The sequence below is a fragment of the Hymenobacter sp. H14-R3 genome, assembly GCF_030063445.1.
Lineage (GTDB): Bacteria > Bacteroidota > Bacteroidia > Cytophagales > Hymenobacteraceae > Hymenobacter.
In genome coordinates this window covers 1-55,704 of the sequence record NZ_JASITD010000003.1, presented here as the reverse complement: position 1 = coordinate 55,704, position 55,704 = coordinate 1, and the positions used below count along the sequence as shown (strand labels likewise).

The window sequence follows — 55,704 nt, the reverse complement described above, 5'->3', positions numbered from 1 at the left end:
GTAGGTAACGTCGGCAATGGCCGAGATGGGTACCTGGCGCACCGCGCCGGTAGCGTCGCGGAAGGTGAGCGGCGCGTTCACAATGGCGTTCACGTTGTTGCGGTAGGGCTTGGCGTAGCGCACCTGGATGGGGTATTCATCATCGGGGGTTTTGAATTTGCTGGCCTCGAAGCCGTAGATGGCTGTGCGCACCTCCGAGCCAATCTGGGCCGTACTGATGCCCTCACGGTTGGCGCGGGTGCGGTTGATGCTCACCCCGATTTCGGGGTTGCGGTCCTGCAAGTCGGAGCGCAGGTCTTCGATGCCGCCAATCTTGAGCGAGTCGATGTAGCGTTCCACTTTCTTCGACAGCGAAGCCAGCTTAGGGTAGTCGTCGCCGCTTATCTCAATGGCCACGGCCTTGCCCTGGGGTGGCCCGCTGCTCTCCTGGTCTACCGACACCTCGGCCCCCGGAATGCCTTTTACCGCCTCCCGAATCTCATCCATGTAGATGTGGGTGGCCTTGCCTTTTTGTTCGCTCAGTTCCTTGAAGGCCACGCCTACCTTGCCCATGTGCGACTGCGACGTGCCGGCGGCCGTGGCCTCGGTGGGGTCGCCGGCCCCAATGGCCACGTTGGTAATCACCGACTCCACGTCGGGGTTGTTGCGGCCAATCACCTTGTACACCCGGCTTTCGAGGATGCGGGTGATGGAGTCGGTTACCTCCACGCGGGTGCCCACCGGCATGCGCAGGTAAGTATAAATGAACTTGGGGTCGCCCTTGGGGAAGAAGTCCACCTTGGGCTTGCGCGCGCCCACGGCCACAATGCTGATGACGCCCAGCACCAGCAGGCCGGCCAGAATGGCCCCCTGCCGCCACACCGTGCCGCCCACGGCCAGCTCCACGAGCCGGGCGTAGCCGTTTTGGAGGCGGGGCAGCAAGCTGCGCTGGAAGCCGGCTATCAGGTACACAAACACGTACTTATCGAGGAAGCAGAGGGTGATGACGGCGAGCATGAGGTTGCCCAGGAAGGGTGAGCCCGACAGGTAGCCGCCGATGGCCACCAGCAGCATCCCGCCCATGCCCAGCAGGAAATTGCGGGTCAGCTGGGGCTTCTCCACCTTATCCAGGTGCTCCTCGCGCTGCATGAAGCTCACGGCAAACACCGGGTTCATTACGAAGGCCACGATGAGCGAAGCGCCCAGCGTGAGAATGAGCGTAACCGGCAGGTAGAACATGAACGAGCCCACGATGCCGGGCCAGAACATAAGCGGCACAAACGGTGCTACCGTGGTGAGCGTGCCCGCCAGCACCGGAATAAACACCTCGCCGGCCGCAAACTTGGCCGCCTTGGCGGTGCTCAGGTTGGGGTGCTCGTGCAGCAGGCGGTGGGTGTTTTCAATCACCACAATGGCATCGTCCACCACAATGCCCAGCGCCAGTAGAAAGGCGAAGAGCACAATCATGTTCAGCGAGAAGCCAAACAGCGGCAACATAATGAACGCCAGGAACATCGACAGCGGCACCGACAAGCCCACGAAGAGCGCGTTGGTGGTGCCCATGAAAAACATCAGAATCAGGGTCACCAGCAAAAAGCCGATGATAATGGTGTTAATCAGGTCGGTAAGCGTGGTGCGGGTTTCGTTCGACGAGTCGCCGGTAATCGTGATTTTCAGGCCCTTGGGCATGCTGGCCTGCGACTCCTTCACCAGCGCGTGAATCTTGTCGGAGGCGTCGAGCAGGTTCTCGCCCTGGCGCTTCACCACGTTGAGGGCCACGGCCGACTGGCCATCGAGGCGGGCAAAGCTTTCGCGGTCCTTGAAGCCGTCCTGCACGGTGGCAATGTCGCCGAGGCGCACTGGCGAGCCGCGCAGGTTCTTAATCTGGATGTTGGCAATGTCGGCGGCGTTCACGTACTGGCCAGCCACGCGCACGGCGCGCTTCTGCGCCCCCACGTCGATGGAACCCCCTGATATCGTGATGTTTTCGCGGGCAATGGCCGCCTCAATATCCGTAAAGCTGAGCTGCGAGGCTTGCAGCTTGTACAGGTCCACATCCACGTTCACCTGCTGCTCCAGAGCCCCCACAATATCGACGCGGGTGATTTCGGGCAGCGCCTCAATCTTGTCCTGGAAGTCGTCGGCGAGCTTTTTGAGCTGAGCGGCGGGCAGGTTGCCGCTCAGGTTGACGTACATGATGGGCTGCTCCGAGATGTTGACTTCCTTCACCAGCGGGGCGCTGGGCAGGTCGTTGGGCAGCTCGGTGCTGGCCTTGTCCACGGCATCCTTGATGAGCTGCTTGGCGGCCTGCACATCGACGCCGGAGTTAAACTCCACGTCCACAATGCAATAGTCCTGGTTGGAAGTCGAGCTTATCTTCTTCACCCCGTTCACGCTCTTAATCTCTTTTTCGAGCTGGCGGGTCACCAGGTTCTCGATGTCGGTGGGCGAAGTACCGGGGTACACCGTGGCCACGATAATGCGCGGAATCACGATGTCCGGGAATTTCTCCTTGCCCAGCTTCACGTAGGCAAACAAGCCGGCAATCGTCAGCATCAGGGTGATGATGTAGATGCTCGTCTTGTTATTGATGGACCAGCTGGTGGGTCCAAATTCCTTCTCAATATCCTGCATAGTCTGTAAGCTTTTAGCTGCTAGGTGAAGGGTATATAGTTTACTTATTAATACTGTGCTGGTACTGCCCTAGCTGCGCCTCACCCCCCGGCCCCCTCTCCGGAAAGGAGAGGGGGAGCCAACCGCAAGCGGACGGTAGTAGTCGTCAGGCTCCCCCTCTCCTTTTCGGAGAGGGGGCCGGGGGGTGAGGCGCACGCTAGGGCAGGCAACTAATGCTTAGCTGATTTTCACCAACTGGCCTTCATTCAGGTTCTGGTAGCCGGCCGAGATAACCTCGTCGCCGGGCTTGAGGCCGCTCGTGATTTCCTGCTTGCCGTTGTAGGTCTGGCCGGTTTTGATGATGCGCTTGGCGGCCACTGCCTTGCCACCCTCGCGGTTGACTACCAGCACGTAGGCGTTTTCCTCGTCGTGCTGCACCAGGTCCACGGGCAGCACGGTGGTGTTGTTGCTGCCGTAGTTCTGAATGCGCACGGTGGCCACCATGTTGGGGCGCAGCTTGCCGGCCTGGTTGCCGGGCAGGCGCAGCTCCACGGTAAACGTGCGGCTGGTGGCCGAAATGGTGCGGCTCACGGTACGTACGGTACTCGCAATCTGCTCGTTACCCAGGTCGGGCAACGATACGAAGGCCTTGTCGCCGGCCTTGATGCTGCCCGCGTAGGCTTCGCTCACATCGGCCAGAATCTTGCCGCCCTTGCCGCTGTTGAGCTGCACCACGGGCGCGCCGGGGGCCACGGTTTCGCCCAGCTTGGGCAGCACGTTGTCGACCACGCCGGCGTAGGGGGCCACCACATTGTAGAGAGCCCGCTGCTGGTTGAGGGTCGAGAGGTTGCGCTGCAAGCCCTCGTAGGTGTTCTTGGCTTGCAGGTACTGAATTTCGGTGCCAATCTGCTGCTTCCACAGGCCGGCCTGCTTCTGGTAGATGATGCGGGCCAGGTCCAGGCGGGTGCGCAGCTCGGCCATGTTGGCGTCCAGGATGCTGGCATCCACGGTGGCCAGCACCTGGCCTTTGCTCACGCGGTCGCCGCGCTGCACGCGCACGCTGGTGAGCGTGCCGGCGGCGCGGGCGCCCACGGTGGCGTTCTGGTCGAAATCGACGCGGCCCTGTACTTCAAGGTAGCCGGCAAAGTTCTGGGGTGTCACTTTCAGCACCGATACCGGCACCGCGCCGGCGGCCTCGGCCGCCTTACCCGCGCCGGTTTTGGCTTCGAGGTCGGCAATTTTGGCCTGGGTGGCGGCCTGGTTGGCTTTCAGCGTGGCTAGCTCCGCTTTGGGGTCTTTGGCACCGCCGCACGAAGCGAGGGCAACGGCCAGGGTGGCGGAAAAAAGTAAGGAAGTGGGGCGCATTGGGGTAGTGGTCATGCTGAGCTTGCCGAAGCATCTCGCGGGGTTACTAATTCAACTACTCAACGGTTCAGGCGAGATGCTTCGGCACACTCAGCAGGACGTTCTTTTTCAAGGGGTTACTTGGCTTGGCTGTACAGCTCGCCGGTGGCTTTGTCGCGGTCTACCTTGGCCACCAGCACATCGTAAATGGCGGCGTAGTAGTTGGTTTGCGACTCGCGCAGGGAGGTTTCGGCCGTAATCACTTCGATGTTGGAGCCCACGCCGGCGTTGAACTTGATGCGCGTGACGCGGGCCACGTCGGCGGCCAGGTCGAGGTTAGCCTTCTGGTTGTCAAGCACATCGAGGGCGTTGATGAGCGTGGTGCGGCTCTGCGTGTCCTGCAAGTCGATGCTCTGGCGCAGGGTTTCCATGCCCTTCTCAATGGTTTGCTGCGCAATGCGCGCCTGCTGCACCTGGTAGCGGCGGCGGAAGCCATCAAACACCGGCACGTTGAGGGCCAGGCCCACGTTGCCGAAGCCAAACCAGTTCTGGTTGGGAAAATTGTTGGCGTTGCGCGAATCGGGCCCGCGGAAGGCAAACAGGTCGCTCACCGTTTTGGCCGAGCCAGAAAAGCCGTAGGCCGCCGTGAAGGCGAGGCGCGGGTAGGCGCCCGCCGTGCGGTTGCGCAGGTCGAGGCCCGCCAGCGCCTGCTGGGTTTGCAGGGTCGAGAACTCGATGCGGTTGTTGTAGTTGAAGGCCGCCTGGGCCTGCACCGGCTGGCCGTTGTTGTTATTGAGGCCAGGCGCGCTGGTGGGGGCACCAGTAGGCGCATTGAGGGGCGCGCTGGGCACGCCGCCGAGGCCATCGACCCCACCGCCGTTGTTGAAATCGGCCGTGCCCAGGTTGCGGCGCAGGGTGCCGGCATCCACCACGGCCGCGCCGAGCGAGTCGGTGAGTTGCACGGGCTGCGCCTGGGGCAAGCCCATCTGAAACTTGAGCAGGGCCACGCTTAAGGTGGTGAGGCGCAGGGCTTTCTGCTGCTCCACCACCAGGTTGTTGCGCTGTACGCGCAGGCGGTCCACGTCGAGCTTTTCGGCAAAGCCCGCCTTAAAGGTTTGGTTGGTTTGGTACAGCACCGTGTCGAGGCGCTGCACGTTGCGGGCCAGCAGCGTGAGGCGCGAGCGGGCCACCAGCGTGCTGTAATAGGCCTTGCTCACCTGCTCCACCACGTCGATTTCGGCCTGCTGGGTTTGCTTGTGGCTCAGCTCCTCATACACCTTAGAAGCCTTGAGGCCAATGAGATACGAGCCGTCGAAAAGCTGCTGCGAGAGCGATAGCGACGAGTTGCCCGCGTATTGCAGGCCGAAGGCAATGGCCTGGGGCGGCAGCGCCACGGGCGCGGCGTAGGCGGGCGACAGGGTCACGGCCTGGCCCGCCTGGGCGGCCGCAATATCGCGTTGCGTGAGCGTGGTGCCGTTTAGCGCACCCGCGCCGCCGCCAAAGGCGCTCGGGTCAATCAGGCTCTTTTGCAGCTTGAAGTTGTCGGCCAGGTTGGCCCCCAGGTTGAGCTGCGGCAGGCCCTGGGCCTTCACCTCACCTACCTTGGCGTGGGCGGTTTGCTCGGCCAGGCGGGTGCTGAGCAGGCTGGGCTTGTTGGCCACGGCGTAGCGCACGGCCTGTTGCAGGCTCAGGGCCATGGGGCCGGCGAGGGGCGGGGTGGGCAGGGCAGCCGGCGTTTGGGCCAGGGCCGGGGCCCACGGGCCCAGCGCCAGCGCCGAGGCCGCCAGCAAGACCCCCAGAGTACTTTTTTTCATGGATTGGTAAACGAAAGAACTTGTCGAAACCAGCTGGCAAGCAGCTTATTCCTCCTCCGTAATGTGTTGGTACTTATTGAATAGCCGGTGACCTTTGAGCGTAGCCACGCCCAGCAAAAAATGCTCGTCGAATACCTTATTCACCCGCACGGGTGCAAACTGGGTGGGAGGGTAGAGGTCGGGGTCGAAGGCCAGCTCAATCTGGGCCAGGTTGAGGCGGGCCAGCACCTCCACGTCGAGGCCAGTCCGAAACAGCCCCTCGGCAATGCCCCGGCGTAGGTTCTGGGTTATCTGGTCGAGGATAAACGTGCCCTTGTGCTCCGAAAACAGCGCCCAGGCCGTGGGGTAATACTTGCGCAGGTCGTGGAAAATGCTGGGGTGAATATTGGTGAACTGCTGGTCGGCCCAGGCCGAGATGGTGAGCATCTCTTCCACCGCATCGGCGGCGTGGCTAGCCACGCGCGAGCACTCGCCCTGCGCCTGGCACAAGTGGCCCGATATCACGGCCAGCACAATGTCATCCTTGTTGGTGAAGGTTTTATAAAGCGTTTTCTTCGACATGCCGAGGTCGGCGGCCACGTCGTCCATGCTCACGCTCTTGATGCCGTTGCGCATGAAGAGCGCAGCGGCGCGGGTGATAATGCGGTCTTTGATTTCCATGTTTAACACGGCAAAGATACGCCGGAAACTTTAGGTGAGTTCAAAGTTTCCAAAGTTTCTTTCGTCGAGCCAGCCGCCCCGGTTGGGCCGCGCTTGGCATGACGAGCGGCCCGCCGTTTTACTTTCGTGGCGGGGTAGTTTTTCCCATTTTCTTTTTGCGCTTATGAAAATCCGCGTTGGCTTCGGCTACGACGTTCACCAACTGCAGCCCGGCCTGCCCTTCTGGCTCGGCGGCATCGAGGTGCCGCACACCCACGGCGCGCTCGGCCACTCCGATGCCGACGTGCTCATCCACGTTATTTGCGACGCGCTGCTGGGCGCGGCCAACCTGCGCGACATCGGCTTCCACTTCCCCGATACCGACCCCCAGTACAAGGGCATCGACTCGAAGCGCCTGCTGGCCGAGGTGATGCGCATTTTGCGCGCCAAGGGCTACGAAATCAGCAACATAGATTCCACCATCTGCCTGGAGCAGCCCAAGGTGAACCCCCACATTCCGGCTATGCAGCGCGTGCTGGCCGAGGTAATGGGCCTGGAGGAAGACCTGATTTCCATTAAAGCCACTACTACCGAAAAGCTGGGTTTCGTGGGCCGCCGCGAGGGCGTGGCCGCCTACGCCACCGTGTTGATTACCAAAGAATAACGATGGCCCGCGCCATGGCGCGCTATCGTTGCCGTCGTCTGAACTGTCGTTACCAGCAATTGCCAACTCTACCGCCTGAGCGCGCCGTAGCGCGTTTCTACTTTATGAAATATACTGCTCTGCTACTGGCCGCTCTGGCCCTGCCCGCGCCGCTGCTAGCCCAAACGCCCACCAAGGTCAAAACTAAATTTAAGCCCGGCACCCTGGCCAAAAAAGACGCGCCGCCCGCGCCGGCCGCCGACTACGCTGCCCTTTATGCCACCCGCTACATCACGCAGGAGCACCTGCGGCGCGACCTCGGCGTGCTGGCTTCCGACGAGTATGAGGGCCGCGAAACCGGCACTAAGGGTCAGAAAATGGCCGCCGCCTACATCAGCCAGCAGTTTGCCGCCGACAGCCTGGTGGCCCCGGTGGTCAGCAATGCCGCCAACCCGTATTTGCAAACCTTCAACCTGGAGCGCAGCTCCTGGCTGCCGGGCGGCACGCTCACGGTGGGCGGCAAGGCCTACGAGTGGCTGAAAGATTTTTACGCTTTCGGGCGCTCGCCGTTCCAGCAGGCCACGGCGGTGCAGCCGGTGTTTGTGGGCTACGGCATCGAGCAGGGCCCGTACTTCGACTACGCCGGCCGCGACGTGAAAGGCCAGGATATCATTGTGTTGCTGGGCGAGCCCCACACGGCCGACGGCAAGTCGGTGCTCAGCCCCGACGGTAGTGCCACCAAGTGGGCCGTCGATTTTCGGGCCAAGGCCGCGCTAGCCGCCCAGAAGGGGGCGCGCAGCGTGTTCTTCGTCGATTTTTCGGGCAAAAGCGATTTCGCCAAGGTGGCGGCCCGGCTGGCCCCGCGCGTGATGCAGCCCACCATTGCAGCCGCCGACGCGGCGGGTGGGCGGGCCCCGTCGTTTTTCGTGTCGCCGGCCCTGGCCCTGAAGCTGCTGGGCACCAACGAGGCTACTATTCGCAGCTACGAGGCCGCCACGGCTACCGCCAGGCAGCCGGTGGCCAATAAGCTGAAGCCCGTGAAATTCAGCCTTAGCGCGCCGCAGCAGCGCAGCGAGGTGGGCACCGAAAATGTGCTGGGCTTCTTGCCGGGCACCGATAAGCAGGACGAGGTATTGGTGGTGTCGGCGCACTACGACCACCTGGGCATCATTGGGGGCGAGGTGTACAACGGGGCCGACGACGATGGCTCGGGTACGGTGGGCATGCTGGCTATTGCGCAGGCCTTTACCAAGGCCGCCCGCGCCGGGCACGGGCCGCGCCGCAGCATCTTGTTTTTGGCTAACACGGGCGAGGAGAAAGGCCTGCTGGGCTCGGAGTACTACACCAGCCACCCGGTGTTTCCGCTGGCTAACACCATCGCCGACCTCAACATCGACATGATTGGCCGCAGTGATGAGGCGCACCTGAATAAGCCTGATTACGTGTACGTTATCGGCAGCGACAAGCTGTCGTCGCAGCTGCACAGCGTATTGCAGGAGGCCAACCGCACCCACGGTAATATCGACCTCGATTTCCGCTTCAACGACCCCAACGACCCGAACCGCTTCTACTACCGCTCGGACCATTACAACTTCGCGGTGCATAAAATCCCGGTGGCGTTCTTCTTCAATGGCGTGCATCCCGATTACCACGAGGCGAGCGACGAGATTGCCAAAATCGAGTTTGAGAAGCTGGAGGCGCGGGCGCGGCTGGTGTTTTACACCGCATGGGAGCTGGCCAACCGGGAGGAGCGGCCGGTAGTGGATTCTAATAAGCAGTAGTTTTTAGCGCGAAGTTTCGCGAAGTTGGACGCGAAGTTTTGTAAAGCCGCTGCTCATATGCACGAAAATGATATTGATGGCCACATTCGCACTGCGGCGTTTAAGGTGAGCACCGTGCTGGGGCCGGGCTTGCTGGAGAACGTGTACAAGCTGGCTTTGGCCCACGAACTGCGTAAAGCCGGACTGGTGGTGGCTACCGAAGTAGGGGTGCCCGTAGTATATGACGGCTTGCAGCTAGATATTGGCTACCGGCTCGATATTTTGGTTGGCCAGAAAGTTATCATTGAATTGAAATCGGTGGAAGCATTGGCCCCGGTCCATTTCAAGCAGCTTCAAAATTACCTGGGTCTCACTGGCTGCAAGTTGGGCTTATTGATTAACTTCAACGTGGTTTCGCTCCGTGAGCACATTCACCGCGTAGTCAACAAGCTCTAAAAGGAGCGGCTTTACAAAACTTCGCGCCCAACTTCGCGAAACTTCGCGCTAAAAAATGAAAGCTGACCAATTCCTGATAGACGCGGACAAAAAGGCATTCGACCTCGAGCACCGTCGCAAAATCCGCTTCAACATCGGCAAGTACGATGCGGCCGTCACGCTGGGCATGCAGCACTACGCCAACCATGACCTGGCCCGCGCCCGCGGTGCCTACCTCAAGGCCCAGGTGCTCGAAAAGCTCGACGAATACCTGCTCCAGTTTGAAGCCGCGTTCACCGCCCGCGGCGGCCGCGTGGTGTGGGCCAACACCACAGAAGAAGCCCTGGCCGAAATCGGCCGCCTCACCGAGGCGCGCCACACCCGCACCGTGGTGAAGGCCAAGAGCATGACCACCGAGGAAATCCACGTCAACCAGTACCTCAAAAGCCGGGGCGTGGAATCGGTCGAAACCGACCTGGGCGAGTACATCGTGCAGCTCAACGGCGAGCGGCCCTACCACATCGTGACGCCCGCCATGCACCTGAGCAAGGCTGACATCAACAATATATTCGTCAAGCACTTAGGTACCGAAAGCACCGACGATGCCCAGGCGCTCGTGCTCACGGCCCGCCACTTGCTGCGCGACAAGTACACCGCTGCCGAGGTGGGCATTACGGGCGGCAACTTCCTGCTGGCCAAGGAAGGCGCCGTGGCCGTGACCGAAAACGAGGGCAATGCCCGCCTTTCGGCTACGTTTCCAGGCCTGCACATTGCGGTGGTGGGCATCGAGAAAATTATTCCGCAACTCACTGACCTTGACCTGTTTTGGCCGCTGCTGAGCACCAGCGGCACCGGCCAGCAAGTCACCGTGTACAACACCGTGTACTTCGGCCCGCGCCAGCCCGGCGAAACCGACGGCCCCACCGAAATGGTCGTCATCCTGCTCGATAACGGCCGCACCAACCTGCTGGCCCGGCCCGACCGCCGCGAGGCGCTGCGCTGCATCCGGTGCGGGGCCTGCCTCAACGTGTGCCCGGTGTACAAAAATATCGGCGGCCACACCTACGAAACCACCTATTCGGGCCCCATCGGCTCGGTTATCAGCCCACACCTGAGTGGCCTGAAGGAGCACCAGCACCTGAGCTTTGCCAGCAGCCTGTGCGGGGCCTGCACCAGCGTGTGCCCGGTGCGCATCAACCTGCATAACCTCTTGCTGCTCAATCGGCAAGAGAGCGTGAGCGAAGGCCACAACAATGCCACTGAAAAGGTAGCCATCGGCCTCTGGCGCTGGAGCATGCGCCACCGCTGGGCCCTCGATGTGCTGCCCGGCCGCCTCAAAGACTTCAGCCTCGGCTACCTGCTCGACCAGGCCGGCTGGCGCAAGCGCCGCGAAAGCCTGAAAGTGGCCGATAAGTCGTTTCGGGAGTTATGGCAGGCCAGCCATTGAGAAACTAATCAACTCTTATTAGAAACAGGCAGGATAATGCCTAATCTGTGAATTAATTTGTAGATTAGCATAGTAAAACACAATTAAAGGCAACATAATGCCGGTTATTCACCAGCAACTACGTGCGCAACGCCTCCGGCTTGAACTCACGCAGCAGGACCTAGCCGAACTGAGTGGCTTGTCGGTACGCTTGCTGCGGGAACTGGAGGCTGGCCGGGCCAACCCGGGGCTGCGGCAACTGGAAAAGCTGGCGGCGGTACTCAACCTAACCCTGACTCTGGTGCCCAAAAATGATGAAGCCGCAAGCCGCTGAGTTACTGTACAATGGCGCGGTGGCGGGCGTGTTGCGGCGGTCGGGGCTCCAGTATTCCTTCCGCTACGAGGCGGCTTATTTGCAGGGTGCGCAGGCCGCCATCAGCCTCACGCTGCCCAAGTGGCCCGAGGCGTTTGTGTCGCCGGTGCTGTTTAGCTTTTTTTACGGCTTGCTGGCTGAAGGTGTGGCGAAGCAGATTCAGTGTCGGGAGTTGAAAATTGATGAGCGGGACCACTTTACCCGGTTGCTGCGCACGGCGCACACCGAAACGATAGGGGCCGTGACGGTACGCGAAATTTCCCCTGCTGTATGACCGTCTGCGCCGCCTGCCTACGCCGCTTAAAGAAGGCGGAAACTGATTTTTGCGCCGCTTGCCGCCAGGAGCTTTTCGATGGCACCGCAGTACCCGCCGTGTTGCCCTTTGCCCCGCCGGCCACGGCAACCGAGGAGCAGTTGCAGCAGTTGCAGCAGTTGCGCGAGCTAACGCGCCAGATTTCGGTATCGGGCGTGCAGGAGAAATTTTCGCTTCGGCTGGCGCGGGAAGCGGAGGAGCCGCACCTGGCCCTAACGGCGCGGGGCGGCCAGTATATCCTAAAGCCGGTGCCGCCGACCCGCTTTCGTGATGTAAACGAACTACCAGCTAATGAGCACTTTACCATGCAGCTGGCCCGGCAGGTATTCAAGCTGCCCACCGCTGCCTGCGCGGTACTACGCTTTGCCGATGGCAGCCCGGCCTACCTGACGCGCCGCTTCGATGTGCAGCCCAATGGCCTGCGCCTGGCGCAGGAAGACTTTGCGCAGCTGGGCGGGCGCACCGAGCAGGAGCACGGCGATAACTACAAATACGACTTTAGCCATGAGGAAATGGCGCGGCTCATTCGGCAGCACTTAGCGGATAGCTACGTGGCCGAACTAACGTATTTCTTCCGCCTCACGCTCTTCAACTACCTGGTGAGCAACGGCGACGCGCACCTCAAGAACTTCTCGCTCTATCGCCAGCCCGGCGGCGAGTATGGCCTCACGCCCGGCTACGACCTGCTCAATACCAGCCTGCACGTGCAGGGCGGTAACGGCCTGGCCCTCGACCTGTTTGCCGACGACTACGAAACGCCCAGCTTCGTGGCCAATGCCTACCTGGCCTACGACGACTTTCTGGAGTTTGGCATTCGTATTGGCCTGCCAATCAGCCGGGTGCGCCGGGTGCTGGCCGATATGGCGGGCCACGAAGCCGCCACCGAAAAGCTGCTAGCCCGCAGCTTTTTGCCGCCCGCCCGGCAGGCGGCCTACGCGGCCAGCCTGGCCAGCCGCCGCCAGCGCCTGCGCTGTTCGCTGGCCGGCCGGGTCAGCTAAGCCGCTGCCCGGCCCGTACACGGCCCATGTCATCATCAGTTGAATATGGATTGCGCCTGTTGGCGGGGTTGGCCGGCGGTTGGCTGGTCATTACCACCGTATCGGGGGCCATTCGCTCGTTTGTGCTGCCACGCAACGAGTCGGTGCGGCTCAATGCCTTCGTGTTTGGGGGGCTGCGCGCCGTGTTCGACTTTGCGGCGCGGCGCGCCAACAACTACGCCCGCCGCGACCGCATTCTGGCGCACTACGCGCCGGTGGGGCTCGTGGCGCTGCCCATTGGCTGGCTGGCGCTGGTGGGGCTGGGCTACGCGGGCATTTATTGGGCGCTCGGCGTCGATGGCTTCACCAAAAGTTATGAGCTGAGCGGCAGCTCCTTGCTCACGCTGGGCACTGCCAAGAATAACGACTTCGTAATCAACGTGTTCAGCTATTCGGAAGCTACGCTGGGGCTGCTACTGCTTACGCTGCTCATCTCCTATATTCCGACCATCTACCAGGCGTTTTCGCGGCGCGAGCTGGTGGTGGCGCAGCTGGAGCTGCGGGCCGGGGTGCCGGCCACCCCGCACGGCCTGGTGCAGTGGCTGGGCCAGGATAAAGATTTTACCAATGACGATGCCCAGTGGCTGGCCTGGGAACAGTGGCTGGTGGAACTCGACGAAAGCCATACCTCGCTGCCGGTGCTGGCCTTTTTCCGGTCGCCGCAGGGGGGGCGCTCGTGGGTGCTGGCGACCGGCCTCATCTTGGATGCCGCCAACCTACTGTTTTCGGCGCTCGACGTGCCGCGCTCGCGGCAGGTAGAAATCACCTTCACGGCCGGCGTGCTGGCCCTGAATCGCATTCACCGCTTTTTTGATAAAAAGTCCGAAACCACGCCCGTTGAGCTGCGCACCCCCGAAGAAATGGCGGCCACCACGCCCGGCCGCGCCGAATTTGCCCAAGCCTGGCAGGCCCTGCGTGCCGCCGGCCTGGCCCTGCGCCCCGACGAGGAGCTGGCCTGGCAGCACTACACGGAGCGCCGCGTGCGCTACGAGCCCTCTCTTAAGTTTTTGGGTGCGCTGCTGATGACACCGCCAAGTATTTAGTAAATAACTGATCAACAAATAGTTGAAATGTGCGCGGGTGGCGCGGGACTTTGCGCCGTGCCACCCGCGCAGTACCGGTTACTCATCGGGCAGAATGTTGACGTCCTGCACCAGCACCATTTTCTCAATTTCGCGGCCGCGCCGGGTGTTGGCCAGGCCGCCGAGGGCGGTTTCCTTGTAGCGGGTTTCCATGCTCTGGCCCACCTCGCCGAGGGCCGCCACGCACTGGTCGACCGGAATAACGGGGTCGACGCCCGCAATGGCAATCTGGGCCGAGGAAAACGCGATGGCCGCCGCCGAGGCGTTGCGCACCACGCAGGGCACTTCCACGAGGCCCGCCACGGGGTCGCACACCAGGCCCAGCATGCACTGAATGGTGATGGCCACGGCCGCAAACGTTTCCTCCACCGAGCCGCCCAGGCAGTACACAATGGCGCCCGCGCCCATGGCGGCGGCCGAGCCGGTTTCGGCCTGGCAGCCGCCCACGGCCCCGGCCAGCGAGGCGTTTTGCTCGATGATGAGCGCCACGCCCGCTGCTACCAGCAAGCCCTCCAAAATCTTGCGGTCGCTGAGCTTGTGAATGCGCTGAATGGTGGTGAGCACGCCCGGCAAAATGCCCGACGCCCCGGCCGTGGGCGCGGCCACCACGCGGCCCATGCACGAGTTGACCTCCTTGGCACCTAATGCGCTAATTACTAATTCTTTAAACTCGGGCGAAAGCACCGTAATGGGCGAGGCGGCAATCTTCTTGGCCCCGTTATTAATCATGCCCGAGCGCGAGGTCATGTTGCCGGTCTGGCCCTCGTGCACGGCGTCGCGCATCACGTCGTAGGCCCGCTGCAAAGTGGGCCAGATGGCCTCCTCCGTGGCACCCTTTTGCTCAATCTCGTAGGCTAGCACGGGTTGGTAGAGCGGCTCGCCGGTAGCGGCGCAATGCGCCTGCCAGGAGGCGAAATCAGTGAATAAGAGCGACATGGGTGGGGTGGGAGCTGGTAGGGGAGGGGAGAAAGATGTTAAAGGTAAAAAAGAACGTCAGGCTGAGCTCATCGAAGCAGCCCTACCACGCCGCCAGGATAAGTAAACCCAACGGCGCAGGAGAGCTGCTTTAATAAGCTCAGCCTGACGTTCTTTTTCATCAGGCAAATTCGGCTATCTACGCGGCCGGCTCCTTGGTAGTCACCAGCTTCACGCTGGCCGAGTTGATGCACAGGCGCAGGCCGCTGGGGGCCGGGCCGTCGGGGAAGGCGTGGCCCTGGTGGGCATCGCACACGTTGCAGAGCACCTCAATGCGGGTCATGCCGTAGCTCGTGTCTTTCTTATACTTAATGGCATCTTCCTCCACGGGCTGCGTAAAGCTGGGCCAGCCGGTGCCGCTCTCAAACTTGGTGCGCGAGTCGTAGAGCGGGGTGCCGCAGCACACGCAGGCGTAGAGGCCGGCTTCGTGGGCCTCGCAGTATTCGCCGGTGAAGGCGCGCTCGGTGCCGTGCTCGCGGGTTACGTGGTATTGCTCGGGGGTGAGCTGGGCTTTCCACTCGGCGGCGGTTTTCTCCACGCGGCGGGGCGGGGTGGGGGCGTGGTTGGCCAGGCGGATAACGTCGTTCCAGGTTTGCATCTTGGTTGGGGGATTGCTAGTGGCAGTTTGGTGAGGGTAAAACGCACGGCGGGCCGTGGGGGTTCACCCGTTTGGGAATGGGCCCGGGGGCTACCGCCACGCTTGCAGCAGCGCCAGGCCCGCCGGCCAGTCGCCGTGGCCGCTGGCGGTATTGAGGTGCCCCGCCGGGCCCACGTCGACCAGCCCGCTGCCCCAGGCGGCGGCAAACTGCCGGGCGCGGGCCAGGGTTACCCATTCGTCGGTGGTGCTGGCTACCACGGTGCTCGGGAAGGGTAGCTGCCGCATGGGCATCGGCCCAAAGCCAGTGGTTGGAAAAGCCGCGAAGTGCGCCGTTTCCACGTCGACTGGTGCCACCAGCAAGGCCCCTTTCAGGCGGTGGCCGTGAGCGGCGGCCCAGTGCGCTACCGCCGCGCAGCCCAGGCTGTGGGCGATGAGCACCACGTGGGCCAGGTCTTCGCCGGCCAGCGCCCGCTCGATGGTGGCCACCCACTCGTCCTTGTCGGGGGTGTCCCATTCGCGCTGCTCGATGCGGGTAAAGTCGGGGTTCAGGCGCTCGAAATACGTCTGCCAATGGCCGGGGCCCGAGCTGCCCAGGCCGGGCACGACGAAGAAGCGGGTTGTTCTTTGCATGGCCAAAAGTAGCTTTTTTGTCCTTTGCCGCGTTATATTCTTTCTATGAAGCTCCTTTCCGCCGCCCAAACCCGCGAGCTTGACCAGGCCACCACCGCCGAGCAGCGCACCACCTCCACCGCCCTCATGGAGCGCGCCGCCACTGCCCTGGCCGGCTGGCTGCACCGCCGCTACACGCCCGCTGAGGCCGGCGAAATACTACTACTGTGCGGCCCCGGCAACAACGGCGGTGATGGCCTGGCCCTGGCCCGCCTGCTTTACCTCGGCGGCTACGCCGTGCGCCTGGGCCTGCTGCCCGCCGCCAAGTACGCCGACGACTACGAGTACAACCACCACGTGCTGCCCAAAGTCATTCCGATAACGGAGCTGAGCGAGGAGAAGCTACCTGATATTCAGCCCGGTACGCTAGTAGTTGATGCCCTGTTTGGCACCGGCCTCAGCCGCCCGCTGGCTGGGCTGGCCGCCGCCGTGGTGCAGCACCTCAACGCCAGCCAGGCCCGCGTAGTGGCCGTGGACCTGCCCAGCGGCCTGCTCGCCGATGCGCCCCAGCCCGATGCCGCCGCGCCCGTGGTGCAGGCCCGGCACACCATTAGCTTCGGCCTGCCCAAGCTGGCGTTTTTGCTGCCGCAAAATGCGGCGTACGTGGGCGAGTGGCACGTGGTAGACATTCACCTGAGCCAGGATTTTGTGGCGCAGGCCGCCACGCCCTGGCACCTCACCCGCCTGCCGGGTACCAGCGGCTTCGACGCCGCGCTGGCCGCCCGCCAGCCCGACGTGACGCTGCCCCGCCGCAGTAGGTTTGCCTACAAAAATACCTTCGGGCACGCCCTGCTGCTGGCCGGTAGCCGGGGCAAAATAGGGGCCGCCGTGCTGGCCGCCGGGGCCTGCCTGCGCGGCGGCGTGGGTTTGCTCACGGTGGCGGTGCCGGGCGAGGGCTACGGCATCCTCCAAACCACCCGCCCCGAGGCCATGTGCCTACCCGACCCGCAGCCTGACTTCATCAGTGAATTACCCGAACTAGCTGCTTACCAGGCCATTGGCATCGGCCCCGGCCTGGGGCAGGCAGCGGCCAGCCGCGCCGTGCTGGAGAAGCTGCTGCGCGAGGCCAAGGTGCCGCTCGTGCTCGATGCCGACGCGCTCAACCTGCTGGGCGCGCACCGCGACTTGCTTGACCTGCTGCCCGAAAACACGGTGCTTACGCCCCACCTCGGCGAGTTTGCGCGCCTCACCGAAAAGGTAGCCGACGACTACCAGCGCCTCGCCCTGCTGCGCGCCTTTGCCCAAAAGCACAAGTGCGTGGTTGTGCTCAAAGGCGCCTACACCGCCGTGGCCGCGCCCGATGGCCAGGTGTATTTCAACAGCACCGGCAACCCCGGCATGGGCACCGGCGGCAGCGGCGACGTGCTCACCGGCCTCGTGCTGGCCCTGCGCGCCCATGCCCAGCTCGATGCCCTCACGGCCGCCCGCCTCGCCGTGCTAGCCCACGGCCACGCCGGCGACCTCGCCGCCCAGCAAACCGGCGAAGCCGGGCTGGTAGCCGGCGATTTGGTGGACCACATTGGGCCAGCGCTGCGGGCGCTTACGGCGTGAGCGGGTAGTTGCCAAAGCGGAAGGGCGCTGTTAAGTAACGCTCCCTTAGCTAAATTACAAACTACTGCCTGCAGAGACTTTCCGTGCTAGTGTTTTCACCGCAGAAGACGTAGAGGAGTCGCAGAGGTCGTTCTTCTGCGAAGCCCCCTGCGTCTTCTGCGGTGAAAATACGTTAACCCATCAAAGTAGGGGTAAACGGCCATTAGCGGCGGATTTTTGCTGATGGCCAGCTACTTACCTATACCCCTCACTAAAAAACGAAATACGCTGCTGCCACCACCAGCAACGTGCCATCGGCCACGAGGGCGAAGAAGTAGTCGCCCCGCGTGTCGCGGGCCACGGCAATAACCCAGGCGGCCAGCCCGGCCGGCAGCAGTACGGCCAGCGGCGCGGCCCCGCGCGCTAGCCCTAGCGCCACCGAAGCGGCCAGCAGGCTGAGCGAGACCGCCTTGGCCCCAGCCAGGCCCAGCACCACTGGCATGGTGCGCAGGTTGGTAAGCTGGTCGCGGCTCAAGTCTCTGATATCGAACACAATGGCTAGCGCCGACACCAGGCAAAACCGTTGCGCCAGCAGCCCCGCCGCTGCCGCTAGCGGCCGGTGCAGCGCCAGCACGGGCAGCCCCACCGTCACGGCTGCCCACACGCCCCCAATGAGAAACACCTTGAGCAGCGGCACCTCGCGCACGGCCCGCCAGCGCCCGCGCCAGGGCAGCAGCGGCAGCGAGTAGCCCAGGGCCAGCGCCGCCAGCGGCAGTAGCAGCGGCAGGTAGTGCAGCCAGCCGCCCAGCAGTAGCAGCACGCCCCCGGCCCCGGCCGCCGCGCCCGCCAGCGCCGCCAGCGCCCAGCGGTGGCGGTGCTGCCAGGCCTTGCGCCCCGAGGCACCGGCCGGCTGCTGGTGTTTGAAGGGCAGCGCCGCGTCGAGGTTGTAGGTGAGCAGCGTAACGGCAAATACCAGTGCCACCGCCTGCCAGCCGGCCGGCCCAAAGCCGCCCGGCAGCTCGCGCAGCACAGCCGCCGTTTGGGCCGCCGCCGCCAGGGCCAGCCACGCGCTGCTATACAGCAGGGCATCGAGCAGGCACAGGGGCAGGGCGCGGCGGGTGGCAGGCATGTAAAGAGCTGGTTACTTGGTAAATATGCAAAAGAACGTCATGCTGAGGCTACCGAAGCATCTCGCCGGAGGGCGGTAACCCAATCGTTTAACGGATTTGGTTACTACCCCACGCGAGATGCTTCGGCAGGCTCAGCATGACGTTCTGTTTAGGCTATGCGAAGCGGTGAAGCTTATTTTACGCGGTCGCCGAAAGTCTTCTCGTAGAGCGAGATGCTTTCGTTGATGATGCGGTAGGCATCCTCGCGGCCCAGGAACTGCTTTACTTCTACGTGCTTCTTTTCCAGGGCTTTGTAGTCCTCAAAAAAGCGCTGCATTTCCAGAATCATGTAGGGCGGCAGGTCGCCCAGCTCGTTGTAGTGGTTCACGCTCACGTCGTGAGCGGCTACGGCAATGATTTTATCGTCCTCCTCGTCCTGGTCCAGCATCTGCATCACGCCGATGACTTTGGCCTCGACCAGGCACATGTGGGGGATATCGACCGAGCACAGCACCAGGATGTCGAGCGGGTCCTTATCGTCGCAATACGTTTGCGGAATGAAGCCGTAGGCGGCTGGGTAATGCACGGCGGAGAACAGCACACGGTCGAGCTTTAGCAGGCCGCTTTCCTTGTCAAGCTCGTATTTGCCTTTGCTGCCTTTGGGAATTTCGATGACGCCGGTTACGCTTTCGGGAAGGTTATCGCCGCGCGACACGTCGTGCCAGGGGTTAAATTGAGCCACTTTGGGAAGATGAGAGAGATAAATAAGAAACTAACGTAAAAATGCGCTTAAAGGCTGAACCGGCCTACTCCAGCACCCGCAGCAGCGGTGTGCCGCTGCACCCGCTGGGCTCTTGTATGTGCAGCCACCGGGCCACGGTGGGGGCAATGTCCACGATTTTGACGGCCTCGGCCGACTCGCCGTGGGGCACGTGCCAGCCCCAGAACAGCAGCGGCACGTGGGTGTCGTAGGCCCACGAGGCGCCGTGGGTGGTGCCCTTCACCACGGGGTAGCTGTAGGCTTCGAGCCAGCCCGGCGACATCACAAACAGCACGTCGCCCGAGCGCGGGGCGTAAAAGCCATTGGCCTGGTACATGCTCAGGCCCACCGGCCAGGCGTTGCGCTGCAAGTCGGTGGCCGAAATGGCCTGCGCAATGTGCGGCTGCTGGCGCAATATTTCGGCTACTTCGTTCTGCACCTTGGCCAGCTCCAGCTTTTTTTCCAGCAGCAGCTCGCGGTTGAGGTACAGCTGCTGGTTTTCGAAGTCGAGTATCCACTTGCCCGGCCCGTGCAGGCGCACCAGGGCGCGCTGCACCGAGTCGCGCATGAGGCTGGTGCCCAGGCCGCCGCCCGGCAGGCGGTGGGCCTCCAGGAAGCCGGCCGCCTGGTCGGCGGCGTGGTCGGCGGTCAAAAATACAAGGGCCTGGCCCTTACCCACTTGCTTATCAATGGCGTCGAGCAGGCGCGCCAGGTCGCGGTCGAGGCGCAGGTAGGTGTCCTCGGTTTCGATGGCGGTGGTGCCAAACTGGTGGCCTACGTAGTCGGTGCTGCTAAAGCTGAGGGCCAGAAAATCGGTTTGGCCGCGTTGGCCCATTTGCTCCTGGCGCAGGGTTTCGAGGGCAAAATCGGCGGTGAGCGAGTTGCCGAAGGGCGTGGAGCGGATTAGGTCGAGGTTGCGGGTGGGGGCGGCGGGCGGCTTCTCGCCCGAGGCGCGCTCGTTGGCCTTCACGGCGGCGGGCACCGTGGCGCTCAGCGTGGGCAGGTCGTGCGGAAACACGGGCTTTTCTTCGCCCTTGAAGGCGGCCTCCCAGGGCACATCGTCGGGGGTGCTTTCGGTGTACTGCCCGATGGGCAGCAGCGGGTGCCAGGGCTTGCTCAGGTACTCGGCGGCGTGGCCGGCGGCGTTGAACTTGGCCACCCACTCGGGTAGGGCCGCGGTGTAAAAAGTGCTCGTAATAAAGGCCCCATTGGAGCCGTCGTACCAGTAGGCGGCGTTGGCGGCGTGCCCGGCCGGCAAAATGCTGCCCCGGTCCTTGATGCACACGCCGATAACCTTGCTCTGAAAATTGGTGGCCAGCCGCAGCTCGTCGGTGATGGTGGTGGCCAGGTTGTGGCGCGGCGACATTTGGCCCGCCGCCGCCGTGCCGCCCACGGCCTGCACGGTTTTATCGTCGGTGACGTAGGTGGTTTTGCCCGTTTCGCGCTCAAACCAGTTGTTGCCCACTATGCCGTGGGTGGCCGGCGTGGTGCCGGTATAAATGCTGGTGTGGCCCGGCCCGGTATAAGTAGGCACGTAGTTGTAGTTGCAGCTTTCGTAGCTAAAGCCCTCCCCCATAAGCCGCCGGAAGCCGCCCTTGCCAAATTTATCCCAGTAGCGATAGAGGTAGTCGTAGCGCATCTGGTCGACCACAATGCCCACCACCAGCTTGGGCCGCGCCAGGGCGGGGGCCTTTTTCTGGGCCAGCGCCGGCAGGGCCAGCAGCGACAGCAACAATATCTTTTTCATGCAAAAACCGGTAAAGGAGGCTGGCAAAGATACCGTGCGGTTCATTCTGGCTGCGTGTGAAATTACCGTTAGCCCATGCCCGACCTCCAGGCCCTCATTTTCGATATGGACGGCGTCCTCATCGACAACACGGCCGTGCAGGCCCGCGCCTTTCAGTTGCTTTTCCGCGACCTGGACCTGACCACCAACGCCCGCCGCCTGCTGGCCCGCCTCAACGGCATGCCCGCCACGGAAATATTGCAGTCCGTTTTCCGGCACCAAGTGCCTGAGAAACAGCTGAAAGAGTACGCCGCCCAGCGCGAGTTTCTGTACCGTACCCTGTACTGGGCCCAGCGCAAGCCCCTGGCCGGCCTGGTCGACTTCCTGACGGCCGCCCGCGCCGCGGGCCTCAAAATCGGCCTCGGCACGGGCTCGGGCGGGGCCACGCTCGGCTACATCCTCGACCACCTCGACCTGCGCCGCTTCTTCGACGTGGTGGTGGGCGAAGACGACGTGCGCCAAGGCAAGCCCCACGCCGACACCTACGCCGTAGTAGCCCAAAAGCTGGGCCTGAAGCCCGAAAGCTGCCTGGTGTTCGAAGATGCGCTGCTGGGCGAGCAAGCCGCCTACCGCGCCAAGATGCGCTGCGTAGCCGTAGCTACTACTTTGAAGGCCAAAGACTTTCAGGCCCCGCTCTTGGTAATCAACGACTTCACCGAGCTTACGCCGGCCCGGCTGCACGCGGCGTTTGGGCAGGCCGGGGCCGTGCCCAAGCCGGCCAAGGAAGTTGCCAAAAAGCAGTACGCGCAGCAGTAAGCGGGCCGCCCCCGCGCCGGGCTACGCCCCCGGCAGCAGCTCCAGCGCAGCAGTTAGCGCCCGCGCTACCGCTATCTGCCCGATGTCAGGGTCTTTAGCCGGTGGGCTGAAGTCGCCCTGCGCGAAGCGGGCCTCCTGGCTGGGCGGAAACAGGCAGCGGCAGGCGGCGTGCAGCAGCCAGGGCGGATAGGGAAAAAACTTGCCGTAGTTTTCGCCCATCAGCAGTACCAGGCAGGGCGTGCCGGCCTGGGCCGCCAGGTGAGCGGCTACCGTGTCGTTGCTGATGAGCAGGCGGGCCCCGGCCACCAGCGCCGCCAGGCCGGGCAGGTCGGTTTGGCCGCAGCGGCTGGCGAGGGGCACGCCTGGCCCGGCCTGCTGCATCATGCGCCGGGCGTGCGCCGCATCGGCCGGGCTGCCAGCAATGAGCAGGCGGTAGGGCGGGCCGTAGTGCTGGTGCAGCGCCCGCGCCAGCTGGGCAAAGTGCGCCACCGGCCACCGCTTCTGCTGGGCGCTGGCCCCCGGAAACAGCACGATATACGGCCCGGCGGCGGCCTCCGCAGCGGCGGCGGCCGGCACGCTGGTGGGCAGCCGCAAGGGCGCGTTGGGTAGGGGAGTAGTAGGGGTAGCGTTAGGTATTAAGCTTGCAGACAGCCAATTAACAAAAAATTCCTGATTGCGGTCGTACTCAAACAACACCTCGCGGGCGCTGGGCAGCAGCTGCGTATAGCCAGTATTGAGGATGCCAAACCACGGGCTCACTTGGTGCGCGCCCTGGCTAGCCACCCGCACTGGCGCACGCATAAACCGGATAAAATTCTCCACGGCCGGCTCGCGCACGTGCAGCGGGTTGATGACTTCGCCAAAGCCAGCCTGGCCGATAACGCCCAGCAAATCAGCTCGGTAAGTCGGGTCCTTTATAAAGCGCCCCGTTTCCAGGGGCAGCAGCTCGTCGAAGCAATCGGCGTCCCAGGCCAGGGCCAGTGGGGCCCACAGGGCATTGGCCAGCAGCGTGAGGTGCTGGCCCCGGCCGCGCACCACGGCCGCCAGCTGCCGCAGCCACGGCCGAAACAACAGGTAATCGCCGATGGAGTCGTGGCGCACTACCAGCACCCGCGTAGCCTGGGGCGCGGCCTGGGTGGCCAGCGCCGCCGCGTCGGCCTGGTTGAGGGCGGCCAGTTGGCGCGGCTGGCGGCCCCGCCGGCTTAGCTGGCGCAGGCGCAGAATAAGGGAGCTGAGCATGGGCTGCAAGGCGGGCCGCCCGGCTACTTTTTCTTGAAAATACGCTTCATTTTTTTCCAGCCGGTGAGCAGCTCGGCCTGCTTGGTTTCCAGCTCATCGGCCAGGCCCACCGCAAAAAGGCCCTGCTTAATGAACACGCTGTCGCTGCCATCCTTGTACCACAGCTCGTAGCTATTAGCTGTCAGCCAGGTGTTTATCTCCGTAAGAAAGGGGTTGGTGTAGTACTTGCCGTGGGTTTCGATGCTGAGCACCCGGGGGCGGCTGCGCAGGTGCTTGAGCACGTACCACTCGCCGCCCTCAATGTCGATGCTCAACAGGTCGATGGTGCCGTCGTCGATGGTCGAAAACTGCACGCACGGCACCTCAAACGTGGTATCCTCGCTGATGCGGTAGCGGTCGTTTTCGAGGGCCGGGCTGGTGGGCAGCTCGGTGGCAAACGTGGACGATGCGGCCCGCGATAGCTTAAGCGTGCCGTTGGTGTCCCACACGGCCACGGCGTGCACCTGGGCATTGTAGGGCGCAAAGGTGGCCTTGACCTTGGCCGCCACGTCGGGGTCGGCCTCCACCAGCGTGGCCCGCGTGCCCTGCTGCACAAAGTCGATGATGTTCGACGTTTCGGGAATGTACACGCCCACCTCGCACACGTGGTTGAAGGTGAGGTTTTTAGAGGAAAGCTTCTCGAAAAGGCGGGTCATGGCTGGGTGGTAGAAATAGGTAGTTGCTTGAAAGAGAACGTTATACTGGGCGTTCTTTAGTAGCTCCTCAGGAAGCTGCGGGCGCAGCCGGCGCGGCCATGTAGGTGCCGCACACCTTGCAGGTGCGCAGGTCGTCGTTGGCCCAGAAGCGGTTCATAATGGGCGGCAGCTGGGCCACGATGTCCGTAATCTCGGCGTACTCTTCGTAGAGCTGGTGGCCGCAGTTTTCGCAGTACCACTGGAAGCCATCGAGCTCGCCGGGCTGGCGGTAGCGCTCCAGCACGAGGCCCACGGTGCCGGCCGGGCGGCGCGGCGAGTGCGGCACGCCGGGCGGCAGCAAAAACATTTCGCCGGCCTTTATTTCGATATCTACGGGCTGGCCGTCCTCGATAATCTTGACCGTCATGGTGCCTTCCTGCTGGAAGAACAGCTCCTCGCCCTCGTCCACGTGGTAGTCTTTGCGGGCGTTGGGGCCGCCCACCACCATCACAATAAAGTCTTTGTTATCCTTGAAAATCTGCTGGTTACCAACCGGCGGCTTCAGCAGGTGGCGGTGCTCGGCAATCCACTGCTGAAAATTGAAGGGGCGGGCGATGGGCATGGCGGCGCGTGGAAAAAGACGTGGAGAAAAGCCAGCCGGGGCGCTCAAAAGCAGCCCGCTTGGCCCAGCAAAAGTAATCGCCGCCGCCGCCTGGGGCCCGGTGGTGCCATTGCGGCGGCCCGGCGGCGGTGCCGGGGCTAGTTTTGGGGCCTCAACCCGCGCGGCCTGGCCGCCGCCTCCGTTTTTTGCCTTGGTCAAGTTCGATACGCTCTCCATTGTCATGCCCGTGTATAACGAGGCGCGCACGGTGCACCAGATTCTGGACCTGCTGCGCGAGCTAACGCTGGTAAGCGGCATCGGCAAGGAGCTGCTGGTGGTAGACGATTGCTCGACCGATAGCTCGGTGGCCGTGATTGAGGCCTACGCCGCCCGCTACCCCGCCTTTCGGCTGCGCCTGCTGCGCCACGCCACCAACCAGGGCAAGGGCGCGGCCCTGCACACCGGTATTCGGGAGGCCACCGGCGACTACATCATCGTGCAGGATGCCGACCTGGAGTACGACCCCGAGGAGTACAACCTGCTGCTCAAGCCGGTGCTCAAGGGCTTTGCCGACGTGGTGTACGGCTCGCGCTTCATGGGCGGGCAGCCGCACCGCATCCTGTTCTTTTGGCACAGCATCGGCAACGCCCTGCTCACGTTTTTATCGAATATGGTGACCGACCTCAACCTCACCGACATGGAAACGTGCTACAAGCTCTTCCGGCGCGACCTGCTGCAAGGCCTGCACCTGGAGGAAAAGCGCTTCGGCTTCGAGCCCGAAGTCACAGCCAAAATAGCCCGCCTGCCGGGCGTGCGCCTCTACGAAGTGGGCATCAGCTACTACGGCCGCACCTACGCCGAGGGTAAAAAGATAGGCTGGCGCGATGGGTTCCGGGCCCTCTACTGCATTGCCAAGTATGGGTTGCTGGGCCAGTAGTGGCCCGCCTACTTGTTGTAATAGAGCTTTTTAACTGGCGTAATGCCCCAGTAGTACAGCATTTGAGCGTTGTATTCCGATTGCGAAGCCTCGCCGATGGGCGACCACGCCAGCACGTTACAGAAGCTCGACAATTGCACCACCGGCTCGGGAGCGCGGCTCAGCTGGTCGAGGCTCCAGCGCTCGCAGCCATTGTCGTTGGGCAGGTGCACCTTGCGGTCAGCATACATAAAGAAGCCGGCCACCACCAGTACCGCCCCCAGGTAACCCGCCCGCAGGCGGCCCGTGAGTTGAAATAGCAGAAAGTAAGTAGTTAAGCCATAGGTAAATAGTAGCGTTAGCAGTACCGGCAGCGCCGAGTCGTTGCGCAGCAGGTAGGGCCGGTAGCTGCGGTAGCCTCCAAACGGCAGCAGCAGCATGTAGACCACCGCAAAAAACGCCACCCAGCGCAGCAGTAGCAGCACCCGCTGCCGCGCGGCCGAAGGCGCAGCTAATTTAATGACCAATAGGTAGTTAATTAAAATAAGCCCAACCAATATCGGTAGCCCCGCTTGCCAGGTCATCATCTTGGCTACTCCCACGGGCAGCAGCCGATACAGCTCGCCCAGCGAGTGGTCGTGCGAGTTCTCCGAGTTGTTGCGCCCAATGTAGAGTGAGTAGAGGCACAGCGCCCCCAGCGCCCCCAGCAGGCCCACCGCCTGCCACGACAGCCAGCTGCTTACCCCGCCAACTACCGCGCCCGTGCCGCGCCGCCGGGCCTGCACCTGCTCCCAGGCCCATGCTAACGCTATGCCCAGCAGCACAATAGCCACCGAGGCCGTGGCCACCGGCCCATTAAAGGCCACCACCACCATCAGCCCCAGTAGCAGCAGGGCTTGCAGCGGCCCCACCCGCAGCGGCTGCTGCTGGCAGGCGGCCCGGTAAAAGGGCCACAGCACTAGCAGCAGCAGGCCCATGGGCAGGGCATAAAAGAACGTGTACGTCACGGCCCGGTTGGTAATGCCCATCTGCTCATTGTAGCCGTTGACCTGAAAAAGGGGTACGAGCAGCGCTGCTGCTACCCAAAAGCTGCCACGCCCGGCCGCTGGCCCCGCCACTGCCTGGCGCACATAGGCTGCCAGTAGCAGCAGCAGCAGCGCCTGCACCGCCGTGGTAAACAGCGCACTAGCCGCATAAAGGCTGCTGATGGGGTTGGTGAGAAGGTGTAGCAGGCGCGGCACCGCTTTCCAGTACAGCCCCATGGAGGCGTGGGCAAAAAAGCGGTTGGGGGCACCGTATACCTCGTGCTTGGCCAGCACGGCCCAGCCAAAGGGGTCATGCAGCACCTGCGTGTACCACGGGGCCGGCAGCACAATGGCCACCAGGTCGCCATCCATTGGCAGCTGGTAGCTCTGCCAGTAGGTAAAGGCCAGGTCGAGGGCCACAAATGCAACCAGCAGTAGGGTTAAGTACCTTTTATTCATGTTGATAGCCTGCCGGTGGGATAAGCATGGGCCGGCGCGCCCTCGTGCGGGCCCTTAGTCCTTAATGCTTAGCTTAACGTCGTCCAGAAACACCTCGTCGCTCGCGCCGGCCCGCCACATAAACAACCGTAGGCGATTGGCCGCCGTGATATTATCAGGCATGGTGAAGTCTTTGCTAACCTTTACCCACTCGCCGTACGTCTTCACCACGTCGCTAAACTTGAGGTCACCGCCGCCTATCGACTCGTTGCCCTGGGGCTGTATTATTTGCAGGCCGATGGTGCCCGTAGCCTGCGCGCTGGGCATATACACCCAGGCATCCAGGTGCACGGTTTTGAACTTGCTATTGCTGATTTGGCCCAGCGGCATCTCAAACGTCAGGCTGAAAGCGTGGTCTTTGTCCACCTTCAGCGCATACTGGCCCGAGTGCGCCCGGCTTTTAGTCACCAGGGCGACATCGTTGCGATTGGGGTCGTTGCTCCAGCCGGGGCCCGCCTCAAAGTTGTTGAAGGTGATGGTTTTATCATCGATGGTGGTGTCCGTTGTATCGTGCGCATCATCTTTTGAAGAGCACGCGCCGAGCGAGGCAAGGCCTACCAAAGCGGCAAGGTATTTCATACCAAGAAAGAAAGAAGGAGGGGAGTGAAATGGCAAAAATAGCTGCACCTGGGTAGTAAACGCCTGGGCCTGGTTCCGAATGGCCCGGCGCAGTACCCGGAAGAGTTGGCCTGCGGCCCGCTTTTGGGCAAAGTCGCCAGCGAGTCTATTGGGGAAAGGTTGCCAACGCGGCTACCTTTGTGACCGCCACCCGTCAGGCAAACCGACTTTTTATTTGGTTTGCACGCGTGATAACCCTCATTCGGAGGCCGTTACCCGCACCTGGCCACTGCTATGAAACAGCTCCTGATTTTTCAACTTCTTCAATGAGTATTATTTCACGCCGCCAGCAAGTAATTTGTACGCTGCTGCTTTTTCTGTTTATGCTGCTGCTGGTGCCTCGGTCAGGCAACACCTATGACATGGGCTTTTGGGTGCGCTGGGCCACCCACATTTTTGAGCACGGCCTGGGAAATGTTTACCAACTACAAGACGATACTTACAACCCGTTCTACCAGTACATTTTGTGGGTGTATGCCCACATGATGGGTAGTGTGGAGAAAATACAGTATTACTTTCACTGGCTCAAGGCCTTCCCGCTATTATTTGATTTTGTGGGGGCCTTTTGGGCGGCCTCGTTGGTGCAGGAGCGCAACCGGCGCTTTGGGCTAGCCCTAATGCTGCTGCTAAACATTGCCTATGTGTACAACAGCATTGTGTGGGGGCAGATTGATGGTATCTATTCCTTCTTCGCCTTTGGCGCAATTGTTTTGGCAGTGAAGCAGCGCACAGCAGGTAGTGTTATGCTATATGTATTGGCGTTGGCAACCAAAACGCAGGCTATTATATTTTTGCCGCCACTGCTGCTGCTGTGGCTGCCGCCGTGGTGGCATCGGCCCCGGCAGGCGGTGCAGGCTGTGCTGGCGGGAACCACCCTGACGGTATTGCTGCTGGCCCCGTTCATCTGGTGGTCGTGGGAAAGCTACTTGCCGCGCATTATTGAAAACAATTTGGGGGTTATTGATATATTCCCCAGGTTGTCTATGAACTGCTATAACTTATGGTACCTCCTTGTTCCGGAAGACGTGATGTATACTATTTATGATACGCATGCCTTCGCCGGATTAACATATCATAAATGGGGACTACTCTTGTTTTTCGTGTCTTCGGGCCTGGTACTATTGCCCCTGATAGTGGCAACGTGGCAGTCGCTACGCCATGCTGCGGCCCGCCCTACTAGTGCCTTAGTGCTGCTCACCTGCGGGGCCATCCCACTGCTGTTTGGGTTTTTTAATACGCAGATGCACGAGCGCTATTGGCACGGTGCCATCATATTTTTGGCTGCCTATGCTTTTGTGAGCAACAACTACTGGCCCTACGTAGTAGGCTCAATAGCCTACTTTCTCAACTTGGAGGCCGTGCTGCGTCACCTGGAACTCCTGAAGTATGGCGGAACGCTCTTATTTGACCCCCGGTTTGTAGCGGGAACTTTTGGCCTTGCCATACTTTTAGCCGTACTAAAAATTTATCAGCTGGCACCCTGGCGTATTGGCCAGCCTAGTAGCAAGCCAACTTCTCCGATTCTGGCCTCCCCACTGCCCCTTGCGTAAGCTCGGCCTGCGTTTTCAGGGCTACTGCGCTGCCCTTAAGTGTTGGGGGCGAGGCACCGAAAGCTGCTGGGCCAGGTAATTATCTGGCAAGCAACTATGATGGGCAATCCGAGCGCCGGGCCAGTGGCTTCGTCCCGTGCGAGCAAGCAAGCCGCCCTTGAAGTAGCGCTTCTGGCGCTGGTGCTGCTACTGGGTGCAGTAGTAGGCGGCCAGAAATTCATCGGGCGGCGGGGCCGGGTATTTTGTTCGCCAGCTGCTATTATACTGGCCATTTTTGGGGTGTGGGGCGGGGCGCTATCAGGGCTTTTTTGCTCAATAGAGCTGAATGTCAAGCGGCTCAATTATTTTTATCTGCCTTGTGTGGTGCTGGCGGTGTGGGTTACTACCCTTATTGCCAACAGCTTTTTACCCAGCGTACTCCGGCCGTCCTTGCGCCTGGTGGTGGTAGGCTGGCTGCTGCTGGAAGGCGACCTAGCCGTTGTCCATTATTTCATCGAATACCGGACGGGGCCCATCAAGTTGCAGTTCAACAACGGCCTGGGGGAGGCCTTTGCGATGGGTGAAGGCATGCGGGGCATCAACCAGTTGCGCATCATCGGCCTGCTGCCCTTGCCCTGCGTCTCCACCCTGTTTTACCTGCGCTACCCACCCGTTTGGTTTCAGCGCGAGGTCAGGGAGCAGCTACAAGAGGGCTCTTACCGAGTATATCGCTTCGGCCAATGAAATGCCGGGGGCTGCACCTACGGCTACCTATTGCGCAAAAACGAGTACGGGAAGTTGCCTTGGCAAGTACTTTTCACCAACGGTGACTGGGAAGTTGGCATGGTGAGGCCCGTAGGGGGCAGCCGCTAAGCCTGCTCTGCCCAAAACCTTTTCCCTCTCGCCCTTTCGATTACTTATCTCGCATGGACTTATCGGTAGTTATTCCCATCTATAACGAGGAAGCCAATATTGGTGAGCTGCACCGCCGCCTCACGGCCCTTCTGGCTCCCATGGCGCTGCCCGGGGGCTACGAGTTGATTTTTGTGAATGATGGTTCGCGTGATGCTTCCCTGCCGCAACTTATACAGCTGGCCGAGCTCGATGCCGCTCACGTGCGCTACCTGAGCTTCAGCCGCAATTTTGGCCATCAGATTGCCGTGACGGCGGGCCTCGACCGGGCCGAGGGCGAGGCCGTGGTCATCATTGATGCCGACTTGCAGGACCCGCCCGAGCTGATTCCAGGCCTCTACGCCAAGCTGCGTGAGGGCTACGAAGTAGTATATGCCAAGCGGCGCTCGCGCCAGGGCGAAAGCGTGGCTAAAAAAATGACTGCCAAGCTGTTCTATCGCATCCTGCGGGCCATGACGCACGTTGAGATTCCGGTCGATACCGGCGATTTTCGCATCATCTCGCGCAAGGTGGTGCTGGCTCTGCGCCAGATGCCGGAGCAAAACAAGTTCTTGCGCGGCCAGATTTCCTGGATTGGCTACCGTCAGACTTTCCTTGAGTATGACCGCGCCGAACGGGCCGGCGGTGTCACGGGCTACACCTATTCTAAGATGCTGCGCTTTGCCCTAGACGGCATTACGGCCTTCTCCGATGTGCCGCTTAAGGCGGCTACCGTAAGCGGCTTTTTTGTGTCGGCCCTAGCCTTTATCGTCATTCTCTACACGCTTTACGAACGCTTTGTGACGCGGCACTACCAACCAGGCTGGGCCTCCCTGATGGTCAGTATCTTGTTTTTGGGTGGCGTGCAGCTTATCGCCATTGGTGTTATCGGTGAGTACTTGGCGCGCCTCGGGGCCAACGTGCGCCAGCGGCCCCTCTACATCGTGTCGGAGGGCAACCTGCCGGCCCCGGCCAACACCCCTTTGGCGTAGGATACGGCCCCGCGCCGTTTTAACGTTGAGGGCTTAAACCAACCAGCATATGAGTTGCCAACTAGTGAAGGCCCACCCCGTGGGGCGGCCGGTGCGGTGGATGCGCGTGTTGCGTTTGTGCGTAGCATTCTGTTTATTGTCTTTCAGCGTGTTAGCTCCGGTAGCAGCGCAGCCCCGCGGTACCTTGGCGTTGCCCGCCGATACGCTGCCCCCCGTGTCGGAGGCGCTGGTGCGGCACTACCTGGCGCGCTCGCTTTCGGTGCAGGCCCTCAACTACTGGAATGCCAGCGTGGCCCAGCGGCGCACGCTCATCAACTGGGCCGCCGACGCCGGTATGCGGATGGCCGGCCGCACCGGCGGCTGGTGGAGCACGCCCAACTCCGACCAGGCCCTGCACGCCTTCATCGACACCTTGCAGCGCAATGTGCAGCTTATGCACGCCCGGCAGCCCGATATCGTGGTGCAGGGCTGCATTTTTGAGCTTGTGGAGCCCCATGTGGGTAATCTCACCGTGCCCAACCGCCTGCGCGCGGCCTTCGGCGAAGACACCCTGGCGCTGCGTCAACGCCGCTTCAGTTTTGCCAACATCGTGTACCCGGAGTACCACGACCTCAGCAACAGCAGCTACCGCTGGGGCGATAGCCCACCGGGCCAGGCCCCGGGCGTGCCTGATATGAGTCGGTCCGAAGCCCAGCTCTGGTTCTACTACTGTGCTGTATTGCAACTGGATGCGGGTTGCGAAGCGCTGCACTTTGGGCAAATTCGCCTCATCGACGACGCGGCCCACGACCCCGGCCACCGCGCTTTCTGGGGGCTGTTGCAGCGTATTCGCCGCTATGCCCGCACCCGCAACCGGGGCTTTGTACTCTGTGATGCCCACACCCATGGCGAGCACTACGACCCAATACCCGCCGCGCCTCTACCCGATTCGGTACGGCAGCTGCTCTTCGACTTTCACTCATTCCCGCTACGGCCCGTTGAGGCCGATACTGTGCGGGCCGGCACCCACGCCGCTTACCTGGATATAGACCCCTGGGGTAACCCGGGGGGCGGTATTTATGTCCGCAGCCAGGGAGGGCGGGCACCGGGCGGCTGGTTGTGCCGCCACCTGCCCGCCCAGGCCGAATTTGATAACGGTATCAGTGGCACGCCCGGTAAGCCGGGGCAATGGCCCCTGGTATGGGGCCTCGACGAGATATCGTGGTTTGCCAACCAGCCATCGGCCTACCGCAACCGCTGGCTCATTTATGCCCAGGCCCGAGTGCGGCAGCTCGACCCCGCCACCTACTTTCAGCCCGCTGGCGGGCGCGGCGTGTCCCTCCAATCATACGCTAGGTACCACTACTGGGCCACCGAGGCCGGCCAGGCCGAAACCATTCGGGCTATTTGGGCAGGCGAAACCACGGCCGAAGGTGCCCGCCTGTTGCTTATTGGCCCGTCCGCGCCCTGAGTGGCCCGATACTGGCTAGGCGGCCTAACCTCGCTTAGCCTGTTACCTTTGCGAGCGCAAAACCCTACTCCGCCCCGTGGCCGAACCCGCAGCTAACTTTTACGCCCATCCCACCGCTGTGCTCGACGCGGGCTGCCGCGTAGGGGCCGGCAGCCGCATCTGGCACTTTTGCCACCTGGCGGGCGGCGCGGTGCTGGGCGAAGGCTGCTCGCTGGGCCAAAACGTGTTTGTGGCCGATGGCGTGACGCTGGGCCGCAATGTGAAGGTGCAAAACAACGTGAGCCTCTACGGCGGCGTGGTGTGCGAAGACGACGTTTTTCTGGGCCCCTCGGTGGTGTTTACCAACGTGAAGAACCCGCGCAGTGCCGTGCCGCGCCGGGGTGAGGGCCACTACCAAACTACTCATTTAGAGCGCGGTGTCAGCGTCGGGGCCAATGCTACACTGGTGTGCGGCATTCGGCTGGGGCGCTACGCTTTTGTGGGCGCGGGCAGTGTAGTCACGCGCAACGTGCCGGCCTATGCCCTCGTGTATGGCACGCCCGCCCGCCCGCAGGGCTGGATGAGCGCCGCCGGCCACCGGCTCACGTTTGATGAGCAGGGCCGCGCCACTTGCCCCGAAAGCGGGGAAGCCTATCAGTTAAGTCCTGACAAAAAAGCCATAACCGAAGCTAATTAAAAATTGAGAATTAAGAATTAAAAATTGGTAGCAACTAAGCACAATTAATTAATTTTTAATTTTTAATTCATAATTTATAATTCTAAAAAAAAGTGTACGATAAACTCCTCCGCAAAGAAGCCAAGCTAGCCGTGATTGGCCTCGGCTACGTGGGCCTGCCCATCGCCCTCGAATTTGCCAAGCAACTCTCGGTTATTGGCTTCGACATCAACGCCGGCCGCGTCGAGATGATGCGCAACCACCAAGACCCCAGTGGCGAGCTCGACAGCGCGGCGTTTGAGGGCTGCGACATCACCTTCACCGACTCGCTCGACGTGTTGCGCGAGGCGCAGTTCTTCATTGTGGCCGTGCCCACGCCCATTGATGAGCACGCCCAGCCCGACCTGCGGCCGTTGCTCGGGGCTTCGGGCTCGGTGGGCAAGGTGCTGAAAAAGGGTGATTACGTGGTGTTTGAGAGCACCGTGTACCCCGGCTGCACCGAGGAAGACTGCATTCCGGTGATGGAAAAGTTCTCGGGCCTGCAATTTCCCGGTGATTTCAAGGTGGGCTACTCGCCCGAGCGCATCAACCCCGGCGACAAGGAGCACACCCTCACGCGCATCATAAAAGTGGTAAGCGGCTGCGATGCCGAGAGCCTCGACGTGGTGGCCAAAGTGTACGAGCTGGTGGTGAAGGCCGGCGTGCACCGCGCCAGCAGCATTCGGGTGGCTGAAGCCGCCAAGATTATTGAAAATACCCAGCGCGACGTCAATATTGCGCTCATGAACGAGCTGTCGATGATTTTCGACCGCATGAACATCAACACCTACGAGGTGCTCGAAGCCGCCGGCACCAAGTGGAACTTCCTCAAGTTCAGCCCCGGCCTGGTGGGTGGGCACTGCATCGGCGTAGACCCGTACTACCTGACTTACAAGGCGAAAGAGCTGGGCTACGACGCCAAGGTTATTCTGAGCGGCCGCACCACCAACGACAACATGGGGGCCTACATCGCCCGCAAAACGGTGCAGATGATGATTAAGCGCGGCAAGGACGTGGCCAAAAGCCGCGTGCTCGTGATGGGCGCTACGTTCAAGGAAAACGTGGAGGATATCCGCAATTCCAAAGTGGCCGACGTTATTCAGGAGTTGAAAAACTTCTCCGTGAACGTGGATATCGTGGACCCCCACGCCAGCTCCGACGAGCTGCACCACGAGTACGGCTTCCGCCTCACACCGGCCGACAAAATTCGCCAGGATTACGACGCCGTTATCGTGGCCGTCAGCCACTTACCTTACGTCGACAAGGACGAGGCGTACTTCCAGTCCATCACGGCCGACAACGCCGTACTGGTCGATATCAAAGGCCTCTACCGCACCAAGCCCATGCAGGAGCTCCACTACTGGAGCCTTTAACAGTAAATGAGTAGATGCGTAACTGAGTAAATTGGCTCAGGCGCTTATTTAACTCATTTACGCAGCTACTCATTTACTTATTTACAGCATGAAGATTCTGGTTACTGGCGGGGCCGGCTACATCGGCTCCCACACCGTGGTTGAGTTGGCCCAGGCGGGCTACGAGCCGATTATTATTGACAATTTCAGCAACTCGAAGGAGTCGGTGCTGGGGGGCTTGCGCGCCATTCTGGGCCGCGACGTACCGTGCCACCGCATCGACTGCGGCGACGCCGAGGCGTTGCGCGGGGTACTCAAACAGGAGGATAACGTGCAGGGAGTCATTCACTTCGCTGCTTTTAAGGCGGTGGGTGAGTCGGTGGCCGAGCCGCTCAAGTACTTCCAGAACAACGTGGGCTCGCTGCTGACGCTGCTGGAAGTGCTGCCCGAGTTTGGCATCGAAAGCCTCGTGTTTTCATCGTCCTGCACGGTGTATGGCGTGCCCGATGCGCTGCCCGTGACGGAGGCCACGCCCACCAAGCCTGCGTCGTCGCCCTACGGCCGCACCAAGCAAATGTGCGAAGACATCGTGCACGACCTGGCGGCTGCCCCTGGCAACAAGCTGTATACCATCTTGTTGCGTTATTTCAACCCCATCGGGGCGCACGAGTCGGCCAAAATCGGTGAGTTGCCTCTGGGTACGCCCAACAACCTAGTGCCCTTTATCACGCAAACGGCAGTCGGCATCCGCGAGAAGCTGACCATTTTCGGCAACGACTACGACACCGTGGACGGTACCAACGTGCGCGACTACATCCACGTCGTGGACCTGGCCCAGGCGCACATCGCCGCCGTGCAGCGCTTGCTCGACCGCAAGGCCACCGATACCGTCGAAACTTTCAACGTGGGCACCGGCCACGGCAACTCGGTGCTCGAAGTAGTGCAAACCTTCGAGCAGGCCAGCGGCCAGAAGCTCAACTACGTCATTGGCCCCCGCCGCCCCGGCGACGTGCCCGCCATCTACGCCGATGCTACCAAAGCGGCTGAGGTACTGGGCTTTAAAACCAGCACCTCCCTCTTTGACTCGCTCGCCAGCTCCTGGAAGTGGCAGCTTACGCTCGGTAAATGAGTAGGTGAGTAAATGAGTAAGTGCAGTTGTACTCAACTTCCCTTACTCGTTTACTCTCTTACTCATTTACTCCCTTACTCATTTATCGCATGAAAATTCTCATCACCGGCGGCGCCGGCTTTATCGGCTCGCACGTTGTGCGCTTGTTCGTCAACAAGTACCCCGAGTACCAGATTCTCAACCTCGATGCCCTCACCTACGCGGGCAACCTGGAGAACCTGCGCGACATCGAAAACGCGGCTAACTACCAGTTTATCAAGGGCGACATTGCCGACCAGTCGTTCATCGACCAACTGTTTGCCAACGAGGAGCCCGACGCTGTGATTCACCTCGCCGCCGAAAGTCACGTCGACCGCAGCATCACCGACCCCATGGCGTTTGTGAAAACCAACGTCATTGGCACGGTAAACCTGCTGAACGCGGCCAAGAACCTGTGGAAGCCCAAAGGCTTTGAGGGCCACACGTTTTACCACGTCTCTACCGACGAGGTATACGGCTCGCTGGACTTCGGCCCCGAGATGTTTACCGAGGAAACGGCGTACGACCCGCGCTCGCCCTACTCGGCGTCCAAGGCCAGTTCCGACCACTTTGTGCGCGCCTGGCACCACACCTATGGCCTGCCCATCAAGCTCAGCAACTGCTCGAACAACTACGGCCCCAACCACTTCCCCGAGAAGCTGATTCCGTTGGCCATTCACCGCCTGCGCACCGGCCAGAAAGTGCCCGTGTACGGCAAAGGCGAAAACGTACGCGACTGGCTCTTCGTGAAGGACCACGCCACGGCCATCGACGCGGTTTTCCACAACGGCAAGCTAGGCGATACCTACAACATCGGCGGCGTAAACGAGTGGCAGAACCTCAAACTCATTGAGTTGCTGTGCGATGTGGTGGATGAGAAAACCGGTCAGCCCGCCGGCACCTCGCGTCAGCTCATCACGTTCGTGACCGACCGCGCCGGCCACGACATGCGCTACGCCATCGACTCTAGCAAAATCATGAACGAGCTGGGCTGGAAGCCGAGCGTCACTTTCGAGCAAGGCCTCAACCAGACGGTTGACTGGTACCTCGCCAACCAGGAATGGCTGGATAACGTTACCAGCGGCACGTACCAGGACTATAACGCCAAGCAATACGCTGGCCGGTAATACGTTAATAACAATGCCGCCTGTCATTGTGCTCGCAATGACAATATAAAGATTTATGTACGAAACTCCTTTCACCGACCAGCCGCTCGGCGAGCTCAGCTTTCTGGTAACCGGCGGCGCCGGCTTCATCGGCTCCAACCTGGTAGAATACCTGCTCAAGCACGGCGCCAAAAAAGTGCGCGTGCTGGACAACTTCTCCAACGGCTTCCGCAAAAACCTGCGTTTGTTTGCGGGCAACCCGGCGCTGGAAGTGCAGGAGGGCGACATCCGCGACCGCGAGGCGTGCGCGCGCGCCGTGCAGGGCATGGACGTGGTGCTGCACCAAGCGGCGCTGGGCTCGGTGCCGCGTTCCATCAACGATCCCGTTACGACGGATGAGGTGAACGTGGGCGGCTTCGTAAAGGTGCTGTTTGCGGCCAAAGAGGCTGGCGTAAAGCGCTTTGTATACGCCGCTTCGTCCTCGACCTACGGCGACCACCCCGGCTTGCCCAAGGTAGAGGACCGCATCGGCAAGCCGCTCTCGCCCTACGCCGTCACCAAGTACGCCAACGAGCTGTACGCCGACGTATTTGCCCGCACCTACGGCATGGAGATTATCGGCCTGCGCTACTTCAATATCTTCGGCCCGCGCCAGGACCCCGGCGGAGCGTATGCCGCGGTGATTCCGCTATTTATCGACGCCATCTTGGAAGAGAACGCGCCCACGCTGAACGGCGATGGCGGCCAGACCCGCGACTTCACCTTCGTGGCCAACTGCGTGCAGGCCAACGTGCGGGCCGCGCTCACTACCAACCTCGAGGCGCTGGGCCAGGTCTATAACATCGCCGTGGGCGACCGCACCTCGCTGGTGCAGATGTACGACATCCTGCGCGAAGAAGCGCACTCGACCCTGGAACCCAAGTTTGGCCCCAACCGCGCCGGCGACATTCGCGACTCGCTGGCCGACATCACTAAGGCCGAAACCCGGCTCGGCTACGCGCCGCAGGTGCGCATTCGCGAAGGCTTGCAGCAAACCCTGAGCTGGTTCAAAGCTAACCAGGACTTTATTGCCGAGCGCAATTAATTGAGTAGTAGCTGCTTAACGTAGACTAGTATGGGAACCTGGGGAAGTGATAATTTCGGCAACGACCATGCCCTGGATTACCTGGCCACTATCTGCCAGCCACTGGTCGAAAAGCTGTCAGCTATCGTCGAAAACCCTTCGCTGGCCGAAGCTGACGAAGATGGGTGGGTAGAGTGCATGGTAGCGGTGGAAGTATTGACCTTATTAGGAAAGTACTATTCCAGCAAAACGCTTACACCCCAATTAGTTACTACTTGTCGGGATATTATCCTAGCCGAGTGGCTGGCTACCATTGATGACTTAGACCCTGACCCAGACTACAAAGCCGAACGGCCGGTAGTTATAAAGCACTCATTTGATAAGCTGCTGGCCGTGCTAATCAGCCGGCATTAGGCCCTGCCAAAGTCAACCACAAAACGCTACGCTAAACACTACTTCACATGAAAGGTATCATTCTCGCCGGCGGCTCGGGCACCCGGCTGCACCCCCTCACCCTGGCCGTCTCCAAGCAGATGATGCCCGTCTACGACAAGCCGATGATTTACTATCCGCTGTCGATTTTGATGATGGCGGGTATTCGTGAAATTCTCATTATCACCACGCCCCACGACCAGGAGCAGTTCAAGAAGCTGCTGGGTGATGGCCAGAACCTGGGCTGCAACTTCCAATACGTAGTGCAGGAAGTGCCCAACGGCTTGGCCCAAGCCTTCGTGCTCGGTGCCGACTTCATTGGCCAGGATAAGGTGGCGCTGGTGCTGGGCGACAACATTTTCCACGGCGAAGGCATGGAAGAGCTGCTAAAAGCCAACAGCAACCCCGACGGCGGCGTAGTTTACGCCTACCACGTACACGACCCCGAGCGCTACGGCGTAGTCGAGTTCGATGAGAACAAAGTAGCCCTCAGCATCGAAGAAAAGCCTGCCCAGCCTAAGAGCAACTACGCCGTGCCCGGCCTGTACTTCTATGATAACGAAGTAGTTGAGATTGCCAAAAACCTGGAAATGAGCCCGCGTGGCGAGTACGAAATCACGGACGTGAACCGCGAGTACCTGCGCCGCGGCAAGCTGAAAGTAGGCATCCTGGGCCGCGGCACGGCCTGGCTCGACACCGGCACCTTCGAGAGCCTGATGCAGGCCGGCGAGTTTGTGCGGGTGCTGGAGCAGCGCCAAGGCCTGAAGGTGGGCTCTATTGAGGAAGCTGCTTACCGCCAGGGCTTTATCGACGCCGACCAGCTTCGCAAAATTGCTGCCCCGCTGCGCAAAAGCGGCTACGGCGACTACCTCATGAACCTGCCTGACCAGCTCATTCTTAATCAATGAGTGAATGAGTGAGGGCTAAATAGCCCTTTTGCATTCACTCATTCACCCCTCACTCATTGATTAAGAATGAGCCGGAACGTGGTGCCTTTGCCCACCTCGCTCCACTTCACGAACAGCCGCCCTTCGTGGTAGTTGTCGATGATGCGGCGAGCCAGGGCCAGGCCCAGGCCCCAGCCGCGCTTTTTGGTGGTGTAGCCGGGGGTGAACACGTTTTCGAGCTTGTTTTTCGGAATGCCCTTGCCCGTATCGGTGATGTCAATGGCCACCTGGGGGCGCGGGGCGCGGCGGCGCCACCACTGCCGGCGGGTTTTCACGGCGCGCAGGCGCAACGTAATGGAGCCGCGGCCGTCCATGGCGTCCACCGCGTTTTTGCAGATATTCTCCACTACCCAGTCGAAAAGCGGCACGTTGATGCAGGCGGGCGTGTCGAGCGGCAGGTCGGTTTCGATGGTGAACTTCACCTTGCGCGACACCCGGCTTTCGAGGTAGGCAATAGCGTTGCGGGTGGTCAGGTAGAGGTTTTCGGCCTTGAGCACCGGCACTGAGCCGATGTTACTAAAGCGCTCGGTAATGATTTCCAGGCGTTTGATATCCTTGCCCAATTCCTCCACAATGGGCTCATCATGAAAGCGTTCTGATTGCCGCAGGTATTCCTGCCAGCCCACGAGCGAGCTTAGGGGCGTGCCCAGCTGGTGGGCCGTTTCCTTGGCCAGGCCTACCCACACGCGGTTTTGCTCGGCCCGCCGCGAGTAGCTGAACGCGATGTAGGCCATCATGGCCAGCGAGGCGATAACGGCCAGCGCCGCCAGCGGGTAGGTGCGCAGCTGCCGCAGCAGCTGCGAATCTTGGTAAAACAGGTAGTTGCGCGTGTTGCCGGGCAGCTCAATCACAATGGGCGGGTGGCGGCGCTGCATCTCCAGTAGTACCGCCTGCAACCGCCGCAGCGAGTCGGCCGGCTCCAGGTGCGGGGGCAGGCCCAGGTTTTTGGTATCCACGATATATTCCCCATTGGTCAGGATAACGGGAATCGTGGTGTTGGCCTCAATAATCTGCTCCTGCAAAAAGGGTAGGTTCTTCGTATCCTCCGTGTTGATAATGTAGCGCTGCGTTTTGGCGTACAGGTCAATCTGGCGCTGCTCGCGCTCTGAAAGGCGCTGCACCAGCACGTTGGTGTACAGTACCGTAGCCCCGGCAATAAGCAGGGCCATCAGCAAGACCAAGAGCTTGATGCGCGATTTTTGGTCGGAAAAGGGAAGAAGCATAAGAAAGCAAAGGTCGGGCGGGCGGCCCGGAGCGCAAGTTGCCGCATTTAACGAGTAAAAGACCGGGTTGGGGCATTTATTAGGCCAGCCGAACCCAATAGCTTGTCAGTCTGTTTCTATAGCAGCTATTTACACCGTAATTTTGCAGGCCGGCCGTGGGTCGGCCCGTGCTATGTCCCATTCGTTTAAGGCTGTTAGTTTATCCTTCCGCAAGGCGCCCCTCGCTATCCGCGAGTTGCTGGCGCTAGACGAAGCCGCCTGTCGTCGTTTTGTGCAGCAATTGCGCACTGAGTTGCACTTGGCCGATGTGCTGGTGCTAAGTACCTGCAACCGCACCGAAATCTACTACGCGCACGACGACGACTTCTCGGCCGCCATCATCCGGGCGCTGGGGGAGCTCAAAAACCGGCCCGATGCCCTGAGCTTCGCCCCGTACTTTGACCTCTACACCGAGGCCGAAGCGGCTACTCGCCACCTGTTTGAAGTAGCCTTAGGGCTTGATGCCCAGGTAGTTGGCGACATGCAGATTATTAGCCAGGTGAAGCAGGCCTATCAGTGGACGGCCGACGCCGACGCGGCCGGGCCCTTCCTGCACCGCCTGCTGCACACCATCTTCTTCGCCAACAAGCGCGTGCAGCAGGAAACCAGTTTCCGCGACGGCGCGGCTTCCATGAGCTACGCGGCCCTGGAGCTGGTTGAGGAGCTCACGGCCGACGTAGCCAGCCCCCGCGTGCTGGTGGTGGGCCTGGGCGAAATTGGCAGCGACGTGTGCCGCCACTTGGCTGATAGCAAGAGTTTTGCCAGCGTAACGCTGTGTAACCGCACCCGCGCCCGCGCCGAGGAGCTGGCCGCCGAGTTTGCGCCCGGCCGCCTGCGCATCGCCGACTTCGAAAACCTGGCCGTGGCCCTGCGCGAGGCCGATGTGGTTATCTCCTCCATTAGCCGCGATACGCCCTTTTTTACCCGCGATTTGGTGGCCAATCTTGATGTGCTGAGCTACAAGTTCTTTATCGACTTGGCCGTGCCGCGCTCGGTGGCCGCCGATGTAGAGCAGGTGCCCGGCGTGCTGGTCTACAACGTGGATGCCATTCAGAGCAAAGCCTCGGCCGCGCTGGAGATGCGCCTGGCCGCCGTGCCCCAGGTGCAGGCCCTCATTACCGAAAGCCTGCTCGACTTTGCTGACTGGAGCCGCGAGATGCTCGTGTCGCCCCTCATTCAGCGCATGAAGGCTGGCTTGGAGCAAATGCGCCAGCAAGAGCTTGACCGCTTCCAGAAAAAAGCCACCCCTGCCGAGGTAAAGCTGCTGGATGAGGCCACGCGCGCCTTTATGCAAAAGGTGCTGAAGCAGCATGTGCTGCACCTCAAGGCCGCTTGCCGCCGCGACGAAGCCGACCAGCTGCTGCCGCTGCTCACCGACCTGTTTGATTTAGAGCGGCTGCCGCAAACGGCTTAGGCAAAACCTGACCGCTTAAGCTAAAATATCAAATCCCCTGCAACTTACTGATAATCAGTAAGTTGCAGGGGATTTTTTATAATAAACCAACTTGGCTAACTCGTTTTAAAACTACCTGATTTGAAGCCCGAAGGATTGGCTACCAAATAAGGCGTAAAAACGCTTTAGTTGCTTTCTGGTGCTCGTGCAGGGATGGGTGGCTAGGGCGCAACCCACACTTGCGTAGAGCACCTGCTTAGATACGGCCGGAATAGTCTTCCAGGGTATCAATGATTTTCAGCAACTGGGGTACGGCCAGTGAGTAGTAAATCTTGGTGCCCACTTTGCTCGACTTCAGCACGCCCCGGTCTTTGAGGGTGATGAGGTGCTGCGAAGCGATGGCCTGCGGGATATCCAGGGCCTGGTAGATTTCGGTAACCGACATCTGGTGGTCCTTGGTTTTGCTCTTGCCAAGCAGGTCAACAATGGCGAGGCGCTTGGGGTGCGAAAGTACTTTGAGCATGGCCGCAGCGCGGTCCAGCTGCTCAGCATCTACGCGAGTGTGCAAAGGTTTCATGGCGTTTATAACTTAAAAATGGTAGAAGGAAAAATAGAAGAATGAAGCCGCTACCCTATTACTAGGGTGTTGGTAATGCAAAGTAAGCGCAAGAATACTATTGTACACTATTTTGGATGCATATAAAATTCGGGCATGCTACTTGGCTGAGTGCAATTTATTGGCCTGCAAGCCTGTTTTCGCACTTTTTTATAATTTACATTATTCAAAGTTTTTTTATAATGACTACTTCCTATTTGCTTCATCAATGAACCCTTCATGAAAAACTGCGGGTTGCCGGCAACGCCTGCCCCTGCCAACCTGCCGGCCCCGGCTGGCCAGCTAAAAGCCAAGCCGCACCAACAGCCAGCCAGTGCCTTGCGTACTTATGTGGGGGGGCGGAAATTTCCCGGCCCATTTGCTGTCAATGGAGGTTCCTGCTTTTTTGCGCCGGGAGGTGCTAGGTAACGAATTAGTTGAGTACGTAATCGCGGCGGTGATTATGTTATTGGGCAGTGTGCTCAACCGGGTGCTGTCGCGGTTGCTGAGCAAGGCGCTGTTTCGGCTCACCAAGCGCTATACGGCCGGCGTAACGGAAGAAGAACTGCACGAGCTGCTAATTCAGCCGGTAGGAGCGCTGTTGTTTTTAATTTCCTTTTACTTGGCATTCAGTGTGTTGCGCTATCCGCTGCCACCGCTGGCGGTGAAGGGTGTGGAGCCCTGGCCGAAAGTGCTGCTGCTGGGCCTGTTTCACCTGGGCGTGATTGCCACCATTGTGTGGGTAATTACGCGGCTGGTCGATTTTGCGCTGCTGGTGGTGCAGCGTCGCGCCGCACTCACAACCACACCCGGCGCGCGGCGGCTCGACAACCAGTTTTTGCCCTTTGCCAAAGACCTGCTCAAGGTTTTTATTGTGGTTATTGGGTTGCTGGTGGCGTTGGGGCAAGTGTTTGGGGTGAATGTGACGGCCCTGATAGGCGGCCTGGGCATTGGCGGGCTGGCCGTGGCCTTCGCGGCCAAGGAGAGCCTGGAAAACCTGCTGGCGTCGTTCACCATCTTTCTCGACCAGCCCTTTGGGGTGGGCGACCTCGTAACGGCCGGTACGGTGAGCGGCACGGTAGAAAAAATCGGCTTTCGCAGCACGCGCCTGCGCACGGCCGAGAAAAGCTACCTCACGGTGCCCAATAAGAGCATGATTGACAAGCCGTTGGATAACCTGAGCCTGCGTACGGCGCGGCGGGTGGGTTTTACGCTCATCTTCGACCAGAAGACGACCAGCGAGCAGCTGCAAGCCATTATCAAGGAGGCCGTGGCGGCTATGCAGGCGCATCCGCTCGTGACCAAAGATGTGCAGATGAAGTTCAATAGCATTTCGCCAGCCGGCAAGGAGGTGACGGTGCAGTACTTCGTCGAAACTACGAGCTACGACGAATACCTGGACGTGAAGGAGTCGTTGAACTACTGCTTGATAGAAGCCACTGAGCACCAAGGGGGTAGCTTTGCTGTTGCTATTCCGGCAGCGCCGGGGCCGGCGTAGGCCGCCGGTTACGGGTACTTTTGCGCCTCCGGCCAAACCCCTGGGCCGCCTTGGTACTTATATCCTGCCGGCCCTGGTGGTGACCGGCCGCTGCTTGCCAGCGAAATTTCCAGTTAGTTGCCCTCATGTCCGAAACCCTTTTCCTGACGCCCGGCGTGCCCAAGGCCGCCCGCTACGCCGAGCTGCACCCGCAGGTGGCCGCCCTTACTGCTGGTGAGCCCGACCGCACCGCCAACCTGGCCAATGTGGCCGCCGCGCTGCGGCAGGCATTCGGCTTTTTTTGGGTGGGCTTTTATATAGTGCAGGGCGAGGAACTGGTGCTGGGGCCGTTTCAGGGGCCCATTGCCTGCACCCGCATCCGGCGGGGGCGCGGCGTGTGCGGCACCAGCTGGGCCGAGGCGCGCACCGTGCTGGTGCCCGACGTGGAGGCCTTTCCGGGCCACATTGCGTGCAGCGCCGCCTCGCAATCGGAAATTGTGGTGCCCATTCTGAAAGCCGGCGCAGTAGTGGCCGTGCTCGATGTGGATAGCGACCAGCTGAATGATTTTGACGAGGCCGACCAGGCCGGTCTGGAGCAGCTGATGCAGCTGGCAAGCAACTGGTTTTAAGGTCAATGAAAGCGCTGAAAATAGGGTGGCTATGCCTGCTAAGCGGGGTAGTGGCGGGCTGCGGCCAGCAAGTGAAAATGCCCCCGATGATGCAGGTAACTCATCGGTATGACAAAGCCTTTCAGCAGCAGGAAAGCCTGCTGAATGCCGAAAAGGTAGAGTGGTCGGTGCACCGCACCCAAATAGCGGCCGACTCTGCTATTAGTCGAATTGATTTGGTGGTGCTTAACCCCAAGGGGTTGCCCGCTACGCCCGATAGCGTGGTGAAGCAGACCCATAAGCTTGCGCACTTGTTAGTAGCCAACCTAAGTAGCCCGCAGGACTACCAGGTAATGACCGTGACAATAGCCACGCAGCAACGGGGTATTATCGTGCAAAACACCAATGCCCGAACCATCACGTATTCCATTGCCAGCTTGAAGTAAGCACGAGCTCAGGCTGCTAAACCTCCTTTTTATTTCGTATGGAATCGTCTTTAAACGCAGCCCTACCCAGCGCCGCCGAGCCGCTCATCGTAATGGGCGCGGGCCTGGTGGGCACGCTGCTAGCCCTCTACCTCACGCGGCGGGGCCACCCGGTGCACCTCTACGAGCGCCTGCCCGACCCCCGCAAGGCGGGCCTGCGCGAGGCGCGCTCCATCAACTTGGCCCTCTCCGATAGGGGGTGGCGCGGGCTGGCGGGCGTGGGCATCACCGACGATATTCGCAAGGTGGGCATCCCCATGTACCGCCGCGTAATGCACGACCAGCGCGGGCAGCTCACCCACCAGCCGTATGGGCAGGAGGGGCAGGCTATTTTTTCGGTGAGCCGCGACAGCCTCAACCGCACTTTGCTTGACCTGGTAGAAGCCAAGCCGAACGTGGAAATCACCTTCGGCCAGAAGCTGACGCAGCTCGACCTGCCCGGCCGCCGCCTGCACCTGCGCGACGTGGCCAGCGCCCGCGAGTACGACGTGCCCTACCAGCGCCTATTTGGGGTCGATGGGGCGTGGTCGGCGGTGCGCGGCGCTATGCAGCGCCTCGACCGGGCCGACTACTCGCAGCAGTACCTGGAGTACGGCTATAAGGAGCTGACCATTGCGGCGGGGCCGGGCGGCACCTGGCAGCTGGAAAAAAACGCCCTGCACATCTGGCCGCGCGGCAATTACCTGATGATTGCCCTGCCCAACCTCGACGGCTCATTCAATGCCACGCTGTTTTTCCCCTACGAGGGCGCGCCCTCGTTCGACAGCCTGCGCACGCCCGAGGAAGTGGAGCAGTTTTTTGGCGAAGTATTTCCCGACGTGGTGCCGCTGATGCCGGAGCTGGATACCGAGTTTTTCGACCATCCCACGGGCTCGCTCGTCACCATTCGGTGCTGGCCCTGGAGCTACCAGGATTCGGTGCTGCTGCTCGGCGACGCGGCGCACGCCATTGTGCCCTTCTACGGCCAGGGCATGAACGCGGGTTTTGAAGACTGCACCGTGCTCGACCGCCTGCTCGACGAGCTGGGCGAGGCCAACTGGGGCGAGGTGCTCGACCAGTTTGAGCGCCTGCGCAAGCCCAACACCGATGCCATGGCCGAGCTGGCTCTCTACAACTTTGTGGAGATGCGCGACCACGTGGCCGACCCGCGCTTCCTGCTGCAAAAGCGCATCGAAAGCAAAATCGCGGCCCAGTTTCCGGGCCAGTGGCTGCCGCTCTACTCGCGCGTCACGTTCTCGCCCGATACGTCGTATGCCGAGGCCTGGGCCGCCGGCCAGCGCCAGGAGGCCATTATGCAGCGGCTCATGCCCCTCATTCAGACGGAAGAAGATTATGAGCTGCCGAATGTTAAAGAGCTGATTGAGAAGGAGTTGTCGTTAGTTAAGTAAAAAACGTCATGCTGAACGCAGTGAAGCATCTCTATCGCCTCCTTGAAGGGTGCGGTAGAGATGCTTCACTGCGTTCAGCATGACGTTCTTGTAGAACGGCTGCTCGGCGGCTAACCTTTAACAGGTTACGGGGCTACCGTAATCGTGCGGGTTACCGAGTTATACGGGCCGGGGATGAGCGTGCCGCTGCTATCGAGCAGCTCCAGCTTGATGGTAGCCTGGCCGGCGGGCAGGCCTTCCATCATGTAGGGCAGCCACTTGTCGAGCATAAACTCGGTGCCGTTGATGGTGGCGCGCACCTTGTTGCCGTCGGGGGCTAGAGTGGTGTTCACTAGGTAGAAGTCCAGCATGATTTTCTGGGCATCCTTGCCGGCGTAGGTATCCTTGGGGCGGCTGTAGAACAGGGCCGGGGCCTTCACGTCGAAGGTCATGGGCGCGGTGCCGGCGGCCGGCGTGCCCACCGTGATGGTGCGCAAGTCGTAGGCCCCCAGGTGCTTGAGGCTCTCGTGGTAGGAGCGCGAAATGAACGAGAGAACAACGTGCTCACCATCAGCCACGGGCTCGGCAAACTTGGTGTCGTAGTGCGCCGTGTAGGGCTGGTCGTCCACGATGAGGTGGATATGCTGGCCCTTCATCGAATTCGACATTTGCATGCCGTGCTCGCTGTCTGTCATCTTGGTGAGCTGAAAATTGGTCAGGTCATACGAAAACGTAACGGGGCCGCTGGGCACAGTAGAGCCCGTAGGCGGCGAGTTGAGGCGCAGGGCGGCCGTCGGGAACTTGGGCGAGTCGTTAAAGGGCGTGAGCGTGAGGCCGCCTTTCGACTGCGCATCGCCCGCCATGGTAGCGCCGCTATTTTGGGCCCCGAGGGCTTCGGTGCGGTCGGCGGGGCTGGTGGTGGCGGTTTCGGCTTGCTGGCTGGTGCTGCAGCTGCCGAGAAAGGCCAGCGCGGCCAGGGCCAGCGAGCCAGTAAGCGGGGCGGTGAATCGATTCATGTGAAAGAGACAGAAGGAGGTGAGTTATCAGGCCCTGTACGCGAACTAGCGGGCAGAAGGTTTTGTACTAACTTCGCATTAGCAACTTCCTGGTTGCTGCTGGTGGGCCGGGCGCCCGGCTGGTTAAGCCTCAATAACCCGCCGCCGCCCGGCCTGCCACCAGGAAGTTGCTATCCATAATCAGCAAGTAACCCACCCCTACTTTTTTATGGCTGATAACCTGCCTGACCACATCCCCTCGCTCGACTTGGCCGACTTTCGCTCGGGCGACCCCGCCCGCAAAGCCAAGTTTGTGCAGGAGCTGGGCGCTGCTTACCAGAGTATTGGCTTCATCGCCCTCAAAAACCACGGCCTCAACGAGCTGCAAACCAAAGAGCTGTACGCCGACGTGCAGGCGTTTTTTCAGCTCCCCGACGGCGACAAGCAGTCGTACGAAGTGCCCGAGCTGGCGGGCCAGCGCGGCTACATCAGCAAGGGCAAGGAGCACGCCAAGGGCCGCAACACCGGCGACCTGAAAGAATTTTATCACGTGGGCCAGGAAGTGCTGGACGAAACCGACCCCGTGCGCCACGACTACCCGGCCAACATCTGGCCCACCCAGGTGCCCCGCTTTGCCCAAAGCACCATGAAGGCCTACCGCACCCTGGAGGCGGCCGGCCAGGACGTGCTGCGCGCCATTGCGCTGTACCTGGAGCTGCCCGAAAACTACTTCGATGATAAGGTGCGCAACGGCAACAGCATCTTGCGGCCCATTCACTACTTCCCCATCGAAGACCCCGACGCGGTGCCCGCCGACGCCGTGCGCGCCGCCGAGCACGGCGACATCAACCTGATTACCTTGCTGATGGGCGCCAGCGCCGATGGCCTGCAGGTGAAGCGCCGCGATGGCCAGTGGATTGCCATTACGGCCCTGCCCGACCAGATTGTGGTGAACGTGGGCGACATGCTCCAGCGCCTCACCAACGGCGTGCTCAGGAGCACCATTCACCGCGTGGTAAACCCCGCCCGCGAGAAAATGAACAGCTCGCGCTACAGCATCCCGTTCTTCATGCACCCGCGTTCGGAGATGAGCCTCGCCGCCCTGCCGCACCTCGTCACGGCCGACAACCCCAAGAAAGAGGTTGACATCACGGCCGGCGAATTTCTGAACGAGCGCCTTATTGAGTTGGGCCTGAAGAAGAAGTAAGCGGTTAGTTGAGCCCGAAAAGAACGTCCTGCTGAGCTTGTCGAAGCATCTCTACCGCGCCGTTAGAATAGTAATACTAACGGCGCGGTAGAGATGCTTCGACAAGCTCAGCAGGACGTTCTTCTTTTGGTGGGTAGCTGCCCTGACTGGCTGGCTGGTTCTATCTTCGGCATGGCTACCTCTCCGTTCTGTGTCCGACCAATTACCCGCTCATGCTGATTTGTCCGTGCCCCTGGCGCCGTTGCGCCGGGCGGGCCGGCGGCTGCGCCACACGCGCAACTTCGTTTTTCTGAAAGACGTGGCCGGCCTGGCCTGCACCGCGTTTGGCGGGCCGCAGGCGCACCTGGCCATGATGTTCCGGCTGCTGGTAGATAAGCGCAAGTACCTCACGGCGGGCGAGTTGCTGGAGATGCAGGCGCTGTGCGCGCTGTTGCCGGGGCCTACGTCCACGCAAACCATTACGGCCATCGGCTTTCGGCTGGGCGGCCCCAACCTGGCGTACCTCACGCTCCTTATCTGGTGCCTGCCCTCGGTCACGATTATGACGGTGGCGGGGCTGCTGCTCACGCACTTCGATACCGCGTTTACGGCGCGGCTGGTGCAGTTTGTGCAGCCGGTGGCGGTGGGCTTCGTGGCGTTTTCGGCCTACCGCATTGCCGAAAAAGTGGTGCACACCAAAACGTCGGTGGCGCTGCTGGTGGCCGCCGCCATGGTGGCCTACTTTTTTCAGCTGCCCGGGGTGCTGCCGCTGCTGCTGCTGGCCGGCGGCGTGATAACGGCGCTGCGCTACCGCAAGCACGCCATTGTGCCCGATAAAAAGCCCATTCGGGTGGAGTGGGCCAACGGGGCGCTGTGGCTGGGTATTTTCCTGATGGCGGCGCTGCTGGGGCACTACACGCGCCTGCTGCCGGTGCGCCTGTTCGAGAATTTTTACCGCAACGGCTCGCTGGTGTTTGGCGGCGGGCAGGTGCTGGCCCCGCTGCTCTTCGCCGAGTTTGTGGAGTACAAGCGCTACCTCACGGGGCCCGAGTTTTTGTCGGGCTTAGGGCTGGTGCAGGCGCTGCCGGGGCCCAATTTCTCGTTTGCTTCCTACATCGGGGCCTTGGCCATGCGGCCGGCTGGCGGCGCGGGCCCGCAGCTGCTGGGGGCGCTGGTAGGCGCGGTGGGTATCTTTTTGCCCGGCGTGCTGCTGATATTCTTTGTTATCCGCTTTTGGGACGGCCTGCGGCAATACCGCGTGGTAAAGGCCTCCCTAGAAGGCGTTAACGCCGTGAGCGCCGGCCTGGTGTGTGCGGCGGCGCTGCTGCTCTACCACCCGCTGCCCGACCGCCTGCTGGCCTTGCCCGGCCCGCTGGCCGGCTGGCACCTGCCCCTCAACCCGCTGCTGGTGGGAGCTACGTTTCTGCTGCTGCTTTGGGAAAAAATACCGAGCGTGGCGATAATCATTATTGCGCTATTGGCTGGGGCGTTGGTTCGGCAGGTGGGGGGCTGAATGATTGGATAAAGACGTATTTCGTATCTATTAAGCCCTTCACACTAGCTAATTCATGCTCAAAGTAATCAGCGTCACACTGTTGGCATTGGGGGCCGTTTCCTGTGGGCCGCGGCCGAATAAGGTGGATATGGTAACCTTGCTGGCTCATAAGTTGTTAGACAACAAATAGTTAGCTAGCTTCAGCTTTTGCGATGGCGGCCCGGCAGCCTGGGATAGTATCTTGGTTGTGAAGCCTTATTGCCCACCCGAAAAAATACAAGGGTTCGGAGTAAGTAACTATCAGAAAACCAAATATTTAGTCGATAATCAAAGCCTTGATGAGGCCAGCTGCACGCTGCTTTTTCTGAAAAACCAGACGTGCGTAGCTTACAGCGTAATCCCAAGGTCTACTGTTGACCTGACGGACCTGACTAATGAGAAGGACTCGGGCATTAGCCTGATAACCAAGGCTAACTGCGTAAAAAAGCTGCGCTTTGGTAAGAGTAGTACGTTTGTCAAAATGATTGACTGACAACCCCAGCTGGGCCCATCAATGAATGAAGTAGTTGGGGCGGACTGCCGGCCAAAAAGCTGGCAGCCCACCCCAACTGGTACTCACCGATTGGTAATCTCCACGTACGCCTTGCCCGTTACGGGCTGGCCGTTGTGGGTGCCGGTGACTTTGCACATGCCTTCCCAGTAGTACATGGTGAAGGCGTGGAAGAAGCGCAGCGCTAGCTCCTGCTGGGGCACGAGGGGCTCCACCACGAGGTCGTAGCCCTGGGCGGGCAGTTGCACGCGCCACTTGGCGGGGTACTTTTTCTTCGATTTGGGGCTGGTCCAGTACGTGAGGGGCGTGAGCGTGAAGTCCTTGCCAGTGAGGTCGATATTCTGGTTGGTGGCGCTGTTGAACGTGCCGTTGTGCAGGGTTTGGCCGGTTTCACTGTTGCGTAGCGTGTTGAGCATCAGCTCCTCGCGGGGCTGGTCGAGCTGAATGCTGAGCCAGTCCCAGCCCACGCCCTTGCTCACTACGCTGCCGCAGTTCCACTGGCGGTCGTACCAGAGCTCGCCGGTTACCTGGTGGGTTTTGCCGCCTACCGTGAGGGTGCCCGTGGTAGCCAGGCGGGGGTACGAGTAGTAGCCCGCCACAATGCCCGCACCGTAGTCTTCGTAGCCGGTGCCACTGTGCAGCAGCACCGGCTTGGTGGGCGTGGTACTAAGGTTGAGGGCGTAGCCGGCGTTCTTTTTGCCGGTGAGGGCGGCGGCAAACTGATACTTGCCCTCCTGGCCGTCAAACTTCCACACCTGGCCGTCTTTACGCTCGCGCAGGCGCAGGGGCAGCGAGTCGGTGAGCAGGCGCGGCAGCTTGGCCAGCTTGTAGTCGTAGTTGAATTTCTGGCCCTTTGGGTCGGTGATGGCCACATTCACCATCTGGTAATCGCTCTTGCCATCCTTCAGGTTGAAGTGAAAAAAGACGTACTCGATGCCGAATTCCTCGCCGCTGGCCTGGTCGCGCAGGTGGCCGGTGAGATACCACCACTCCAGCGAGTTTTTGGGGTGCACGGCCTCCTCGTGGGGCAGCTCGGCGCGGGTGGCGGTGGGGTTGAAGCGGGTGGTGGTCACCGGCTTGAAAGTGGAGCAAGCAGCAAGCAGCAGCGTTAGCAGCAGGGCAAAGGGTAGTCGCGTCATACCCTGGCACAAGGCTTTTTGGGGCCGAAAAGTTTGGCTGATTTGCTACTTTAGCTACGCCGGAAAGGCCGGGTGAGCCAGTAGAAAAAGCCGTGGCCGGGCCGGGCGGCGGGTTGGGGCGGTGGCTGCTCGTTGGCGATGCTAATTGTTGCGACGGCTCCACTTGATATCCGGCATTCCCTTTCTTGCTGCATCGCCACCACCTCCACGCCGCTGGCGGCCGGGTCGGCACGCAGGCCCACTTGCACGGCGCCCGGCGCTGGGGCCAGTGGCAGCTGGCGCGAGAGGTAGCCCGCGCGGTGCAGCACCAGGCGCCGCCGCCGGCCCGCGGGCGGGCCGGCCGGCAGCCGCAAGCTGAACCGGCCCGCCGAATCGGTAGTCGCCGCCCGGTTTTCGCCTTTCAAAAAGACAGCTACACCCGCCAGCGGCTCGTGGGTGGCCGCATCGCGCGCCGTGCCGTGTAGCAGCTTAGTCGTTGGTTTTGAGTAAGATGCCTTGCGCAATTTGGTGGGCGAGTGGTGGGCGTTGGGGGCGGGCTCGGTGCGGGCCTCCGCCGCCAGGCTACTGCCTTCGCGCGCGCCCCATAGGGCTAGGGTAGCAGCCAGCCAGGCGCGCCACCGCTGGGCGGAGCCCGCCGCTACCGCCGCTACCAGGGGGCGGTTTAGCTGGTCGGCGCGCAAGCGGCCACAGGTTTCGCCGGCCGCCTGGCGCAGGATAGCCAGGATTTCGGCATCGGTTCTCCAGGTGAAATCGACTACCGTTTTGGCGCAGGCGGCGCAGTGGCGGCCGGCGGCGGTGGGCGTCATGGCGGCCCAGCTTTTGGGGCAGGGGGCCGGGATGGTGAGGCGGGTGGCGGGCATCGCAGGGCTGAGGTAAGAGGGGGGCGCTTACTTTTTTGGTGGGGCCTGGGGCGGTTGCGGGGTGGCAATGGGCGCGCCTCCTAGTACTGCTTCGTGGAGCATAGGCATGGGGCGAACGGGCTGAATGGGCCATACGGGCCGCACGGCCGGGCGCGTGCGCAACCGTGGGGGCGCCGGCCGTTCCAACGGCTGGCTAGTTTCCGCCTGCACTGGGTGGCTGGGAACCGGGCGGTGCTGGGCCTGGGCCGGGATAGTCAGGCTGCCGACCCCCAGCAGTGCGGCAACGGCGCCTAGCCAGCGCCGCCAGCCCGCCACGGGCACGGCCGCCGGCAGCAGCACGCGCCCCAGCTGGCTGGCGCGGAAGCGCCCGCACGGCAGCTGCCCGTGCTGGCCCAAGTAGGCAGCCAGCCCCGCATCGGTATAGCCGGTAAAATCGACCACCGTTTTTTGGCAGGCGGTGCAGTGGCGGCCATCAGCGTTGGGCGTCATGGCGTCCCAGCTGGCGGCGCAGGGCTGGGGCAGGGTAATGGTGATGGGTTGCATGGGCGGAAAATGTGGAAGAGGAGGTTTTAAAGAGTAATAATGGTAGGCGGGCTTAGCCCGAAAGTATCTGCCCATTCCGGCTCTGCTTAATTAACTATTTAATAATAAGTTAGTTAGTTTCTAAAGGGTTTTCAGCTGGTGCTTGCCCCAGCTGAAAAACCGGCGCGGGTGCCAGGGCCAGGGGCGCTGATATATGCCGCCGGTTATCACTACCTCACCCATCAGGCTTTGCTCACTGGCGGCCAGTAGTACCGCGAGCGGCTGGTTGGCGGTGGCCGTTCGCTCCTGCATAACAAAACCTATAAAGCTGAAGGCGAGCCGCACCGGCGCTACGCCGGCCGGCATCGGCAGCGAAAAAGCCCCGTTTATATCGGTTGAGGTACCGGTAGTGGTGCCCATTAGCAGCACCGTTACGCCCGGTAAGCCTTCGTGGGTGGCTGAGTCTCGCACCACGCCGCTTAGCGTGAGTGGCCCGCCAGTAGTAGTGGCTTCGCAACTAGTGGGCGTGGGGGCTACCGCACGCGTGAGTAGCGCGGGGGCGGGGCTGGCGGCGGGCACAGGGCCCCCATTGCAGTAGGCAGGCATGGCTTGCGCGGTAGCCCGGCCGGCGCCCAGCACGCCGCCGGCCGCCAGGGCGGCTCCTAGCCAGGCGCGCCAGCGCGGGGCCGCAGTGGGGGCCACGAGCGAGCGGTTGAGTTGATCGGGGCGCAGGCGGCCGCAGGTGTTGCCCGGGGCGCTGGCCAGGTAAGCTAGAATTTCGGCATCGGTTTTCCGGGTAAAATCGACCACTGTTTTTTGGCAGGCGGCGCAGTGGCGGCCGGCGGTAGCGGGTACCATAGGCCCCCAGCCTTCGGGGCAGGGCTGGGCAATGTGGACGGAGTGTGAGCGAGGGGTCATAACTCAGAAAGGGAGAATAGCTTTCCCTCCCGATGCCGCGCCGCGCCCGATTGCACACGGCCCGGCCGTATCTTGGCCGTTTACTAGTTTGCGCGCCCAATCTTTCCCTGGCCGAATGCCTCCCACCAATAACTCGCTCTTTCGCCGCAAAACCATCGCGGCTATTCTTGCCAACCCACCCGCCGACGCTGAGGGCCACGGCGGCTCCGGCGGCGGCCTGGCCCGCCACCTCACCGTGCGCGACCTTACCGGGCTCGGCATTGCAGCCATTATCGGGGCCGGTATTTTCAGCACCATCGGCCAAGCCAGCCTCAATGGCGGGCCGGCGGTGTCGCTGCTGTTTGTGTTTACGGCGATTGCCTGCGCGTTTTCGGCGCTGTGCTACGCGCAGTTTGCGGCTACTATTCCGGTGAGCGGCTCGGCGTATACCTACGCCTACACCTCATTTGGCGAGCTCGCGGCCTGGATTATTGGCTGGGCGCTCATCATGGAGTACGCGGTGGGCAACATCGTGGTAGCCATCTCCTGGAGCGACTATTTCACCGGGCTGCTCGACAGCGTGGGGCTGCACATGCCGCGCTGGCTCACCATGGGCACCCAAAGCGCCCACACCGGCTACGAGGCCGTGATGGCTCTTATGCAGGCCGGCCAGCCGTTGGCCGCCGCCTCGCCCGCCCAGCTCGAAGCCTACACCGCCTGGGCCAACGCCCCCGAGCTGTTCGACGGCCTGCGGCTGGTAATCGATTTGCCGGCCTTCCTCATCACGGTGGCCATTACGGCGCTGGTGTACGTGGGCATCAAGGAAAGCAAAAATGCCAGTAACCTACTGGTGGTGTTGAAGTTGATAATTGTGGCCGTGGTTATTGTGGTGGGCGCGTTCTACGTGAAGCCCGAAAACTGGTCGCCCTTCGCGCCGCACGGCATTGGTGGGGTGCTCAAAGGGGTGTCGGCGGTTTTCTTCGCCTACATCGGCTTCGACGCCATCTCGACCACCGCCGAGGAGTGCAAAAACCCGCAGCGCGACCTGCCCAAGGCCATGATGTACGCGCTCATCATTTGCACGGTGCTTTATGTCATTATCACGCTGGTACTCACCGGTATGGTGTCGTATAAGGAGCTGGGCGTGGGCGACCCGCTTTCCTTCGTGTTTGCCAAGGTGGGCCTGCCCAAGCTCTCGGCCCTGGTGGCGGTGAGCGCGGTGTTTGCCATGGCCTCGGTGCTACTGGTGTTTCAGCTGGGTCAGCCGCGCATCTGGCTGACAATGAGCCGCGATGGCCTGCTGCCGCCCGTGTTTGCCAGGGTGCACCCCAAGTACCACACGCCCTCGTTCAGCACCATCGTCACGGGTATTTTCGTGGGCGTGCCGGCCCTGTTTCTGAACATGGATTTGGTGGTGGACCTCACCAGCATCGGCACGCTGTTCGCGTTTGCGCTGGTCTGCGGCGGCATCCTCATCATCGACCCCTATGGTAAGTCCGACGCCCGCTTCACGGTGCCCTACATCAGCGGGCGCTGGCTGGTGCCGGTGCTGCTGCTAGCCAGCATCTACCTGCTAAAAACCTATAATGCAGCCGGCAACCACGAGTTTTGGCTCGATGCCAGCGGGCAGCACGGCTGGCTGGTGAAAGAACCCATCACGGAAAAAGTAATCGGCGGCTTTGCCCACCAGATTCCGACCATGGTATTCATCCTGGCCTCGCTGGCGCTGGTGGTGGTCACGTTCCGGAAAAAGCTCTCGCTGCTACCGGTGCTGGGCCTGCTCACCAACATGTATTTGATGACCCAGCTCGGCATCAACAACTGGACGATGTTCGCGATTTGGCTGCTCATTGGGCTGGCCATTTACTTCACGTACGGGTACAAGCACTCGAAGCTGAATAAGGTGGCGGTGGCCTAACTGGAAACTGGTTGCTAGTGGTTGAAAAACATTAGATAGTCGGGTATAATTTAGCAAGTTTGATGCGAGCATCGGCCGTTTTGAATTGCCAGTTGCGGGGCTTGGGCCGCGCATTCTGGCGGTCTTGCCACTGTTCTACC

General features: G+C 61.3%; 53 protein-coding genes (1 of these 53 only partly in view). 31 read left to right on the top strand and 22 right to left on the bottom strand.

What is annotated here, in order from left to right:
- The 4 genes from QMK33_RS03965 to QMK33_RS03950 all read right to left on the bottom strand — a co-directional run.
- Positions 1–2,613, bottom strand: partial view of an efflux RND transporter permease subunit gene (locus tag QMK33_RS03965; RefSeq protein ID WP_283563256.1) — the 5' portion only. 828 nt of this gene lie to the left of the window's left edge; 2,613 of the gene's 3,441 nt are visible here — the first part of the coding sequence; it begins with the start codon at positions 2,611–2,613; the stop codon falls past the left edge of the window.
- Positions 2,614–2,829: 216 nt separating this feature from the next.
- On the bottom strand, positions 2,830–3,972 hold the full coding sequence (locus tag QMK33_RS03960) for an efflux RND transporter periplasmic adaptor subunit (RefSeq protein ID WP_283563255.1): 1,143 nt from the start codon (positions 3,970–3,972) through the stop codon (positions 2,830–2,832).
- A gap of 101 nt (positions 3,973–4,073) precedes the next feature.
- Positions 4,074–5,750: a TolC family protein gene (locus QMK33_RS03955; protein ID WP_283563254.1), complete on the bottom strand. Its 1,677-nt coding sequence runs from the start codon at positions 5,748–5,750 to the stop codon at positions 4,074–4,076.
- A gap of 45 nt (positions 5,751–5,795) precedes the next feature.
- Positions 5,796–6,410, bottom strand: coding sequence for a TetR/AcrR family transcriptional regulator (locus tag QMK33_RS03950; protein ID WP_283563253.1), 615 nt, complete (start codon positions 6,408–6,410; stop codon positions 5,796–5,798).
- A 163-nt stretch (positions 6,411–6,573) separates the two neighbouring features.
- On the opposite strand from QMK33_RS03950, the gene ispF reads away from it, so the two are divergent.
- From ispF to QMK33_RS03915, 8 genes are all read left to right on the top strand, one after another.
- Positions 6,574–7,053 carry a 2-C-methyl-D-erythritol 2,4-cyclodiphosphate synthase gene (gene ispF, locus QMK33_RS03945; RefSeq protein WP_283563252.1) on the top strand — a complete coding sequence of 160 codons (480 nt, stop codon included), beginning with the start codon at positions 6,574–6,576 and terminating at the stop codon, positions 7,051–7,053.
- Positions 7,054–7,157: 104 nt separating this feature from the next.
- Positions 7,158–8,813: a M28 family peptidase gene (locus QMK33_RS03940; protein ID WP_283563251.1), complete on the top strand. Its 1,656-nt coding sequence runs from the start codon at positions 7,158–7,160 to the stop codon at positions 8,811–8,813.
- A 57-nt stretch (positions 8,814–8,870) separates the two neighbouring features.
- Positions 8,871–9,248, top strand: coding sequence for a GxxExxY protein (locus QMK33_RS03935; RefSeq protein ID WP_283563250.1), 378 nt, complete (start codon positions 8,871–8,873; stop codon positions 9,246–9,248).
- Between the two features lie 55 nt (positions 9,249–9,303).
- Entirely contained in the window at positions 9,304–10,674 is a 1,371-nt protein-coding gene (locus QMK33_RS03930; protein WP_283563249.1) for a lactate utilization protein B, read from the top strand.
- Positions 10,675–10,771: 97 nt separating this feature from the next.
- Positions 10,772–10,987, top strand: a complete 216-nt coding sequence (locus QMK33_RS23555; protein WP_502867041.1) for a helix-turn-helix domain-containing protein — start codon at positions 10,772–10,774, stop codon at positions 10,985–10,987.
- Positions 10,965–11,300, top strand: a complete 336-nt coding sequence (locus QMK33_RS03925) for a HipA N-terminal domain-containing protein (protein ID WP_283563248.1) — start codon at positions 10,965–10,967, stop codon at positions 11,298–11,300. The genes QMK33_RS23555 and QMK33_RS03925 overlap by 23 nt, the downstream gene beginning before the upstream one ends.
- A complete protein-coding gene (locus QMK33_RS03920) occupies positions 11,297–12,337 on the top strand; it encodes a HipA domain-containing protein (protein ID WP_283563247.1) in 1,041 nt (346 codons plus the stop codon). The genes QMK33_RS03925 and QMK33_RS03920 overlap by 4 nt, the downstream gene beginning before the upstream one ends.
- A gap of 26 nt (positions 12,338–12,363) precedes the next feature.
- Entirely contained in the window at positions 12,364–13,419 is a 1,056-nt protein-coding gene (locus QMK33_RS03915) for a hypothetical protein (RefSeq protein ID WP_283563246.1), read from the top strand.
- Between the two features lie 78 nt (positions 13,420–13,497).
- Here the strand turns inward: QMK33_RS03915 and sdaAA are convergent, their stop codons facing one another.
- The 3 genes from sdaAA to QMK33_RS03900 form a co-directional block, all read right to left on the bottom strand.
- Entirely contained in the window at positions 13,498–14,394 is an 897-nt protein-coding gene (sdaAA, locus tag QMK33_RS03910; RefSeq protein WP_283563245.1) for an L-serine ammonia-lyase, iron-sulfur-dependent, subunit alpha, read from the bottom strand.
- 178 nt (positions 14,395–14,572) lie between these two features.
- The gene (msrB, locus tag QMK33_RS03905; RefSeq protein ID WP_283563244.1) at positions 14,573–15,031 is read right to left on the bottom strand and encodes a peptide-methionine (R)-S-oxide reductase MsrB; all 459 of its coding nucleotides are present in this window, start codon (positions 15,029–15,031) and stop codon (positions 14,573–14,575) included.
- Between the two features lie 90 nt (positions 15,032–15,121).
- Entirely contained in the window at positions 15,122–15,661 is a 540-nt protein-coding gene (locus tag QMK33_RS03900; RefSeq protein ID WP_283563243.1) for an RBBP9/YdeN family alpha/beta hydrolase, read from the bottom strand.
- Between the two features lie 45 nt (positions 15,662–15,706).
- On the opposite strand from QMK33_RS03900, the gene QMK33_RS03895 reads away from it, so the two are divergent.
- A complete protein-coding gene (locus QMK33_RS03895; protein WP_283563242.1) occupies positions 15,707–17,251 on the top strand; it encodes an NAD(P)H-hydrate dehydratase in 1,545 nt (514 codons plus the stop codon).
- A 250-nt stretch (positions 17,252–17,501) separates the two neighbouring features.
- Here QMK33_RS03895 and QMK33_RS03890 read toward each other — a convergent pair whose 3' ends face one another.
- The 3 genes from QMK33_RS03890 to pafA all read right to left on the bottom strand — a co-directional run bounded on the left by QMK33_RS03890 (position 17,502) and on the right by pafA (position 20,846).
- Positions 17,502–18,359, bottom strand: a complete 858-nt coding sequence (locus tag QMK33_RS03890) for a UbiA prenyltransferase family protein (protein ID WP_283563241.1) — start codon at positions 18,357–18,359, stop codon at positions 17,502–17,504.
- A gap of 173 nt (positions 18,360–18,532) precedes the next feature.
- Positions 18,533–19,081: an inorganic diphosphatase gene (locus QMK33_RS03885; RefSeq protein WP_283563240.1), complete on the bottom strand. Its 549-nt coding sequence runs from the start codon at positions 19,079–19,081 to the stop codon at positions 18,533–18,535.
- Positions 19,082–19,145: 64 nt separating this feature from the next.
- The gene (gene pafA, locus QMK33_RS03880) at positions 19,146–20,846 is read right to left on the bottom strand and encodes an alkaline phosphatase PafA (RefSeq protein ID WP_283563239.1); all 1,701 of its coding nucleotides are present in this window, start codon (positions 20,844–20,846) and stop codon (positions 19,146–19,148) included.
- Between the two features lie 75 nt (positions 20,847–20,921).
- Here pafA and QMK33_RS03875 point away from each other — a divergent pair, with 75 nt between their 5' ends.
- The gene (locus QMK33_RS03875; RefSeq protein ID WP_283563238.1) at positions 20,922–21,641 is read left to right on the top strand and encodes an HAD family hydrolase; all 720 of its coding nucleotides are present in this window, start codon (positions 20,922–20,924) and stop codon (positions 21,639–21,641) included.
- Between the two features lie 21 nt (positions 21,642–21,662).
- Here QMK33_RS03875 and QMK33_RS03870 read toward each other — a convergent pair whose 3' ends face one another.
- The 3 genes from QMK33_RS03870 to QMK33_RS03860 all read right to left on the bottom strand — a co-directional run bounded on the left by QMK33_RS03870 (position 21,663) and on the right by QMK33_RS03860 (position 24,176).
- Positions 21,663–22,880, bottom strand: a complete 1,218-nt coding sequence (locus QMK33_RS03870) for a glycosyltransferase family 9 protein (RefSeq protein WP_283563237.1) — start codon at positions 22,878–22,880, stop codon at positions 21,663–21,665.
- 23 nt (positions 22,881–22,903) lie between these two features.
- Entirely contained in the window at positions 22,904–23,575 is a 672-nt protein-coding gene (locus QMK33_RS03865; RefSeq protein WP_283563236.1) for an FkbM family methyltransferase, read from the bottom strand.
- Positions 23,576–23,642: 67 nt separating this feature from the next.
- A complete protein-coding gene (locus QMK33_RS03860; protein WP_283563235.1) occupies positions 23,643–24,176 on the bottom strand; it encodes a 3-hydroxyanthranilate 3,4-dioxygenase in 534 nt (177 codons plus the stop codon).
- 220 nt (positions 24,177–24,396) lie between these two features.
- Here QMK33_RS03860 and QMK33_RS03855 point away from each other — a divergent pair, with 220 nt between their 5' ends.
- A complete protein-coding gene (locus QMK33_RS03855) occupies positions 24,397–25,092 on the top strand; it encodes a glycosyltransferase family 2 protein (protein WP_502867044.1) in 696 nt (231 codons plus the stop codon).
- Positions 25,093–25,100: 8 nt separating this feature from the next.
- On the opposite strand, the gene QMK33_RS03850 is transcribed toward QMK33_RS03855, so the two are convergent.
- Positions 25,101–26,555 carry a hypothetical protein gene (locus QMK33_RS03850; RefSeq protein ID WP_283563233.1) on the bottom strand — a complete coding sequence of 485 codons (1,455 nt, stop codon included), beginning with the start codon at positions 26,553–26,555 and terminating at the stop codon, positions 25,101–25,103.
- Between the two features lie 54 nt (positions 26,556–26,609).
- Positions 26,610–27,173, bottom strand: a complete 564-nt coding sequence (locus tag QMK33_RS03845) for a carbohydrate binding domain-containing protein (protein ID WP_283563232.1) — start codon at positions 27,171–27,173, stop codon at positions 26,610–26,612.
- A 179-nt stretch (positions 27,174–27,352) separates the two neighbouring features.
- Here QMK33_RS03845 and QMK33_RS03840 point away from each other — a divergent pair, with 179 nt between their 5' ends.
- From QMK33_RS03840 to rfbA, 11 genes are all read left to right on the top strand, one after another.
- Positions 27,353–28,762 carry a putative hexosyltransferase gene (locus tag QMK33_RS03840; RefSeq protein WP_283563231.1) on the top strand — a complete coding sequence of 470 codons (1,410 nt, stop codon included), beginning with the start codon at positions 27,353–27,355 and terminating at the stop codon, positions 28,760–28,762.
- A 96-nt stretch (positions 28,763–28,858) separates the two neighbouring features.
- The gene (locus QMK33_RS03835; RefSeq protein WP_283563230.1) at positions 28,859–29,485 is read left to right on the top strand and encodes a hypothetical protein; all 627 of its coding nucleotides are present in this window, start codon (positions 28,859–28,861) and stop codon (positions 29,483–29,485) included.
- Positions 29,486–29,667: 182 nt separating this feature from the next.
- Positions 29,668–30,624, top strand: coding sequence for a glycosyltransferase family 2 protein (locus tag QMK33_RS03830; RefSeq protein ID WP_283563229.1), 957 nt, complete (start codon positions 29,668–29,670; stop codon positions 30,622–30,624).
- 49 nt (positions 30,625–30,673) lie between these two features.
- Positions 30,674–32,074: a hypothetical protein gene (locus QMK33_RS03825; RefSeq protein ID WP_283563228.1), complete on the top strand. Its 1,401-nt coding sequence runs from the start codon at positions 30,674–30,676 to the stop codon at positions 32,072–32,074.
- A gap of 76 nt (positions 32,075–32,150) precedes the next feature.
- Positions 32,151–32,750 (top strand): acyltransferase, encoded by a 600-nt coding sequence (locus QMK33_RS03820; protein WP_283563227.1) that lies wholly within the window; start codon positions 32,151–32,153, stop codon positions 32,748–32,750.
- A 92-nt stretch (positions 32,751–32,842) separates the two neighbouring features.
- A complete protein-coding gene (locus QMK33_RS03815; protein ID WP_283563226.1) occupies positions 32,843–34,141 on the top strand; it encodes a nucleotide sugar dehydrogenase in 1,299 nt (432 codons plus the stop codon).
- An 88-nt stretch (positions 34,142–34,229) separates the two neighbouring features.
- On the top strand, positions 34,230–35,249 hold the full coding sequence (galE, locus tag QMK33_RS03810) for a UDP-glucose 4-epimerase GalE (protein ID WP_283563225.1): 1,020 nt from the start codon (positions 34,230–34,232) through the stop codon (positions 35,247–35,249).
- An 89-nt stretch (positions 35,250–35,338) separates the two neighbouring features.
- On the top strand, positions 35,339–36,394 hold the full coding sequence (gene rfbB / locus QMK33_RS03805; protein WP_283563224.1) for a dTDP-glucose 4,6-dehydratase: 1,056 nt from the start codon (positions 35,339–35,341) through the stop codon (positions 36,392–36,394).
- A gap of 55 nt (positions 36,395–36,449) precedes the next feature.
- Positions 36,450–37,457, top strand: a complete 1,008-nt coding sequence (locus tag QMK33_RS03800; RefSeq protein ID WP_283563223.1) for an SDR family oxidoreductase — start codon at positions 36,450–36,452, stop codon at positions 37,455–37,457.
- A 30-nt stretch (positions 37,458–37,487) separates the two neighbouring features.
- On the top strand, positions 37,488–37,850 hold the full coding sequence (locus QMK33_RS03795) for a DUF4259 domain-containing protein (RefSeq protein WP_283563222.1): 363 nt from the start codon (positions 37,488–37,490) through the stop codon (positions 37,848–37,850).
- Positions 37,851–37,897: 47 nt separating this feature from the next.
- Positions 37,898–38,776, top strand: coding sequence for a glucose-1-phosphate thymidylyltransferase RfbA (gene rfbA / locus QMK33_RS03790; protein ID WP_283563221.1), 879 nt, complete (start codon positions 37,898–37,900; stop codon positions 38,774–38,776).
- 53 nt (positions 38,777–38,829) lie between these two features.
- Here the strand turns inward: rfbA and QMK33_RS03785 are convergent, their stop codons facing one another.
- A complete protein-coding gene (locus tag QMK33_RS03785; RefSeq protein WP_283563220.1) occupies positions 38,830–40,038 on the bottom strand; it encodes an ATP-binding protein in 1,209 nt (402 codons plus the stop codon).
- Positions 40,039–40,210: 172 nt separating this feature from the next.
- On the opposite strand from QMK33_RS03785, the gene hemA reads away from it, so the two are divergent.
- Positions 40,211–41,491, top strand: a complete 1,281-nt coding sequence (gene hemA / locus QMK33_RS03780; protein WP_283563219.1) for a glutamyl-tRNA reductase — start codon at positions 40,211–40,213, stop codon at positions 41,489–41,491.
- 235 nt (positions 41,492–41,726) lie between these two features.
- Here hemA and QMK33_RS03775 read toward each other — a convergent pair whose 3' ends face one another.
- Positions 41,727–42,047 (bottom strand): ArsR/SmtB family transcription factor, encoded by a 321-nt coding sequence (locus QMK33_RS03775; RefSeq protein ID WP_283563218.1) that lies wholly within the window; start codon positions 42,045–42,047, stop codon positions 41,727–41,729.
- A gap of 406 nt (positions 42,048–42,453) precedes the next feature.
- Here QMK33_RS03775 and QMK33_RS03770 point away from each other — a divergent pair, with 406 nt between their 5' ends.
- The 4 genes from QMK33_RS03770 to QMK33_RS03755 all read left to right on the top strand — a co-directional run bounded on the left by QMK33_RS03770 (position 42,454) and on the right by QMK33_RS03755 (position 46,023).
- On the top strand, positions 42,454–43,563 hold the full coding sequence (locus QMK33_RS03770) for a mechanosensitive ion channel family protein (protein ID WP_283563217.1): 1,110 nt from the start codon (positions 42,454–42,456) through the stop codon (positions 43,561–43,563).
- A 125-nt stretch (positions 43,564–43,688) separates the two neighbouring features.
- Complete coding sequence (gene msrC, locus QMK33_RS03765; protein WP_283563216.1) at positions 43,689–44,171, top strand: free L-methionine (R)-S-oxide reductase MsrC; 483 nt, start codon at positions 43,689–43,691, stop codon at positions 44,169–44,171.
- Positions 44,172–44,176: 5 nt separating this feature from the next.
- Positions 44,177–44,596 carry a hypothetical protein gene (locus QMK33_RS03760; protein WP_283563215.1) on the top strand — a complete coding sequence of 140 codons (420 nt, stop codon included), beginning with the start codon at positions 44,177–44,179 and terminating at the stop codon, positions 44,594–44,596.
- A gap of 38 nt (positions 44,597–44,634) precedes the next feature.
- Positions 44,635–46,023: an FAD-dependent oxidoreductase gene (locus QMK33_RS03755; protein ID WP_283563214.1), complete on the top strand. Its 1,389-nt coding sequence runs from the start codon at positions 44,635–44,637 to the stop codon at positions 46,021–46,023.
- A gap of 125 nt (positions 46,024–46,148) precedes the next feature.
- Here QMK33_RS03755 and QMK33_RS03750 read toward each other — a convergent pair whose 3' ends face one another.
- The gene (locus QMK33_RS03750) at positions 46,149–47,018 is read right to left on the bottom strand and encodes a hypothetical protein (protein WP_283563213.1); all 870 of its coding nucleotides are present in this window, start codon (positions 47,016–47,018) and stop codon (positions 46,149–46,151) included.
- A gap of 208 nt (positions 47,019–47,226) precedes the next feature.
- Here QMK33_RS03750 and QMK33_RS03745 point away from each other — a divergent pair, with 208 nt between their 5' ends.
- From QMK33_RS03745 to QMK33_RS03735, 3 genes are all read left to right on the top strand, one after another.
- Positions 47,227–48,204, top strand: a complete 978-nt coding sequence (locus QMK33_RS03745) for an isopenicillin N synthase family dioxygenase (protein ID WP_283563212.1) — start codon at positions 47,227–47,229, stop codon at positions 48,202–48,204.
- Positions 48,205–48,394: 190 nt separating this feature from the next.
- A complete protein-coding gene (gene chrA, locus QMK33_RS03740) occupies positions 48,395–49,696 on the top strand; it encodes a chromate efflux transporter (protein WP_502867040.1) in 1,302 nt (433 codons plus the stop codon).
- Between the two features lie 229 nt (positions 49,697–49,925).
- Positions 49,926–50,210: a hypothetical protein gene (locus tag QMK33_RS03735; protein WP_283563211.1), complete on the top strand. Its 285-nt coding sequence runs from the start codon at positions 49,926–49,928 to the stop codon at positions 50,208–50,210.
- 83 nt (positions 50,211–50,293) lie between these two features.
- Here the strand turns inward: QMK33_RS03735 and QMK33_RS03730 are convergent, their stop codons facing one another.
- The 4 genes from QMK33_RS03730 to QMK33_RS03715 form a co-directional block, all read right to left on the bottom strand.
- Positions 50,294–51,367, bottom strand: a complete 1,074-nt coding sequence (locus QMK33_RS03730; RefSeq protein WP_283563210.1) for a lipocalin-like domain-containing protein — start codon at positions 51,365–51,367, stop codon at positions 50,294–50,296.
- Between the two features lie 50 nt (positions 51,368–51,417).
- Positions 51,418–52,227: a carboxypeptidase-like regulatory domain-containing protein gene (locus QMK33_RS03725; RefSeq protein ID WP_283563209.1), complete on the bottom strand. Its 810-nt coding sequence runs from the start codon at positions 52,225–52,227 to the stop codon at positions 51,418–51,420.
- A 27-nt stretch (positions 52,228–52,254) separates the two neighbouring features.
- Positions 52,255–52,770, bottom strand: coding sequence for a hypothetical protein (locus QMK33_RS03720; RefSeq protein WP_283563208.1), 516 nt, complete (start codon positions 52,768–52,770; stop codon positions 52,255–52,257).
- A 120-nt stretch (positions 52,771–52,890) separates the two neighbouring features.
- On the bottom strand, positions 52,891–53,667 hold the full coding sequence (locus tag QMK33_RS03715; RefSeq protein WP_283563207.1) for a carboxypeptidase-like regulatory domain-containing protein: 777 nt from the start codon (positions 53,665–53,667) through the stop codon (positions 52,891–52,893).
- A gap of 115 nt (positions 53,668–53,782) precedes the next feature.
- Between QMK33_RS03715 and QMK33_RS03710 the strand changes: the two genes are divergently transcribed.
- Entirely contained in the window at positions 53,783–55,564 is a 1,782-nt protein-coding gene (locus QMK33_RS03710; RefSeq protein ID WP_283563206.1) for an amino acid permease, read from the top strand.
- Positions 55,565–55,704: the final 140 nt, after the last annotated feature.

What these genes read in the sequence shown, in the direction of transcription:
- QMK33_RS03795 (WP_283563222.1), top strand. Translation starts at nt 37,488, where the DNA reads ATGGGAACCTGGGGAAGTGATAATTTCGGCAACGACCATGCCCTGGAT.
- QMK33_RS03900 (WP_283563243.1), bottom strand. Translation starts at nt 15,661, where the DNA reads ATGCAAAGAACAACCCGCTTCTTCGTCGTGCCCGGCCTGGGCAGCTCG.
- QMK33_RS03825 (WP_283563228.1), top strand. Translation starts at nt 30,674, where the DNA reads ATGAGTTGCCAACTAGTGAAGGCCCACCCCGTGGGGCGGCCGGTGCGG.
- ispF (WP_283563252.1), top strand. Translation starts at nt 6,574, where the DNA reads ATGAAAATCCGCGTTGGCTTCGGCTACGACGTTCACCAACTGCAGCCC.
- QMK33_RS03750 (WP_283563213.1), bottom strand. Translation starts at nt 47,018, where the DNA reads ATGAATCGATTCACCGCCCCGCTTACTGGCTCGCTGGCCCTGGCCGCG.
- QMK33_RS23555 (WP_502867041.1), top strand. Translation starts at nt 10,772, where the DNA reads ATGCCGGTTATTCACCAGCAACTACGTGCGCAACGCCTCCGGCTTGAA.
- QMK33_RS03850 (WP_283563233.1), bottom strand. Translation starts at nt 26,555, where the DNA reads ATGAATAAAAGGTACTTAACCCTACTGCTGGTTGCATTTGTGGCCCTC.
- msrB (WP_283563244.1), bottom strand. Translation starts at nt 15,031, where the DNA reads ATGCAAACCTGGAACGACGTTATCCGCCTGGCCAACCACGCCCCCACC.
- galE (WP_283563225.1), top strand. Translation starts at nt 34,230, where the DNA reads ATGAAGATTCTGGTTACTGGCGGGGCCGGCTACATCGGCTCCCACACC.
- QMK33_RS03730 (WP_283563210.1), bottom strand. Translation starts at nt 51,367, where the DNA reads ATGACGCGACTACCCTTTGCCCTGCTGCTAACGCTGCTGCTTGCTGCT.
- QMK33_RS03710 (WP_283563206.1), top strand. Translation starts at nt 53,783, where the DNA reads ATGCCTCCCACCAATAACTCGCTCTTTCGCCGCAAAACCATCGCGGCT.
- QMK33_RS03940 (WP_283563251.1), top strand. Translation starts at nt 7,158, where the DNA reads ATGAAATATACTGCTCTGCTACTGGCCGCTCTGGCCCTGCCCGCGCCG.
- QMK33_RS03855 (WP_502867044.1), top strand. Translation starts at nt 24,397, where the DNA reads ATGCCCGTGTATAACGAGGCGCGCACGGTGCACCAGATTCTGGACCTG.
- QMK33_RS03895 (WP_283563242.1), top strand. Translation starts at nt 15,707, where the DNA reads ATGAAGCTCCTTTCCGCCGCCCAAACCCGCGAGCTTGACCAGGCCACC.
- QMK33_RS03785 (WP_283563220.1), bottom strand. Translation starts at nt 40,038, where the DNA reads ATGCTTCTTCCCTTTTCCGACCAAAAATCGCGCATCAAGCTCTTGGTC.
- hemA (WP_283563219.1), top strand. Translation starts at nt 40,211, where the DNA reads ATGTCCCATTCGTTTAAGGCTGTTAGTTTATCCTTCCGCAAGGCGCCC.
- QMK33_RS03715 (WP_283563207.1), bottom strand. Translation starts at nt 53,667, where the DNA reads ATGACCCCTCGCTCACACTCCGTCCACATTGCCCAGCCCTGCCCCGAA.
- rfbB (WP_283563224.1), top strand. Translation starts at nt 35,339, where the DNA reads ATGAAAATTCTCATCACCGGCGGCGCCGGCTTTATCGGCTCGCACGTT.
- QMK33_RS03720 (WP_283563208.1), bottom strand. Translation starts at nt 52,770, where the DNA reads ATGCAACCCATCACCATTACCCTGCCCCAGCCCTGCGCCGCCAGCTGG.
- QMK33_RS03870 (WP_283563237.1), bottom strand. Translation starts at nt 22,880, where the DNA reads ATGCTCAGCTCCCTTATTCTGCGCCTGCGCCAGCTAAGCCGGCGGGGC.
- QMK33_RS03960 (WP_283563255.1), bottom strand. Translation starts at nt 3,972, where the DNA reads ATGACCACTACCCCAATGCGCCCCACTTCCTTACTTTTTTCCGCCACC.
- QMK33_RS03745 (WP_283563212.1), top strand. Translation starts at nt 47,227, where the DNA reads ATGGCTGATAACCTGCCTGACCACATCCCCTCGCTCGACTTGGCCGAC.
- QMK33_RS03835 (WP_283563230.1), top strand. Translation starts at nt 28,859, where the DNA reads ATGATGGGCAATCCGAGCGCCGGGCCAGTGGCTTCGTCCCGTGCGAGC.
- QMK33_RS03890 (WP_283563241.1), bottom strand. Translation starts at nt 18,359, where the DNA reads ATGCCTGCCACCCGCCGCGCCCTGCCCCTGTGCCTGCTCGATGCCCTG.
- QMK33_RS03920 (WP_283563247.1), top strand. Translation starts at nt 11,297, where the DNA reads ATGACCGTCTGCGCCGCCTGCCTACGCCGCTTAAAGAAGGCGGAAACT.
- QMK33_RS03755 (WP_283563214.1), top strand. Translation starts at nt 44,635, where the DNA reads ATGGAATCGTCTTTAAACGCAGCCCTACCCAGCGCCGCCGAGCCGCTC.
- sdaAA (WP_283563245.1), bottom strand. Translation starts at nt 14,394, where the DNA reads ATGTCGCTCTTATTCACTGATTTCGCCTCCTGGCAGGCGCATTGCGCC.
- QMK33_RS03860 (WP_283563235.1), bottom strand. Translation starts at nt 24,176, where the DNA reads ATGCCCATCGCCCGCCCCTTCAATTTTCAGCAGTGGATTGCCGAGCAC.
- msrC (WP_283563216.1), top strand. Translation starts at nt 43,689, where the DNA reads ATGTCCGAAACCCTTTTCCTGACGCCCGGCGTGCCCAAGGCCGCCCGC.
- QMK33_RS03915 (WP_283563246.1), top strand. Translation starts at nt 12,364, where the DNA reads ATGTCATCATCAGTTGAATATGGATTGCGCCTGTTGGCGGGGTTGGCC.
- QMK33_RS03800 (WP_283563223.1), top strand. Translation starts at nt 36,450, where the DNA reads ATGTACGAAACTCCTTTCACCGACCAGCCGCTCGGCGAGCTCAGCTTT.
- QMK33_RS03930 (WP_283563249.1), top strand. Translation starts at nt 9,304, where the DNA reads ATGAAAGCTGACCAATTCCTGATAGACGCGGACAAAAAGGCATTCGAC.
- QMK33_RS03775 (WP_283563218.1), bottom strand. Translation starts at nt 42,047, where the DNA reads ATGAAACCTTTGCACACTCGCGTAGATGCTGAGCAGCTGGACCGCGCT.
- QMK33_RS03925 (WP_283563248.1), top strand. Translation starts at nt 10,965, where the DNA reads ATGATGAAGCCGCAAGCCGCTGAGTTACTGTACAATGGCGCGGTGGCG.
- QMK33_RS03950 (WP_283563253.1), bottom strand. Translation starts at nt 6,410, where the DNA reads ATGGAAATCAAAGACCGCATTATCACCCGCGCCGCTGCGCTCTTCATG.
- QMK33_RS03955 (WP_283563254.1), bottom strand. Translation starts at nt 5,750, where the DNA reads ATGAAAAAAAGTACTCTGGGGGTCTTGCTGGCGGCCTCGGCGCTGGCG.
- QMK33_RS03770 (WP_283563217.1), top strand. Translation starts at nt 42,454, where the DNA reads ATGGAGGTTCCTGCTTTTTTGCGCCGGGAGGTGCTAGGTAACGAATTA.
- QMK33_RS03830 (WP_283563229.1), top strand. Translation starts at nt 29,668, where the DNA reads ATGGACTTATCGGTAGTTATTCCCATCTATAACGAGGAAGCCAATATT.
- QMK33_RS03865 (WP_283563236.1), bottom strand. Translation starts at nt 23,575, where the DNA reads ATGACCCGCCTTTTCGAGAAGCTTTCCTCTAAAAACCTCACCTTCAAC.
- QMK33_RS03760 (WP_283563215.1), top strand. Translation starts at nt 44,177, where the DNA reads ATGAAAGCGCTGAAAATAGGGTGGCTATGCCTGCTAAGCGGGGTAGTG.
- QMK33_RS03935 (WP_283563250.1), top strand. Translation starts at nt 8,871, where the DNA reads ATGCACGAAAATGATATTGATGGCCACATTCGCACTGCGGCGTTTAAG.
- rfbA (WP_283563221.1), top strand. Translation starts at nt 37,898, where the DNA reads ATGAAAGGTATCATTCTCGCCGGCGGCTCGGGCACCCGGCTGCACCCC.
- QMK33_RS03875 (WP_283563238.1), top strand. Translation starts at nt 20,922, where the DNA reads ATGCCCGACCTCCAGGCCCTCATTTTCGATATGGACGGCGTCCTCATC.
- QMK33_RS03725 (WP_283563209.1), bottom strand. Translation starts at nt 52,227, where the DNA reads ATGCCCGCCACCCGCCTCACCATCCCGGCCCCCTGCCCCAAAAGCTGG.
- pafA (WP_283563239.1), bottom strand. Translation starts at nt 20,846, where the DNA reads ATGAAAAAGATATTGTTGCTGTCGCTGCTGGCCCTGCCGGCGCTGGCC.
- QMK33_RS03845 (WP_283563232.1), bottom strand. Translation starts at nt 27,173, where the DNA reads ATGAAATACCTTGCCGCTTTGGTAGGCCTTGCCTCGCTCGGCGCGTGC.